Source organism: Streptomyces lydicamycinicus, assembly GCF_000829715.2.
GTDB classification, from domain to species: Bacteria; Actinomycetota; Actinomycetes; order Streptomycetales; family Streptomycetaceae; genus Streptomyces; species Streptomyces lydicamycinicus.
Map to the genome: position 1 here is coordinate 731,144 of NZ_BBNO01000002.1, position 56,901 is coordinate 788,044.

The following is a 56,901-nucleotide window of genomic DNA, read 5'->3' on the forward strand; positions in this document are numbered from 1 at the left end:
GAGATCGTCGTGAGACCACCGGAGATCTGCTTCCAGTCAGCCATGTTCGTGTCCCCTCCTTGGCGCGAACGTTGCAAGGAGGAATCTGGTGCTCGACAGGTCCACCCAAACGACCAGATATGCGGATTGACTGCTGAGATCATCCAGAAATCGCTGTTTGTTTGCTTTGGCGCCTAGTGTCTCCAGGATGCGGCTCGCCCCCACCGCGAGCAGGAGGCCAAAAACGCCGTAACCCACAAGGCCCAGAACGGCGGGTGAGGTAAAGGCGTCGTCGAAGGTCAGACGGGTGGCGACCGTGGCGGGTACGGGCTCACCGGAGTCGCATCGGCAGATCGTGCAGCGGATGTTCTCCCGCGCGTCACGGGCCGCGTCCTCGCCGGCCGGCAGCCTGCCGGCGGTAGGTGGAGGTGCGGCCGCCGCGGAAACGGCACCGGCAGGGAGCCGGTGCGCGACATACTCCCGGTCTCTTCCGCCTACTCCGGCCCGAGGCCGCCGATCATGCGTCTGACCAGGTATTTTCCATTCTGTGAGCTCAGCGCGCACGCGTCGGCCCCGTGCATGGGCCCGATGCCGGCCCGCGGAGTACGGTGAAACCACGCGGCCACCCCACATCGGCAGCCACGCCGACATCGCCACGGGCGATCAGCGGACGTACGCACCGCAGACGAGAGAGCAGATCATGGCCGACTCCGAAACTCCGGACCTCTCCAAGCTTCTGCCGGAAGCGATCCATCAGTCGGTGAAACCCGGGACCGCACTGCTGAGGCTTAAGACGACCCGGTCCCGCGAGGGCATTCTCGACGGGGCGTGGTGGCCGCGTTCCCGCAATATCGGGGCCGAGCTGCCCAGTCTGATCAGCGCGTTGACCGAGCACCTCGGCCCCGTCCTGCGCGTGGGCCTTGATACGAACGCGTGGGAGGAACTGCCGACGCGGCTGATCATCGATGACCGGGTCGTGCACATCGACTCGTTCCCGGTGGGTGACGACACGGTGCTCATCACCCGCGGCGATCAGGACTACTTCTCCCTGTTGGTGGTCCCGCCACAGGCGACGCCTGAAGCAGCCGCCGCCGCAATGGCCAGGGCGGTCCAAGCCGACAACGTCGCCGAGGCCGAACAGATCCTCGTCGACACGGGCACCACCCCAGCGAGCACGAGCCCCGCGGACGACCGCGAGGGCGGCCGGGGACACAGCGATTCGACCCGGCAGGCCGGACCGGCGGCGGAGTGACCGATGCACGGATTCCGCATCTGTGGGCACGAGCGCGGCGCCGTGCGTGAGGCGAAACCCGCCCCGCCCACGGCGGACGAACGGCCGTGACCGGCGAAGAGCAAGTCCGGCTTGGGGGCCCCGATTGCGGCGGAACCAGGTCCGTCCGGCCCGGCCCCCGGCACTGGCCGGACGGAGTCGGGCGGGTGACCGCGAGGCCCTGGCGCCAAGTCACTTCGTGGCCACGTCGGGCTGTACCTGGCGGCAGCTGCCGGCCCCGGACCGCTCGTGCGCGGCATCCCGCCTATCGGCTGCCGCCGACGTCGAAGGTGCCGGCCAGGTAGGCGTTGCGGATTCTGATGAGGTGAGGCATGTACCGGCTCAGGAGGATTCTGTCGACGATGCGTCCGACGGGCCCCAGCGGTGAAGCGAAGTCGATGACGTCTCGCATGATGGTGCCACCGTCGCCGTCCGGCTCGAAGTGGTGGGCGTGACGCCATCGTTTGAAGGGCCCGGACTCCTGCTCGTCCACGAAACGTCGGGGCCGATCGTAGGAGGTGATGCGGGCCTTGAGCCGCCAGGTGAGGCCGAAATGGCGAGCCTGGAAGGTCACCGTGTCACCGAGCGACAGTTCGCCCCGGGTCCTGCCATCAACGGCGCGCTCTGACGAATCGGCCATCGAGCGGGTATGCGCCTCCACGTCCAGGCACACCGCGAAGACCTGGTCCGGCGGTGCGGCGACGGCTGTCACGACCTCGAAATGCTGCACAAGCTCATCATCGTCCAGGCGGGCCGCATGACCCGCTCCGGGGTCGGCTACAGCTACATCCACACCGCCGTCGACGACCACTCCCGCCTCGCCTCCAGCGAGTCCACGCAGATGGGAAGGAAGAAAGCCGAATGGGGCGACGTGCCTGCCCGTCGTCGGATCGTTTGCCCCACTCCACCGACGGATGGAGAGGATCACAGCCCTTGGGTGCATGCCGCCCACCCCATGTGTCCGGGAGGGCCGTCACCCCCAACATCGCCACACGCGGGTACCCGCACCCCAATCCAAGTCGGCGGCCGATGGGTGACCGAGCGGACCAACTCCTTCGGCAGGCTCCGCTGCTGCACCGAACAACGCGCGTCCTGTGTGGAGCTTTTCATCAGTTGGCCACAGTGGTCATCGCGTCCCGAAGTCTGAGCCGTCGACCTCGGCACACCTGCCACTGTGACGCCCACCCACGCCCCCGTTGGCCTACTGGCGGACGCTCTTGCCACTAAAATCAGCCAATCCTCTGCCTTGGAACCCTTGTCCGGATCATGCGCATCTGTCGTATTAGATCTGCCTCTATGGCTATCTCACACCTGAAGTACAACGAAGGGTTCCGGTCACCCATCTGTCGAACGCTTGATCGCTTACGGGTGGGGTTTGTACGTTACGGCGCGTTCAAGGAAGCGTTCCGGCGGCAGTGCTGGAACGTTCATCCAGGGAGGGGTTGCAGAATGAAGAAGACGGTTGTGGGCCTTGTTGTTGCTGGCGCGGCGCTGATGGGGGCTACGTCGGCGTCGGCTCTCGACGCGTGGTCGCCTTCGGGTAAGGCGTACTCCTACACGCGCTCGAACAATGACCAGGTCGGCCTGAAGCTGCACGAGAGGAACGTCAAGGCCCACGCTGACTATTACCGGACTACTGACCCGTCCGAGTACTACACTTTGTGGAACAAGTCGGGGATCAATCAGAGCACCGTTTACAGCGGTCATGGGGGCAGGGTCACGTCGCTCCGCACTTGCAACTGGGTGCCGGACAACGACGATGACTGCAGCAAGTTCAACCGCGGCTGACGCGGTATCGGGTGGCTTCAACACCCGATACAGGGGTTAAGGATCAAGGGGCAGGAGGGGCGGCGGATTCCGCCGCCCCTCCTGCCTTGCCGTGCTGGGTTATTGCCTGGCGAGGATTGCTCCAGGGGGCAGGGAATGGACGGCACAGCAACGGACGATCCGATGCTGGCGGTAACCGGTCTTCGGTACGAGGTCGCTGATCGCGTGCTGCTTGACGGTGTAGACCTACGGGTGTCTGCAGGGGAGTCGGCCGCAGTAGTGGGGTCAAGCGGGAGCGGCAAGAGCACGCTGCTCGGCTGCATTCTCGGGCTGATCCGGCCGTCGGCGGGGTCGGTGCAGGTAGCCGGCTCAGACATCGTCAAGATGCGGCAACGGACGTTGGAACGGCATCGCAGTAGGCACATGGGAGTGGTGTTCCAGTTCGGGGAGCTGCTACCCGAACTGACCCCGGTGGAGAACGTCGCGTTGGCGGCCCTACTGAGCGGGAAGGGGGCCCATCAGGCGTACCAGCGCGCCGAGGAACTGCTGAGTGAACTCGCTGTGCCGTACCAGGGAGTGCCCACCAGCCAGCTCTCCGGCGGAGAGCGGCAGCGCACCGCGGTCGCGCGAGCTCTGATCAATGAACCTACGGTACTGCTGGCCGACGAGCCGACTGGGGCACTTGATGCCGCCACCCGCGACAGCGTGGCAAACGTGCTGTTCGCGGTACCCAAACGCCGTGGCTGTGCCCTGGTCGTGGTCACACATGATGCCGAGGTGGCCGACCAGGCAGACCATTGCTGGGAGCTCAAGGACGCCGCACTCGTACAGCGTGGTCTGGAAGTCCTGTCATGAGGCAGCCCTCGCTGTCCTGGCAGCTTCTGCGCATGGGGTGGGCCTCGCAACTGCGGGCCGGTGGCGGTCATGTCCGAGCGGTTGCCCTGCTGCTGGCCACCGCAGTACTGGCACTTGGCCTGACGTCGATGATCGCGGTCCACGCCACGTACGAAGGTATCGAGCTCCGCTCGGCGAGCCGGGCCTTGCAGTTCAAGGACGCCTTCCCCGACAGGCCTCCAGTGGCTCTGGGCAAGAACGACTTTGACGAGATGCAGGGCCGGCAATTCAGCCTGATCTATCTTCGCCCGCTGACCAAGAACATGCCGCTCCCTCCAGGCGTTGATCGGTGGCCGGCTCCGGGCGAAGCGTTGCTGTCTCCGGGGCTCGTGCAGGCTCTGGGCTCCGAGGGAGCAGTGGACCGGTACGGCAAGCTGGTCGGAACGATTCGCGACGAGGGGCTGGCCAGCCCGGGTGAACGGTACGGCTACGTCAACCCCACCGATCAGCAGCTGGACAGGAAGGCAGCACTCTCCATCGTCGGATTCGGCGAAGAGAAAGGAATGAAGACCGGCGATCCGCTCTTTATCTCCGACGAAGGAAAGTTCCTGACAGCCCTGTACCTGATCTTGCTGCCAGCCGGGGCTCTTGCTGTCATCGCTACACGCATGGGATCGACAGGACGCGACAAGCGCACGGCGCTGGTGAGTGCTCTGGGCGGTGGCCGGCGGCATCGGGTACTGCTCAATGTCGGGGAATCGGCAACGCCGATACTCATCGGCGCGGTACTGGGGACGCTCCCGGGCCTGTGCGTGATGGCCGCAGGGAACCTCCGGCTTCCCTGGATCAACTACTTTGTTTCGTCAGTCGATCTGCAACGCTGGTGGTGGGCATTTCCCATGGCGGGATGTGTCGCTGCTGTTGCCCTGCTCCTGCTTGTGTGCGCATTGCACCGCACAGGACGGCGTCGGAGGACACGCTCCACGCGGCTTGCTGCCCACAAGGGACAGATAGTGCGTTGGGCTGCTCTTGCCTGTCCACTGGTGGTGATTGCCACCGTCTGGGGGCCAGCTCAGCTGGACCCTGCTCAGTATTCCGATCTCAGAATGAAGCTGTACAACGGCGGTGTGGTAGCGGCTCTGGCGACCTTGCCGTGCGCGGTCGCAGTCGGCGCCGCGGCTCTCGGCACTCGGCTGGCCCATTCATCGCGGCGCACCGGAAGCGCAGGCGCTCTTATTGCCGGTCGGCACTCCGCCGCGCACCCAGGAGTAGTTGCTCGTCTGGTCGCCGGGGTTGGCATTGTGCTGGTAGTGGTGAGTCAAGTGCAGCTGAAAAACTCGCAGTTCGGTGAGAGTGCGAGGGCTGCACAAGCCGCTGTGAACCGGGTCGGAAGCAGCATGCTACTCATGCACGTTGATACCCAGAGTTTGGCACGACAGCAGTTGAATCCTGTTCTCCAGCGCCTCCCGCAGGGAACGGAAATGATTGCTCTGTATCCGCCTGCGGAGTCAGCCTCTGGTGCCACCGTTCGGCTTCAGGGGTCTTGTCAGGCCCTGCGGGCTGTGAAACTCAGCTGCTCGCGGGAGCCCATTACCGCCGCTGTGAACAGTGCCGACCTACGGATCACCGAAGCCATCCGCTGGACCAGCCCTGATAGCGATCGACTCGCGGTACGGCAGGGGGCTGTGCTGCCGGCCAGTATGGGCAGCGCCCCTCGGACCGTCGTGTTGGCTTCTTCTGACGGCAAGAAACTTCCTGAAGCGCAGATCAACCAGCTCTTGAGGGACGCCCTGCCTCTGGCCGCGGTCACCGTTGAATCGCCAGGTGGTTCATGGCTGGTGGGCGCCAATAATTCAGTTGCCCATGGCCGCTGGGTCATCTTCTTCGGTTTGCCCGGTGTACTGATCGTCGCCCTTGCCATTGTCCTCGCCAACCTCGCCGAATTCCTTCGGTTCAGCCGCATGGTCGCGCCCCTGAGCGTGCTCACGGGTGAACGGAAGATCTACTACTCCACGGCCATGTGGGCGTTGCTCGTCCCGCTGCTCGCGACGATCGCCACGAGCGTGATCGTGGCGTCCTGGCTGGCCGTACCTCAGGTAAGCGCAGCCAACGGTGTGGAGCTTTCCAACGGGATGCTCACGGCGACAGCAGGAGCCCTTGCGGTGCTTGCCGTACTGACTTGGTGGTGGGGTTCCCGTGCAGCGCAGCATCAGTCGTCGCTGTGGCGTCCGCTTGGCGAGTAACCGGCAGCAGGTACAAGGGCAGCCGGACAAGCGGGGAGAGGCCATAACCACGGACAGTCAACTGTCTATGCCCGATCAGCCACGTCCTCGAAGCCGTGCGGTCGCTATACGGCACGGCCGCATATCCATTTTCGCCGGTCCGGCTGTTCTCTCGCTCGCTCTCGGGCTGTGGGGCATCACGCGCGAGCACAGCATGTGGCGTGATGAGGCCGCAACTTGGCAGTCAGCGCATCGATCGCTGGCCGAGATAGGGCACATGGTTGGGCAGGTCGACGTCGTCCATGGCCTTTACTACGCGGTGATGCACGGGGTGTTCGCCCTCTTCGGCGACAGTCTGGTCACCTTACGATTGCCTTCGGTGCTCGCCGCTGCCACCGCGTGCGGACTGACCGCGCTGGTCGGAGCCCGGCTCTCAAAGTGCTGGGTCGGGGTGGGGGCAGGGCTCGCCCTGGCGACCATCCCGGCGGTCCAGGAGTACGCCCAAGAGGGACGGCCGTACGCCCTTGTTCTCGCCTTCGTGGTTCTCGCGACCAGGCTTCTCGTAGGCGCCCTTGAACGGCCGGACAGTCGGCGGTGGGCCGGGTACGCGGCGACCGTTCTGATCGCCGCATGGCTCAACTGGTTTTCGCTGCTCGCGCTTGCCGCGCACGGCGTCACCATCGTGTACATCCGCCCTGACCGCGCTCGATATGCCGGGTGGGCGCTCGCCGCCTCAGTGGCTGTTGTTGGCGCCCTGCCGGTGATCTTGACCAGCCAAGCCCAAGTCTCACAGGTCTCCTGGATCAAGCCGCTCGGCCTGTCGACCGTGCTCGGTGTGCTGATCACCGTAACGATCGCGGCCCTCTCCACCCGCCTGCCGCACGCGCGCGTGTCACAGAGCATGCAAGAGGAAGCGCCGCATGCACGCCTGAACCTCGCAGCCGTCGCGTTCCCGCTCTGTGCGGTGCCGCAGGTCGGCCTGGCTTTGATCTCCCTCGTTAAACCTCTCTACATCACCCGCTATGTACTGTTCGCGTACGTAGGTCTCGCGCTCCTCATCGGCGTCCTACTGGCAACGATCGCCGCGCGCTTCAGAACACACGCCTGTGTGCTGCTCCCCGCTGCCGTTGTCTTGGCTCTTCTGGCTTTTCTCCCGATCGAGCTCCGCCTCCGTACCGAACAGAGCCGCGTCGACGACGTACTCACCGCGGCAGCAACGGTCGGCCGCCTCCGCGGCGGCGCCGACGGCGTGCTCTACATTCCCGCCGCGCGCCGCGACACCGCCCTCGTCTCACCCCACGACTTCACGGGCCTGCGTGATCTGGCCCTGGCCCAGGCACCGGTGGAGTCAGGCACGTTGAAGGGCATAGAGGCTGGACCGCACGACATAGAGCGGGCCATGCTGCGCGCACGGCGCATAGTGCTCGTCACCGACCCTGGGCCGCGTCAAGCCGACTCGGCCCGCGACCTGACCAAGCAGCGTGTCCTGGATGAACACTTCGTGCCTCGCTCGGACAGCATCGAGCGAGGCCGTCGGGTGACGGTCTACGAACGGCGTGAGCAGGAACGATCCGCCTTCAGGGCTAGCCATTTCGACAGTGACCCGACGGCCTCCGTTCAGGGGCGATGAGTCGGACATCGGCTGCTGCTGACGTTCAGTTGAGCGCCCTCGGGCGGCAGTAGGCCTGAGAACGCGATCGTCTGCCGACGACGATCCTGCCGCACAAAAAACGAGCCCCAGGCCACTGACCTGGGGCTCACGCTTTGGAGCGGGTGACGGGAATCGAACCCGCGCTCTGAGCTTGGGAAGCTCATGTTCTACCATTAAACTACACCCGCGTAATCCCGTCTCGGATCGAGAGCGGAACATCGTCGCACACTCTACCCCATCGCCGCCCCGCGGTGCATTTGGCATGCCCGGATGCCGTGAGAGGGGTGTTCGGTGGGGGTGCTGGGCGGGGTGTGAGCCCGTGGTGTCGGGGGTGGGATGTGGGTGCGGGGTGCGGGAGTTGGGGCGTACGGTTGGGCGTCGGAGTGCCGCGTGTGAGGGCGCCCAGTTCATCCCCTAATGTGGCTTTTGTTGTCCACGCAGTTGGGAGAGGGACTTGATGGAGCGCACCGTCGTACGTTGTGCCGAGGGCCACGTGTTCAGCACCGCTTCGTTCCCGATGCAGACCACCGACCGGCTCGGTCCCGGACGGCTGTTGCGCTGCCCGCGCTGTGCTCGGCTGCGGCACTCGGTGCCCGTCGAGCACGCGAAGCGGTAGTGAGTAGCGATCAAGGAAGAGCGATAGCGATCAAGGAAAGTGTCGTGGCGGCCAAGAAGGTCGCGGCACTTCGTTGAGAGCGGCGGTCCGCCTCGTGCGAGAGGCAGTGGCCGGCAGCAGACGAGGAGTGGGCGAGGCCCGGCTTCCCTGGTGGGGGGCCGGGCCCTCGTCGTGTGGGCGCGTATCCTCGTCTGCGTGCTTCTCTCAGACAAGGACATCCGGGCCGAGATCGATGCTGGTCGGGTGCGTATCGACCCCTACGAAGAGTCGATGGTGCAGCCGTCCAGCATCGACGTGCGCCTCGACCGCTACTTCCGGGTGTTCGAGAACCACCGCTACCCGCACATCGACCCCGCCGTCGAGCAGCAGGACCTGACCCGTGAGGTCGTGCCCGAGGGCGATGAGGCGTTCATCCTGCATCCGGGCGAGTTCGTGCTCGCCTCGACGTACGAGGTCATCACGCTGCCCGATGACCTCGCGTCCCGGCTTGAGGGCAAGAGCTCGCTGGGGCGGCTGGGGCTGCTGACGCATTCGACCGCCGGTTTCATCGACCCGGGGTTCAGCGGCCATGTGACGCTGGAGCTGAGCAATGTCGCCACGCTGCCGATCAAGCTGTGGCCGGGCATGAAGATCGGGCAGCTGTGCATGTTCCGGCTGACCTCGCCGACCGAGCACCCGTACGGCAGTGAGAAGTACGGCTCCCGCTACCAGGGGCAGCGCGGTCCGACCCCGTCCCGGTCGTTCAAGAACTTCCACCGCACGCAGGTATGACACAGCCGCGGCGGTGTGGGCGGCGCGCTCTACAGGGCGGGCGCGTGGCAGAGGGTGTGGACACAGAAGGTCTGAGAGAGATACGTGAGTGACGTGCGGGAGAACCTGACGTACGAGCGGTTCGGCGGGGCGATCCGTGAGCTGGCGCAGACGATCGCGGATGACGGGTACGAGCCCGATGTCGTGCTGTCGATCGCCCGTGGCGGGGTGTTCGTCGCCGGGGGGCTGGCGTACGCGCTGGACTGCAAGAACATCCACCTGGTGAATGTGGAGTTCTACACCGGGGTGGGGACCACCCTGGAGATGCCGGTCATGCTGGCGCCGGTGCCGAACGCGATCGACTTCTCGGAGAAGAAGGTGCTGATCGCGGACGATGTCGCGGATACCGGTAAGACGCTGAAGCTCGTGCACGACTTCTGCCAGGGGACGGTGGCTGAGGTCCGCAGCGCGGTGATCTACGAGAAGTCGCAGTCTCTGGTGAAGTGCGAGTACGTGTGGAAGCGCACGGACGAGTGGATCAACTTCCCGTGGAGCGTCGAGCCCCCGGTGGTACGGCGCGCGGGGCAGGTTCTCGACGCCTGAGGCGGCGTAGGCCGGCCGGCCTCCGCCCTCCGTAAGGGAGTTGGCGGTCGGCCGGCTTTTTGTTGTGCCGCTTTCGGGTCCTCGCGTTCCGGGTGTTTCGCGCCTGCTTCGTGGGTGGTGGCGTGACGTGTTTCGTCCCGGGGGTCAGAGCAGCCAGGCCAGGTAGGCGGAGAGGGCTGTTCCGGCGACGGAGGTGAGCGCCAGGCGCTTGGCGAACCAGGCGAGGCGGGTGCCACGTAGCGCTGTGAAGAGATCCTGCCCCCGCGTGCCCTTGCGCGGAAGGACGCCGCTCGCTGTGACGGGCAGTGCTGCCGAGCCGAGCAGCAGGCCCAGGAAGGCGAAGGCGAGGTGGCTCCAGGCCGAGCCCATGCCGGTGACGACGTAGCCGCCGCTGCCCTTGCGGACCTGGATCGTGTCGCCGGGACGGGCCTCCCGGGTGTTCACTCGGGCCCGCGGGTCGCTCGGCGCGCCCGCACCGTCCTCGGCCCCGGCCGGGTGGAAGGCGCCGTAGCAGTGGCGCATGCCTCCGCGGCCGGCACCGCCGCTGTGGCACTCGTTGACGGTCAGCTTGCCGCCGGTGCCCAGGAGTCCGCCGGCGACGGCGGCCTGGTTCAGGGATACGCCGAAGATGCCGAGGGCCAGCAGCAGGCCGATGATGCCGGCGGCGCGGCCTCCCGCGGTGGGCTGCGGGGCACTCATTGTTGGCATGGACAGACCTTATGGCAGTGCTCGGGGCACGGCTGCCGCTGGTGTGGTGCGGGGGGGGCAGGCGCTCGGCGCCTGAGGTGGCCCCGGCCGACTGATCGCCGTTCTCCGTAAGGAAGTTGGCAGTCGGGCGGCTTTTTGTGGTGTCGCTTTCGGCCAATCGCGTTCCGGGTGTTCCGCCGTTGCTTACCTCCGAGTAGAACCCGCGGTAACAGGAGACCGGAGGGGAGGCCCCATGGCGCGTGTGAGACGTGGGCGGTGGGCGTTACGTGGGCGAAGTGCGGGATTCGGGTCGCGGGCGGGGGGTGGGCGGCGGCTGAGGGCTGTCGTGGTGACCTCGACGGTGGCCCTGAGCATGGTGTGCACCGTGGCGGTGGGTGGGGCGAGCGCTGCCCCCGGGGCCGCGGGCGGCCCGGCCGCCGCCGATGCCACGGCATCCAAACCGCTGTCGGCCGAGCTGGAGAAGATCCGGGCGCGAGAGGCGGACCGGCTCTACGGGGATCCGGCCGAGCGGCCCCTCGGGGAGCGCAAGACCTCGTTGATCTCGCTGGGGGACAGTGAGATCTCGGGAGAGGGCGTCGGGACGTACGAGCCGGGGACGGACGGGCCGGACAACTGGTGCCACCGGTCGCCGGACGCGGCGATCCACCGCACCGGGATCGGCGCGGAGGTCACGTACAACGCCGCCTGCTCGGGTGCGGGCAGCGGCAACATCGTGCTCGGCGGCAGCAAGCAGTACGCCGATGAGCTGGTGCAGAGCGACAGTCTCGCCATCGCGGCCCGTAACACCCGGCTGAAGATGGTGCTCTTGGTGGCCGGCGCCAATGACGATCTCCAATTCGGGCCGGTGATGACGGACTGCGTCACCCGCTGGTTCCTGTTCCAGGGGACCTGCGAGCCCAAGTACCAGCCGGGCTGGCAGGCGCGGGTCGACGGGCTGGTGCCGAAGGTCGAGCGGACGGTCGGCGATCTTCGGGCCGTGATGCGGGACGCGGGGTACGCCGACGGCGACTACCGGCTCGTGGTGATGTCGTATCCGAGTCCGATCGGGCCGGATGTGGAGGACAACCCGCGGTACCCGGGGAAGCTGCCGGGCGGCTGCACGGGCTACACCTCCGATGCGGGCTGGGGACGCAACGCCGCCGTGCCGGCGTTCGAGAAGGGGGTGCGGAAGGCCGCGCGGGACAGCGGCGCGACCTATCTGGACGCCTCGCGGCTGTTCCACGGGCACGAGGTGTGCATGGAGGACACCTGGGCCCGCGGGCTGTATGTGAACCTCACCAACCCCTTCCCGCCGAACTCGAATTCGGTGCGGCAGTCCTTCCACCCGAACGCCCGCGGCCACGGCGCGTTCGCGTCCTGTCTGACCCAGCTGTACGCGTCCGGGCTGCGCGAGGCGGCCTGTGCCGATCCGGCGAGCACCGGGCAGCCGAAGCTGTACCCGGGGGCCTGGGACGACGCGTACCGGCCGCTGAAGAACGCCGGGACGGGGAGCTGTGTGGACGCGACCGGGGGCGCCAGCCGTAATGGCACGGTGGTCGGCGGCTGGGACTGCCACGGTCAGCGCAACCAGGGCTGGTGGTACGACCCGGAGCAGCGGTCGCTGCATGTGGAGCTGACCCAGGACCGGTGTCTGGACGTGCCGGGCGGGCGGTATGCGGCCGGGGCCGGGCTGGTGCTGTGGAACTGCTCCGGAGCCGGCAACCAGCGGTTCGTACGGGCCGACGGCGGCACCATCCGGCCGGCCGCCGCGCCGTCGCTGTGCCTGACGCTGGCCGGGCCGAAGGAGCCGCTGCGGTTGCAGGGCTGCGACGGGTCGGCCGGGCAGCGGTTCGCCTGAGGGCCGGGCGGTGCGGCGAGCGCCGGAAGCCCGAGCGGTCGCCGGACGGCCGGGGGTGAACCCTCCGTACGGCAAGGGGCCCGCTCCGGAGCCGAGTGCTCCGGGGCGGGCCCCTTGCCGTGGCCGGTGTGGCCCTACAGCGTGCCGAGCTTCACCAGGGCGAGCAGCGCGACCAACTGGATCGCGGCGGCGCCGAGCGCCTTGGGCCACGGAAGATCGTGCGACTTGCTGACCATGGAGGTGAGCAGATAGCCGGTGGCGAGCCAGGTCAGCCAGCCCAGGACCTGGACCAGGGTGCTGTCGCCGCCGAGGAACATCGCGAAGAGCAGCCGGGGCGCGTCCGAGATCGTCATGATCAGCATGGCCAGGCCGATGGTGGGCTGCCAGGCGCCGTCACCGCCCAGCTGGCGGGCCATGGTGTGGGTGACCGTGCCCAGGATCAGGCTGCCGATGATGAACATCACAGCGGTGATCAGCAGCCAGAGGATGCTGTTGGAGAGAGTGGAGTTGAGCACGTCCTCGCGGGCCTTGTCGAAGCCGAAGACCGCGAGCAGGCCGTAGATGAAGGTGACGATCAGCGCCGGGGCCCAGACCTGGTGGTCCCGCATCTGCCAGAACGTGGCGTCGGGGCGCAGCACGATGCCGGGCAGCAGCTGCTTCCAGTGCAGCCGGGGGCCGGCCGGGGGCGCGCTGGTCTGGCCGGCGCGGTAGGTGTCGCCCGCCCCGTACTCGTCGGAGCCGCCGCCGTACTGGCCGGCGGGTGCACCGTAGGCGTCCGGGGCGTCGCCGACGCTGAACTGCTGGGTGTGACCAGGGTTGTTGTCGTTCGAATACGGTGCGTAGGACTGCTGGTGTTGGTAGCCACCGTCGCCGAAGTACTCGGGCTCGCCGTGCTGCCCGTGCGGCTGCGGCTGCCCCTGCGGCCCGCCGCCGAACTGCTGCGGTGCCTGCTGCCATTGCCCAGGCGGCGAGGGGGGCTGCTGCCCGTACGGCCCTTGCTGCCCGTACGGAGCCTGCTGCCCCTGCTGCCCCTGCTGTCCGTTCTGCGCGGGGCGGGCATCCCGTCCGCGACCCATCCTGAATCCAGCCACGTACTCGAAAGTACCTGGTCCGCGTGGATCGGGTGGCGGAGCCGGGGGATCGGGCCCCGCTTTGCTGCTGACCTGTGACATCCCCTAGGGGGTTCCCCGAGGGGGTATGGAGCCGGGGGCCGGTGTCCAGCGGAGGGTCAGATCCGGCAGGTTCTCCATGTTGGCGCTGCCGTCGTTGGCGGCCACGACCCGGAAACCGTGGTGGGCGTAGAACGCCCTTGCCGCGGTGTTGAGTTGAAAGACATGCAGGTACAGGCCGTCGGGGCGGTACCGTCGCGCCTCGGCGAGGAGCAGCGAGCCGATGCCGGCGCGCCGGACATCGGGACGGAGGTAGAGCTGTTCGAGCAGCTCGCCCTGGAGCGCCGCATAGCCGAGGAGCTCCGCGCCACGGACGGCGACGAGGGTGTGACTCTGCGGCAGCACGATCTCCCGGATCCAGCGGGTGACCTCCTCGTGGGTACGGCGCTGGGGCGGCAGGTAGGGCATGGTGGCCTGCCGTGATGCCTGGTGGACGGCGGCGATCGCGGGGGCGTCGGTGGGGAGGGCGAGCCGGACCCTGACGGGCGGGGCGGGCGGCGTCTCGCGTGGGCCGGGGCGTGCGAACGCGCTCGGATCGTCGGCCGTGGCCCTGCCCGTGTCTGTGTTCATGGCGTCATGCTCGGATGCGTCCCGCGCCGGGACAAGTGTATTAGCCACCGGCCACAAACAGCTGGCGGCCCGTCAGGAAGCCCTGAAATCCGCCGTGGTGAAGGAGAAGGCGGGCCGCGCGGCGAGTCCTGACGGACCGCCGGGCAGGACCGTCACCTTGTCGTGGGTGCGGTCGCGCCGGGTGAGCAGGACGAGGTCGGCGCGGTGGTCGCCGTCGAAGTCGGCGAGGGCGAGCACCGTTGCGTGCGGGCGCCCGGAACCGGGCAGGCGGGGCACGGGCAGCCGGCGGGCGGTCGTGGAGAGCCCGTTCGCGGTGCCGCTCAGCAGGACGGGGCGGCGGCCGGCCACGACGAGATCCGGGTTTCCGTCGTGGTCCACATCACCGGTGGCGAGGGTGGGGACCCCGCCCGTGCCGGTACGGATTCTGCCGGGGCGGCCGCCGACGGAGAGCAGACCATCGGTGTCGGCGGTGACGGAGGTCACCGCACGGGCGCCCCTGGTGAAGCGGCCGAAGACCGTGGCGTAGCCGGGCGGGTAGGCGGCCGGGCCCGCGCGGACCGGGCCCCGGGGACCGCCGAGGGCGAGCCGGCCACGGGCGCGGCGGCCGGGGTCGGCGGCCCGTACGAGGAGGTCGTCCGCGCCGTTGCCGTCGAGGTCGGACGACGACAGGGGCGCGGTGGGCGCGAGGGCGGTCCCGGGGATGTCGACGGGGGCGCCGGCCGCCTTGGGGGCGCCGGTACGGGTGAACGGGCCGCGCAGATAGCTGATCCGGGGGCCGGAGGCGGTGACGGCCAGATCGGGTGCGCCGTCGCCGTCAAAATCGCCGCAGACCGGCTGGTCAGGCCATTCGTTGCCGAATCTCGCCCGGTCCGGGATACGGAGTTTCACGGCACGGGCCGGGCCGAGGCCGTGCGGTGAGCCGAAGAGGAGCTGGACGGGGACGGGCGGGCGGCCGACGCCGTCGTACGGCGGGTCGGTGGTGACGACCAGATCGCTGAAGCCGTCCCGGTCGAGGTCGCAGACGGTCTCGGCGTCGAAGGACGCGGGGACGGTGCCCGCGGTGGGGGCGGCATGGCGGGCCGGGGTGAGCAACTCCCGGGTGGCCGGGTCGAGTCCGCGCGCGGAGCCGTAGACGATGCCGATGCCCGGGTCGTCGTCATGGCCGCCGGCCGGTGCGAGCAGGCTGTCGAGGACGAGATCGGGGTGGCCGTCGCCGTTGAAGTCGGGGGCGGTCCGGCTGCCGTGGCCGGTGGGCACGGGGCGCGCTCGGGGCAGCGTGGAGGCGCGGTGGGGCGCGGCGGGACGCGCGTCGCCCGAGGGGGAGAGCAGCCCGCAGGAGCTGAGCAGGAGGGCCAGCCCGAGCCCCGCCGTCGCGGCGATCCGTCTTCCCATGCCGTATCCACCCCACCCGTAAGCCTGTTGTCGTGTCGTTGACCGCGGCCCGATGCTTCCCGGTGGCCCGCCGCCCCGCAATGCCCCCACCACGGGCGGCCGGAAAGGCCGGCGGCCGGCCCCCTCCGAGAGGGACCGGCCGCCGGCCGACGTTCCTGCCCGTGCGGTTACTTCACCGGCTCGGGCTCCGGGGTGTCTTCCTGCTCCGTCTCGCCTGCCGGGTCGACGGGGGTCTTGACGGAGTCCAGCAGCAGCTGGGCCACGTCGACGACCTGGACGGATTCCTTCGCCTTGCCGTCGTTCTTCTTGCCGTTGACCGAGTCGGTCAGCATCACGAGGCAGAAGGGGCAGGCCGTCGAGACGATGTCGGGGTTGAGCGACAGGGCCTCGTCGACGCGCTCGTTGTTGATGCGCTTGCCGATGCGCTCTTCCATCCACATCCGGGCACCGCCGGCGCCACAGCAGAAGCCGCGCTCCTTGTGGCGGTGCATCTCCTCGTTCCGCAGGCCCGGCACCTTGGCGATGATCTCGCGCGGCGGGGTGTAAACCTTGTTGTGGCGGCCCAGGTAGCAGGGGTCGTGGTAGGTGATCAGACCCTCGACCGGGGTGACGGGGGTGAGCTTGCCCTCGTCCACCAGGTGCTGGAGCAGCTGGGTGTGGTGGATGACCTCGTACTCGCCGCCCAGCTGCGGGTACTCGTTCGCGATGGTGTTGAAGCAGTGCGGGCAGGTCGCGACGATCTTCTTCGACGACTTCGGCTTCTTGGTCGACTCGTCCTCGTCGTCCTCGCCGAAGGCCGCGTTCAGGGTGGCGACGTTCTCGGCGCCGAGCTGCTGGAAGAGGAACTCGTTGCCGAGGCGTCGCGGCGAGTCACCGGTGCACTTCTCGTCACCGCCCATGATCGCGAACTTCACGCCCGCGATGTGCAGCAGCTCCGCGAAGGCCTTGGTGGTCTTCTTGGCGCGGTCCTCCAGGGCACCGGCGCAGCCGACCCAGTAGAGGTACTCGACCTCGGTGAGGTCCTCGACGTCCTGGCCGACGACCGGAACCTCGAAGTCGACCTCCTTGGTCCAGGCCAGACGCTGCTTCTTGGCCAGGCCCCAGGGGTTGCCCTTCTTCTCCAGGTTCTTGAGCATCGTGCCCGCCTCGGACGGGAACGAGGACTCGATCATGACCTGGTAGCGGCGCATGTCGACGATGTGGTCGATGTGCTCGATGTCGACCGGGCACTGCTCGACACAGGCGCCGCAGGTGGTGCAGGACCACAGGACGTCCGGGTCGATGACGCCGTTCTCTTCGAGGGTGCCGATCAGCGGGCGCTCGGCCTCGGCCAGCGCGGCCGCCGGGACGTCCTTGAGCTGCTCCTCGGTCGCCTGCTCGTTGCCCTCCATGTCCTTGCCGCCGCCGGCCAGCAGATACGGCGCCTTGGCGTGCGCGTGGTCGCGCAGCGACATGATCAGGAGCTTCGGGGAGAGCGGCTTGCCGGTGTTCCAGGCGGGGCACTGCGACTGGCAGCGGCCGCACTCGGTGCAGGTGGAGAAGTCGAGCAGGCCCTTCCAGGAGAAGTGCTCGACCTGGGAGACACCGAACTGGTCGTCCTCGCCCGGGTCCTCGAAGTCGATCGGCTTGCCCTCGCTGGTCATCGGCTGAAGCGCGCCGAGCGCCACGCCGCCGTCCGCCTCACGCTTGAACCAGATGTTGGGGAAGGCGAGGAAGCGGTGCCAGGCCACACCCATGTCGGTCTTGAGCGAGACCGTGATCATCCAGATGAAGGACGTCGCGATCTTGATGGCCGCGAAGAGGTAGGTGAGGTTCTGCACGGTGCCCAGGCTCATGCCCTTGAAGGCCACGACCAGGGGGTACGAGATGAAGTACGCCGGCTCGTAGTGGTCCACGCCGTGCTGGGCGCCCTCCAGGGCGTGCAGCGTCACGATGCAGAAGCCGACGATGAGGATGACGGTCTCGACGAAGTACGCCTGGCCGGTGTTGGAGCCCGCGAAGCGGGACTTGCGGCCCGCGTTGCCGGGCCGGCTCAGCTGCCGGATGACGATCAGGGCGATGATGCCCACGGTCGTCAGCGTGCCCATCGCCTCGACGTACATCTCCCACGGCAGCCAGTCGCCGATGAACGGGATCAGCCAGTCGGCCTGGAAGAGCTGGCCGATGGCGTTGACGATCGTCAGCAGCAGGGTGAGGAAGCCCACCGCCACGAACCAGTGCGCCACGCCGACGACGCCCCAGCGGTTCATGCGAGTGTGGCCGAGGAACTCCTTGGCCACCGTGACGGTCCGCTGGGCGGGCGCGTCGGTGCGGGTGCCCGCGGGCACCGGCCGGCCGAGTCGCATGTGGCGGTAGATCTGGAGCAGGGCGCGGCCGAACAGCGCCACGGCGACCGCGATGAGCACCAGCGACACGATGATCGCGGCGAGTTGCATGGGAGGCTCCTCGTACCTGCGAGAGCGGAAAACGGTGGGGACTACTAAGCAGTAACTTTTTTGGTCTGCCGCTGAGGTTACCCATTCTCCTCCGCCCCATGAAGCCGCCCGGCCGGTGATCTGTGTCGCGAAGGCAACCCTGTGTGGGGCCCCGGCGTCCTGCGGTGCAGCCGTGGTGACGATAAGCGCGATATAAAACTTGAGCGCGTCCGACTCAGGTCTGTTGACAGGTTTTCTTTGGTCCTGCACTCTTGAGCCTGTTCCACTCAAGTCAGCTGGAGGAATTGAAATGGCACGTGCGGTCGGCATCGACCTGGGCACGACGAACTCCGTCGTCAGTGTTCTCGAAGGCGGTGAGCCCACCGTCATCACCAACGCCGAGGGCGCCAGGACCACGCCGTCCGTTGTCGCCTTCGCCAAGAACGGCGAGGTGCTGGTCGGCGAGGTCGCCAAGCGTCAGGCGGTCACCAACGTCGACAGGACCATCCGGTCGGTCAAGCGCCACATGGGCACCGACTGGAAGATCGACATCGACGGCAAGGGCTTCAACCCGCAGCAGATGAGCGCCTTCATCCTGCAGAAGCTCAAGCGCGACGCCGAGGCGTACCTCGGTGAGAAGGTCGTCGACGCGGTCATCACCGTTCCGGCCTACTTCAACGACTCCGAGCGCCAGGCCACCAAGGAGGCCGGTGAGATCGCGGGCCTCAACGTCCTGCGGATCGTCAACGAGCCCACCGCGGCCGCCCTGGCCTACGGCCTGGAGAAGGACGACCAGACCATTCTGGTCTTCGACCTCGGTGGCGGCACCTTCGACGTCTCGCTCCTGGAGATCGGCGACGGCGTGGTCGAGGTGAAGGCCACCAACGGTGACAACCACCTCGGTGGTGACGACTGGGACCAGCGCGTCGTCGACTACCTGGTCAAGCAGTTCCAGAACGGCCACGGCGTCGACCTGGCCAAGGACAAGATGGCGCTCCAGCGCCTGCGCGAGGCCGCCGAGAAGGCGAAGATCGAGCTGTCGTCCTCCACCGAGACGACGATCAACCTTCCCTACATCACCGCCTCCGCCGAGGGCCCGCTGCACCTGGACGAGAAGCTCACGCGCTCGCAGTTCCAGCAGCTCACCTCGGACCTCCTGGACCGCTGCAAGACGCCGTTCCACAACGTGATCAAGGACGCGGGTATCAACCTGTCCGAGATCGACCACGTGGTCCTGGTCGGCGGCTCCACCCGTATGCCCGCCGTCGCCGAGCTCGTCAAGGAGCTGACCGGCGGCAAGGACGCCAACAAGGGCGTCAACCCGGACGAGGTCGTCGCCATCGGCGCCACCCTCCAGGCCGGTGTGCTCAAGGGTGAGGTCAAGGACGTCCTCCTGCTGGACGTCACCCCGCTGTCCCTCGGTATCGAGACCAAGGGCGGCATCATGACCAAGCTCATCGAGCGCAACACCACGATCCCGACCAAGCGCTCCGAGATCTTCACGACGGCCGAGGACAACCAGCCGTCCGTGCAGATCCAGGTCTACCAGGGCGAGCGCGAGATCGCGGCGTACAACAAGAAGCTCGGGATGTTCGAGCTGACCGGTCTGCCGCCGGCCCCCCGCGGGGTCCCGCAGATCGAGGTCTCCTTCGACATCGACGCCAACGGCATCATGCACGTGACCGCGAAGGACCTGGGCACGGGCAAGGAGCAGAAGATGACCGTCACCGGCGGCTCCTCGCTGCCGAAGGACGAGGTCGACCGGATGCGCCAGGAGGCCGAGCAGTACGCGGACGAGGACACCAAGCGCCGCGAGGCCGCCGAGACCCGCAACCAGGCCGAGCAGCTCGTCTACCAGACCGAGAAGTTCCTCAAGGACAACGAGGAGAAGGTCCCGGGCGAGGTCAAGACCGAGGTCGAGGAAGCCCTCACCGAGCTGAAGGAAAAGCTCAAGGGCGAGGACACCGCGGAGATCCGCACCGCCACCGAGAAGGTCGCGGCCGTCTCCCAGAAGCTGGGTCAGGCCATGTACGCCGACGCCCAGGGTGCGGCCGGCGCCGAGGGCGCCGCCGGTGCCGAGGGCGCCGAGCAGGCCAAGGCCGATGACGACGTCGTGGACGCCGAGATCGTCGACGACGAGAAGCCGAAGAAGGATGGTGCCGCGTGACGGAGGAGACCCCGGGCTTCGATGAGAAGCCCGACGTCCCTTCCGACGCCGCTCCCGAAGACGCGGCGCAGGCCGAGTCCGCCGACAAGGCGGGCTCGGCCCCGGCCGGGGACGTAACGGACATAGCGCTCCAGGCGCAGCTGGACCAGGTGCGTACGGCGCTCAACGAGCGCACGACGGACCTCCAGCGGCTCCAGGCGGAGTACCAGAACTACCGCCGTCGGGTGGAGCGGGACCGGGTCACGGTCAAGGAGATCGCCGCGGCGAACCTCCTGTCCGAGCTCCTTCCCACCCTCGACGACATCGGCCGCGCCCGCGAGCACGGCGAACTGGTCGGCGGCTTCAAGTCGGTGGCCGAGTCGCTGGAGACCGTGGTCGCCAAGCTCGGTTTGCAGCAGTTCGGCAAGGAGGGCGAGCCCTTCGACCCGACGATCCACGAGGCACTGATGCACTCGTACGCACCGGATGTCACCGAGACGACGTGCGTGGCGATCCTTCAGCCCGGGTATCGCATCGGTGAACGAACGATCCGCCCCGCGCGGGTCGCCGTCGCCGAGCCGCAGCCGGGTGCGCAGGGCACCAAGTCCGGATCCGATGACGAGGCCAAGGGTGCCAAGGCTTCGGACGAGGAGAGCGGTGGCCCGGAAGAGGGCTGACGTGAGGACAGAAACGAAAACCGCGCGGAAGGAGGGACGTCGGGGATGAGTACCAAGGACTTCGTCGAGAAGGACTACTACAAGGTCCTCGGCGTCCCGAAGGACGCCACCGAAGCGGAGATCAAGAAGGCGTACCGCAAGCTCGCCCGCGAGTTCCACCCGGACGCCAACAAGGGCGACGCCAAGGCCGAGGAGCGCTTCAAGGAGATCTCCGAGGCGAACGACGTCCTGGGCGACGCCAAACGCCGCAAGGAGTACGACGAGGCGCGCACGCTGTTCGGCAACGGCGGCTACCGGCCGGGGCCGGGCGGCGGCGGCAGCTTCAACTTCGACCTGGGCGACCTCTTCGGGGGCTCGCAGGGCCAGGGCGGCGGCGGAGGCTTCGGCGGCGGGCTCGGGGACGTCTTCGGCGGTCTGTTCAACCGCGGCGGCGCCGGTACCCGTACCCATGCGCGCCGGGGCCAGGACATCGAGTCCGAGGTGACGCTCAGCTTCACCGAGGCGGTCGACGGGGCCACGGTCCCGCTGCGGATGTCCAGCCAGGCGCCGTGCAAGGCGTGTTCCGGCACCGGCGACAAGAACGGCACCCCGCGGGTCTGCCCGACCTGCGTCGGCACCGGCCAGGTCAGCCGGGGCGCGGGTGGCGGCTTCTCGCTCACCGACCCGTGCGCCGACTGCAAGGGCCGGGGTCTGATCGCCCAGGACGCCTGCGACGTCTGCAAGGGCAGCGGGCGGGCGACCAGCGCGCGCACGATGCAGGTCCGCATCCCCGCGGGCGTCTCCGACGGGCAGCGCATCCGGCTGCGCGGCAAGGGCGCCCCGGGCGAGCAGGGCGGCCCGGCGGGCGATCTGTATGTGGTCGTGCATGTCGACGCCCACCCGGTCTTCGGCCGCAAGGGCGACAACCTCACCATCACCGTGCCGGTCACCTTCCCGGAGGCCGCGCTCGGCGGGGAGGTCAAGGTGCCGACACTGGGCGGTCCGCCGGTGACGCTGAAGCTGCCGGCCGGCACCCCCAACGGACGCACCATGCGGGCCCGTGGCAAGGGTGCGGCCCGTAAGGACGGCACACGGGGGGATCTGCTGGTCACCATAGAGGTGCTGGTCCCCGGTGACCTCAGCGACAAGGCGAAGGAGTCGCTGGAGTCCTATCGCGAGGCGACCGCGGGGCAGGACCCGCGGGCGGAGCTGTTCCAGGCCGCGAAGGGAGCTTGAGATGGACAGCCGGGGCGGGCAGCGTCGTAACCCCTATGAACTGACCGATGAGTCGCCGGTGTACGTCATCTCCGTCGCGGCTCAGCTCTCCGGCCTGCATCCGCAGACCCTTCGGCAATACGACCGGCTGGGGCTGGTCTCGCCCGACCGCACGGCCGGGCGGGGCCGCCGCTATTCGGCCCGGGACATCGAACTGCTCCGTACGGTGCAGCAGTTGTCCCAGGACGAGGGCATCAACCTCGCCGGCATCAAGCGCATCATCGAGCTGGAGAACCAGGTCACGGCCCTACAGCAGCGGGTCGTCGAGCTCCAGGGCGCCCTGGAGGGCGCGGCCAGCGCGATGCAGCAGCGGGAGGCGGCGGTGCACGCCTCCTATCGGCGCGATCTGGTGCCGTATCAGGATGTGCAGCAGACCAGCGCGCTGGTGGTCTGGCGTCCCAAGCGGCCGGAGTGACGGCCGCGGCCGGGGCGCGGACGCCCGGCGCATGATGTGGAGAAGGGCCGGGGAGACCCGGCCCTTCGCGCGTTTCCGTGGGCAGCCGCGCGCTCCGGCCGCGGTCCGCTCAGCAGCCGTTGTATCCGGCCGTCGGCATCGACAGCCGCCGGTGCACCTGCGACTTCATCGCCAGGGTGTAGACCGGCTCATCGAGGTCGGCGGTCTCCAGTCGGACGCCGGCCGCGGCGCACCGTTTGGTGAACTCGTCCGCGCCGGCGATGGCGTTCTCCAGCGCCCGGCGGTTGGGCGCCACGAACACATCGACCAGGCCCTCTTCGACGTCACGCCACAGCGCGCTGTGGTCGGCGCGCAGCTGGTGCAGGCTGAGCTGGCAGGTCAGGTGGTAGTCACGGGCCGCCGCCCACTGCTTGCACATGTCGTGCTGGCTGCGGTCGTCGACCAGGAACGGATCCTCGTCCAGCTCGGACAGCGGCATCAGGCAGGCGATCGCCGTGACTCGGACCGAGTTCATCGTGCCCTCCGGGGCGTGGCGACTGTGGGGGCGACGATACCCCCGCGAGCGGCCCGTGGAGGAGGGGCTGTACCGGGCGGCGAGGCATAGCCGCAGGCGTGGCAGATCTTCCAGCCGTCCTGATTGACCGCGAGCTGGCCGCCACAGCGCGGGCAGAGCTCGGCGTGCGGATGCGGCCGGGCGGGGGAGGGACGGCGCGGAACGGTCGTCACCTTGCACACTGCCGACGCCATACGGCCTCCAGCTGCTGTCTTTTGCAGGGGACAGGTCCGATGTCGTCCGTGATTGCGCGGAGCTGTTCGGTTCCCGTCGCTCTTGAGTACCAGGTGGGTGGCCCGGAGCGGATCCGGAGGGGCCGTTTCCGGCCAGCGGGCCGGAGGCGACCGCGTGGGAGGGGAGCGGCTCTCGGGCCGGCGCTCAGGCCCGGCCCATCGCCTTGGTGACCGCGATCTCGATCATGACGCGGTCGGGGTTGGGCGTCGGCGTCCGGCCGTACCGCTCGGCGTACCGGCGCACCGCGTCGGCCACCGACTCGGCGTCCGTACGCACCCGGGCCCGGCCCTCCAGCGTCGCCCAGCGCCCCTTGTCGACCTGGCACACGGCGACGGTGGCACCGTCCGCCCCGGCGGCGAGGATGTTCTTGACCTTGGCACTGTCCTTGCGGGTGATGATCCGCGCGATCCGCTGCCCGGCGTCGTAGGTGACGCCCACGGGAACCACATGGGGCGTCCCGTCCGTACGCAGCGTGGTGAGGGTCGGCATCAGATACTCGCCCCAGAAGGCGAGGTACTCCGGGCTGAGGGCACTGAGGTCATGGGCCATGGGAGCCAGAGTAGTTCGGGGCCCGGAACTCAGAGGAAGTCGGCCGTTTCCAGGTCGAAGGAGAAGGGGGCGGGGAGGGGGAGGGGTTTGCCGAAGGGGGCGATGTGGGTGTTGAGGTAGTCCTCGCCCTCCGGCTCGCTGAACAGTGTGACCGCCGACTTGTCACGGTCGACCAGGAGATAGAGCGGAATGCCGGCGCGGGCGTAGCCATGGCGCTTGGCGACACGGTCCTTGTGGGGCTTGCTCGACGTCACCTCGACGACCATGGCAACGCCGTCGCTGGGCATCCAGGGAGGGGCGCCGCGGAAGAGACGCAGCGCGCGTGGGGCGATGGTGGCGTCGGGGATCACGTGGTCCGCGGGCTGGCCCGCCGCGTGGGAGAGGACGAGTCCTTTGTGCCCCGAGAACTGCATGGCAGTCGCAGACATCCGCATCACCTGCTCGAAGACGAGACTCAGGTAGTCCTCGTGGTCGCCATCCGGCGGCGGTGTCACAGCGATCTCCCCCTCGATGAGCTCGGCCCGGAAACCTGTCGGGGTCTCCAGCGCCAGAAAGCCTTCCAGGAGGATGTCGTCCTGCGTGGGCATCGGCTCGTGTGCCATAGCCGTCATGCTGCACCTCCTTGTGGTCGAAGGCCAGTGTCGGCGGGTGGCGCGGGCGCCGGGGGGGCGATCGGCCCTGATTCCCTCGCACGAGTGAGCGAGGAGCGGGCGAGGGGGCTCGCTTCCGCAGCATTGAGTGGAATAGACTCAACTTATCGCACGTTGGTATGTGCAGGATGTGCCGGAGTGGGTCCAAGACTGGGCACTGAGGCCGGGCAGGACGAGTCGAGGAGGATCGCGAGGACGTGGACGCCGAGCTGACCAACAAGAGCCGGGAGGCACTGAGCGCCGCCAATGAGCGGGCGGTCACCTCCGGGCACGCGGACATGACGTCCGCGCATCTCCTGCTCGCGCTGCTGGCCGGGCAGGACAACGAGAACATCATGGACCTGCTGGCCGACGTCGAGGCGGATGCCGCGGCGCTGCGCAACGGGGCCGAGCGTCAGCTGGCCGCGCTGCCCAGCGTGCAGGGCTCGACGGTCGCACCGCCGCAGCCGGACCGCGATCTGCTCTCCGCCATCGCCGACGCCACCCAGCGCGCCAAGGAGCTCGGTGACGCGTACGTCTCCACCGAGCACCTCCTCATCGGCATCGCCGCCAAGGGCGGGCGCACCGGCGAGCTGCTGGAGCAGCAGGGCGCCTCCGCCAAGAAGCTGCTGGCCGCGTTCGAGGCGAACCGCGGCGGGCAGCGGGTGACCAACGCCGACCCGGAGGGCACGTACAAGGCGCTGGAGAAGTTCGGTACGGACTTCACCGCGGCCGCCCGCGAGGGCAAGCTCGACCCGGTCATCGGCCGGGACCACGAGATCCGCCGCGTGGTGCAGGTGCTCTCCCGCCGCACGAAGAACAACCCGGTGCTGATCGGTGAGCCGGGCGTCGGCAAGACCGCCGTCGTCGAGGGGCTGGCGCAGCGGATCGTCAAGGGCGATGTGCCCGAGTCGCTGCGCAACAAGCGGCTGGTCGCGCTGGACCTGGGGGCGATGGTCGCGGGCGCCAAGTACCGCGGTGAGTTCGAGGAGCGGCTGAAGACCGTCCTGGCGGAGATCAAGTCCAGCGAGGGCCAGATCATCACCTTCATCGACGAGCTGCACACCGTCGTCGGCGCGGGCGCCGGCGGCGACTCGTCCATGGACGCCGGCAACATGCTCAAGCCGATGCTGGCCCGCGGTGAGCTGCGGATGGTCGGCGCGACGACGCTGGACGAGTACCGCGAGCGGATCGAGAAGGACCCGGCGCTGGAGCGCCGCTTCCAGCAGGTGCTGGTCGCCGAGCCGACCGTCGAGGACACGGTGGCGATCCTGCGCGGGCTCAAGGGCCGCTACGAGGCCCACCACAAGGTGCAGATCGCGGACTCCGCGCTGGTCGCCGCGGCCTCGCTCTCCGACCGCTACATCACCTCCCGCTTCCTGCCGGACAAGGCCATCGACCTGGTCGACGAGGCCGCCTCCCGCCTCCGTATGGAGATCGACTCCTCGCCCGTGGAGATCGACGAGCTCCAGCGCGCCGTGGACCGGCTGAAGATGGAGGAGCTGGCGCTCAAGAACGAGACCGACGCGGGCTCCGTCCAGCGGCTGGAGAAGCTGCGCAAGGACCTCGCCGACAAGGAGGAGGAGCTGCGCGGTCTGACCGCCCGCTGGGAGAAGGAGAAGCAGAGCCTCAACCGCGTCGGTGCGCTCAAGGAGAAGCTCGACGAGCTGCGCGGCCAGGCGGAGCGCGCCCAGCGCGACGGCGACTTCGACACCGCCTCCAAGCTGCTCTACGGCGAGATCCCGGGCGTGGAGCACGAGCTGGAGGAGGCGGCCGCCGCCGAGGCCGAGCAGGAGGCCTCCAAGGAGTCCATGGTCAAGGAGGAGGTCGGCCCCGACGACATCGCGGATGTGGTCGGCGCCTGGACCGGTATCCCGGCCGGCCGCCTCCTGGAGGGCGAGACCCAGAAGCTGCTGCGTATGGAGGAGGAGCTCGGCAAGCGGCTGATCGGCCAGACCGAGGCCGTCCGCTCCGTCTCCGACGCCGTACGCCGTACCCGGGCCGGGATCGCCGACCCGGACCGCCCCACCGGCTCGTTCCTCTTCCTCGGCCCGACCGGCGTCGGCAAGACCGAGCTGGCCAAGGCGCTCGCGGACTTCCTCTTCGACGACGAGCGGGCGATGGTCCGGATCGACATGTCGGAGTACGGCGAGAAGCACAGCGTCGCGCGGCTGGTCGGTGCGCCGCCCGGCTATGTCGGCTACGAGGAGGGCGGCCAGCTGACGGAGGCGGTCCGCCGCCGCCCCTACTCCGTCATCCTGCTGGACGAGGTGGAGAAGGCCCACCACGAGGTCTTCGACATCCTGCTCCAGGTCCTCGACGACGGCCGGCTCACGGACGGCCAGGGCCGCACCGTCGACTTCCGCAACACCATCCTCATCCTGACCTCCAACCTCGGGTCGAATTTCCTGATGGACCCGCTGCTCAAGGAGGAGCAGAAGAAGGAGAAGGTGCTGGAGACCGTGCGGACCGCCTTCCGGCCCGAGTTCCTCAACCGGCTCGACGACGTGGTGGTCTTCCACCCGCTCGGCACGGACCAGCTCCAGCGGATCGCCCGTATCCAGCTCGGCCATCTCCAGCGCCGTCTCGGCGACCGCCGGCTGACGCTGGACGTCACCGACCGCGCCCTGACCTGGCTCGCCTGGCTCGGCCAGGAACCGGTGGCCGACGCCCCCGCCCCGGACCTGTCCTACGGCGCCCGGCCACTGCGCCGCCTGATCCAGACGTCCATCGGCGACCAGCTCGCCCGCGCCATCCTGGCGGGCGAGGTGCTGGAGGGGGACACCGTGCGGGTGGACGTGGACGGCGATCAGCTGTCGGTGGAGGCGGCCGGGAGGCCCGCGGGCTGACCGCCGCCGTGTCCCGCTGCCGGCCCGCCCGCCCCGGGGCCGACCAACGCCGTGTCTCCTGCTGCCGGCCCGCCCGGCAGATCGTTGCCCCGGGCGACACCTTGCCCGCATCCTCCCCGTCCGGGTTGCCACGACGGGGCGGATGTGGGGGAGGATGGCAGAGACCATACGAAGGGAATTCCACGGTGAGCATCGACCCGTCCTCGATTCCGAATTTCGGGGGCCAGCCCGAACCCGAGCCGTCGGGGCCTGATGGTCCCGTCGTGCCAGACCAGGACCTGGTCAAGCAGCTCCTCGACCAGATGGAGCTGAAGTACGTAGTCGACGAGGAGGGTGACCTCGCCGCCCCGTGGGAGCAGTTCCGCACGTACTTCATGTTCCGGGGCGAGGAGGAGCAGCAGATCTTCTCCGTCCGTACGTTCTATGACCGCGCCCACGGCATCGACGAGAAGTCGAAGCTGCTGGAGGCGATCGACGACTGGAACCGCCGGACGCTGTGGCCCAAGGCCTACACCCACACCCATGACGACGGCACGGTCCGTCTGATCGGTGAGGCATCGATGCTGATCGGCACCGGTGTCTCGCTCGAACACTTTGTGTCGAGCACGGTCAGCTGGGTCCGCGCCTCCATCGAATTCGACAAGTGGATCGTCGAGCAGCTCGGCCTGGAAGCCGAGATCGAAGGCGACTCCGACAAGAAGCCGGGTGACGACGAGGCCTGAGCCCCGTCCGTCCCACACCCACCCTGCTGCGCGGGCCCCGGAGCTTGATGGCTCCGGGGCCCGCGTCTGTCTGTGCGGGGGCGACGGGGGCGCGGCTCGCGCTTCAGGGCCGGGGGCGGCGCCGCCCCCGGCCGTCACAGGCGCTTCAAGCGGTCCGCTGCTTCCTGGAGGACCTCGGTGCCCTTGCAGAAAGCGAACCGCACATACGGCGCGCCTTCCTCCTTGTGGTCGTAGAAGACGGCGTTGGGGATGGCGACGACGCCGGCGCGTTCGGGGAGGGTGCGGCAGAAGGCGAAGCCGTCGTCGTGGCCGAGAGGGCGGATATCGGTGGTGATGAAGTAGGTGCCGGCGGGGCGGAAGACCTGGAAGCCGGCGTCGGTGAGGCCGGTGGCGAGGATGTCGCGCTTGGTGCGCAGGTCTTCGCGCAGTTCCGTGAAGTAGCTGTCGGGGAGGGCGAGGGCCTCGGCGACGGCGTACTGGAAGGGGCCGGCGGAGACGTAGGTGAGGAACTGCTTGGCGGAGCGGACCGCGCTCACCAGTTCCGCCGTTGCGGTGACCCAGCCGACCTTCCAGCCGGTGAACGAGAAGGTCTTGCCCGCCGAGCCGATGGTGACGGTGCGCTCGCGCATCCCGGGGAACGACGCGAGCGGGAGGTGCTCGCCCTCGAACACGAGGTGTTCGTAGACCTCGTCGGTGATGACGAGGAGGTCGCGCTCGCAGGCGAGGCGGGCGATCTCGGCGAGCTCGTCGCGGGAGAGGACGGTGCCGGTGGGGTTGTGCGGGGTGTTGAGGAGGAGCAGGCGGGTTTTGTCGGTGACGGCGTCCCGCAGTTCGTCCAGGTCGAGGCGGTAGCTGCCGGACTCCGGGTCCGCGCGCAGGGTCACCGGGACGCGGCGGCCGCCCGCCAGCGCGATACCGGCGGCGTACGAGTCGTAGTACGGCTCCAGCGCGATGACCTCGTCGCCAGGCTCCAGCAGAGCCAGCAGAGCGGCCGCGAGGGCCTCGGTGGCGCCCGCGGTGATCAGGACCTCGGTGTCGGGGTCGTGGGAGAGGCCGAGCCGGCCGTAGAAGCGCTGCTGATGGGCGGCGACGGCGGTGCGCAGCTCGGGGATGCCGGGGCCGGGCGGGTACTGGTTGCCGCGGCCGTCGCGCAGCGCGCGCACCGCCGCCTCCCTGACCTCTTCCGGACCGTCGGCGTCGGGGAAGCCCTGGCCGAGGTTGATGGAGCCGGTCCGTACGGCGAGCGCCGACATCTCGGCGAAGATCGTGGTGCCGAATTCGGCGAGGCGGCGGTTGAGCAGCGGTCGGTCCATGGACGCCATCCTCCGCCGAACCTCTGGTCTTCCTCAACTGTGCTTTGAGACGCCGGGGCCGGGGCATCAGCCCCGCACAACGGAATGAGACGGCCGCCGACGACGGCGGCCAACGGTGCCGGACGGCGCCGGAACGGCGCACCGGGCGCCGGACGGAGCGGATGCCTCGCTTCGGGGGAAGGAAGGAGTGTGAGGCATATGGGGATTGTGGTTTTCGTAGTGATCTGCGCGGGAGTGATCGGGCTGGTGGCCCTGGCCTCGCGGAGCGGTTCGGGTGGCGGGCGCGGGAGCGGACGGGGCTCCGGCGGCAACAGCGGCGGCAGCTGGTGGGCCGGCGGTGACGGGGGTTCGGGCGGCGGCCACCACCACGGTGGGCACCACGGCGGATGCGGCGGCGGATCCTCCTGTGGCGGGTCCTCCTGCGGTGGCGGCGGTGGCGGTGGCGGCTGCGGTGGTGGCGGTGGCGGCGGCTCCTGAGCCGAGGGCGCACCGCGCCAACTCCATATGTGCGGATGGCTAGTTGCTTGTCGCATATGCGCCCGGTGGGTGCTGGTCGAAGGGCCAACACCCGCCGGGCGCTTGGTCGTTGAACAACTGAACTGCAAGGCCCCCGAGCGGATGGAAAGCCGGAGAAGATGGGTAAAAGCGCTGTGGGCGACGGGGCTTTCATGATTCCCTCTCCCCAGAGAATCCCCCACGTTCTCCGACCCCACGTGGGCACGAGCCGGCAGGCAGACGTACATTCCTGATCCTCTTCGGGCGGGCCGGCCCACCATTCCACTGCGTGCTTGCGGAGCCGACCCATGCTCACCACTTTGACGACGGCGTACACCGATACCCGTGCCTCCGACCTGGCCTGGGCGCTGGGCAGGGACCCCCTGCCCGCCCTCGCCGTACTCGATCTCCAACTCCAGGACGCCCAGGTGCAGTTGAGGCTGCTCGGCGCCTCTCACCAGGTGCTTCTGGAGGAGGAGCACGGCACCTGTTCCGAAACGGTCGCCTGTATGCCGGGCAGCAGCACACCGCTGCCGCTCGGGGTGGCGAAGCGGCTGGGGGACTGGGAGTACGAATTCGCCGCCCATGTGGAGACCCTCTCGCGCGGCTCGTTCGCCGGGCGGGCACAGGAGCTGCTCGCGCTGGTGGCCGAGCATCCGCACGGGCTCGCCGGCACGTTCCCCGGCTCGCCGCACGCCTTCACCGCGATGCTGGCGCAGCGTCAGCAGGGGCAGGTGCGCTGGCGGACCTGGCACGCGTATCCGCAGGAGGGCCGCCTGGTGGCCACCCGTACCCGCGTGGGCGTACGGGCGAGGGTCGCGGTGGTCTAGCGGGGCCGGTCGCTGGTGACCGGTCCGGCCGGCCGGAGGGCGTGGGGTGGTGTGTGGTGCGAGGGGCGCGGAAGCTGTGCGCCGGGGGTGTGGAGGTCCGGGAGGGCGCGGACGGTGCGGCGCGCGCGGCCTGTGTGGTGCGGTGTGCCCTCGCGCCCCACGCTTCGTCAACGCCCCGTCCGAGGGGTGTGGAGCCCATGAGGTCTACTCGTGTGGGTGACGGAGCGCCACAGAATCGTCACGTAGCGTTCATTTTATGATCGACCCGCCAGAGTCCGCCCGCGTCGGCGCTCCCGGCCCGCCGGACGTCATGATGCCGGCGCGACTGCCCGTGCCGGCCGGGCTCGGCCGGCTGCTCGTCCTCGCCGTCGTCTTCGTCTGCGCCGCCTGCGGTCTGGTCTACGAACTCGAACTGGTCGCCCTGGCCACGTACTTGGTGGGCGACTCCGTCACCCAGGCGTCGGTCGTGCTGTCCGTCATGGTCTTCGCGATGGGGGTCGGCGCGCTGCTCGCCAAGCGGCTGCGCTGCCGGGCGGCGGTCGGCTTCGGCGCGGTGGAGGCCGGTCTCGCGCTGGTCGGCGGCACCTCCGCGATGGCGCTCTACGCGTGCTTCGCCTGGTTCGGGCAGTCCCGCTCCGCGCTGGTCGGCTTCTCCCTGGCCATCGGCATCCTGATCGGCGCCGAGGTACCGCTGCTGATGACGCTGATCCAGCGGGTGCGCCGGCAGGACGCGGGCGGCGCGGTGGCCGATCTCTTCGCCGCGGACTATGTCGGCGCGCTCGTCGGCGGGCTGGCCTTTCCGTTTCTGCTGCTGCCGGGCTTCGGCCAGCTGACCGGTGCGCTGCTCACCGGCGCCGTCAACGCGGTGGCCGGCGCCGTGCTGGTGCTGTGGCTGTTCCGCCGCGATCTCAGCGCCCGTGCCCGCTGGGCGCTCTTCGGCGCCAATGCCCTGGTCCTCGCGCTGCTCGCCGCGGGCGTGGTGCTGGCCACGCCGTTCGAACGGGCTGCCCGGCTGGCGGTGTACGGCTCCTCGGCCCGGGTCGCGGTGCAGACCGGCGTCCAGGAAGTGGTGATGACCGGCGGGACGGGCGCCGGAGCCGGTGCGGGGCACGGGAGGAAAGGTTCCGGCGGACCGCTGGCGCTGTATCTCGACGGCCGGCTCCGCGTCAGCGCCGAGAACGAGTTCCGCTATCACGAGGCGCTGGTGCACCCGGCGATGGCGGGCGGCCCGCACGGCCGGGTGCTGGTGCTCGGCGGCGGCGACGGCCTCGCGGTGCGCGAGATCCTCCGCTACCGCGCGGTCCGCTCGGTGACCGTCGTCGAACTCGACCCCGGCGTACTGCGGTTGGCGCGCACCGACCCCGGCCTCACCCGCCTCAACCGGCACTCGCTCGCCGACCCCCGGGTGCGCACGGTGACCGACGACGCCTTCGACTGGCTGCGGCAGCAGGGCGTCCGCGGCCCCGGCCACCGGACGGCGCCGTACGACGTCATCGTCTCCGATCTTCCCGACCCCGGGATCACCGCCTGCACCAAGCTCTACTCGCAGGAGTTCTACGGCCTGGCGGCGCAGTTGCTGGCCCGCGACGGGCGGCTGGTGGTGCACGCCGGGCCGCCGGTCGAGCGCGGGCGTCTGTACTGGACGGTGGAGTCGACGGTCCGGTCGGTGGGCCTGGCGACGGTGCCGTACCGGCAGTCCGGCCGGCCCGCGGCCTTCTCCGGCGGCCCGGACCGCTCGGCGGGCGCCGTACCGCCCGAGGACGCTCCCCCGGCTGACGCCGGCCCGGCCGCCGCGGCGCCGTCCGGGACCCGGTACTGGGGCTTCGTGCTGGCCGCGCGGCACCGTCCGGCGTTCGGTCTGGCCCCGGACGCTCCGCCGCTGGCCGGTCTCAGCGCCGGGGAACTGCGGGCCGGCCGGCGGGCGGAGATCCGTGAGCGGAGGGCCGGGCTGCCGGCGTCGACGCTGATGCATCCGCGGTATCAGGACTGAGCGGGCTCGGCGCGGGGCGGCGTCCGGTCGGCGCGCGTCCGCAGCGGGCCGCGGGCGGGGGGCAGCGGCGGGGCGGGTTCCGGCCCGGTGTCAGAAAGTTCCGCGTGGGCGGGCACGGGTTCGCGGGCGCTGGGTAGGCTCCCATGTCATGGAGCATGAGGTGTACGTTCCGTTTCCCGTCGGGACCGTGCGGCAGGCGCTCACCGAGCCGGAGCGGGTGGCGCGCTGTGTCCCCGGAGTCCAGCTCGACGCCGATGCGGCCCCCGGGTGTCCGGAGGGCCGGCTGCGACTGCGTATCGGAAGCTCCACCATCACGTATCGCGGCACGCTGACGGTCGGCGCCGCCGCGGACGACGGCACCGGTGACGACGGTGCGGCCGCGGTGACCGTCGAGGCGAAGGGCACCGAGGCGCGGGGCGACGGGGCGGTCGCGCTCACCCTCGCCGTACGGCTCTCCCCGGCCACCGAGCCCGGCCCCGGTACGGCGTTGCGCTGCTCCGGCACGGTCCACCGCGACGGCCGGCTCGCCGAGGCCACCGACCGGTCCGCCGCCTCCGTCGGCCGCCGGCTGCTGGACCGCTTCGCGGAGAACCTGGCGGCGGACCTGCGGCGGCGGCCGGTGGCCGACGAGGCCGGCCCGGCCGATGACGCCGGAGCGGTCGACGACGGTGGATCGGACGACGCCGCCGCACCGGCCGGTGACGCCCAGGACGCGGCCGGGTCGCGGGTGTTCGACACCGAGGTGCCGCCGCCGTCCCTCGACCCGGGCAGCGACGAGGACGACGGCGAGACGGCGGATCCCGATGCCGCGGACGAGGCGGGCGAGGACCTCGACGCCGTCGAGGCGGCGGACGCGTTCTCCGCGGCGCACCCCGAGCACGCCTACGGCGACGAGGCGGACCGGCTCGCCCCCGCCGAGGCCGCGCACGCCCGTCGCACGATGATCGGCCGCAGCGCGGAAGAGGTCGACCACGCCCCGCCGCGCGGCCGGTACGCGCCGGTGCCCGCGCCCGAGTCGAACGGCACCTCGGTGACCCTGCGCTGGGCGGCGCCCGCGGCCGCGGTGGTGCTGGCATCCGCGGTGGTCGTCGGCCGGGTGCTGCGCCGGCGCCGCTGACCCGGGGCCGCGGCCCACCGTGGCCGTGGCCCGTACGGCGTCCCACGCTGCGCGCGGTGCCTCGCTAGGCTCGGTCCCGTGAGCACCGACAACACCACGCAGGGCACGGCGCGGACGCAGACGCCGGAGGGCGTGCGACTGGCCGCCGGAGACACCGAACTGACCGTCCGGCCGGACCTCGGCTGCCGGATCGCGAGCCTGCGCATCGGCGGTACGGAGCTGCTGCGGCAGGGCCCCCGATACGGCTGTTTCCCGATGGTGCCGTGGTGCGGCCGGCTCGCCCACGGGGAGTTCCGCAACGGCGGCGAGCTCCACCGGATGCCGCTCAACGCCGCGCCGCACGCCATCCACGGCACCGGCCGCGACCTGCGCTGGCGCACGGTGCGGACGAGCGCCACGGAGGGCATCTTCACCTACGACCTCAAGGACCCGGCGGCGCCCTGGCCGTATCCGGGGCAGGTCACCCAGCTCGTCGAACTCGCCGAGGACGGCGGTTCGCTCACCCTCACCATGGGCGTCGAGGCGACCACCGACTCCTTCCCCGCGCAGGCCGGCTGGCACCCCTGGTTCCTGCGGAACCTCGGGGAGGGCGGCAAGGACGTCCACCTCGACTTCGGGCCCGAGTGGCAGGAGGAGCGGGGCGCGGACCATCTCCCGACCGGCCACCGGATCCCGCCGAAGCCGGGCCCCTGGGACGACTGCTTCGGGATGCCGCAGGGCGTGGCGGCCACGCTCACCTGGCCGGGCCGCCTGGAGCTGAAGATCACCAGCCGCGCCGAATGGGCCGTGGTCTACGACGAGCAGGAGGCCGCGGTCTGTGTCGAGCCGCAGACCGGCCCGCCGAACGGCCTCAACACCCTGCCGCGCCTGGTCACACCGATCGACCCGCTGGAGATCTCCATGACCTGGAGCTGGCGGAACCTGTCCCGGGGCACCGCCTAAGCTCGTGCACATGAGTGACGACGTGCGCGGCGAGCTGCTGCGCCAGATCAAGGACAAGGCCGTGGTGCACGGCAAGGTGACGCTTTCTTCCGGCAAGGAGGCCGACTACTACATCGACCTGCGCCGGATCACCCTGGACGGCGAGGCCGCGCCGCTGGTCGGTCAGCTGATGCTGGACATCACCGCCGACCTGGACTACGAGGCGGTCGGCGGGCTGACGCTCGGCGCCGACCCCGTCGCGACCTCGATGCTGCACGCCTCCGCGGCGCGCGGCGGCCGGCTGGACTCCTTCGTCGTCCGCAAGGCGCAGAAGGCGCACGGGATGCAGCGCCGTATCGAGGGCCCGGACATCAAGGGCCGCCGGGTCCTGATCGTCGAGGACACCTCCACCACCGGTGGCTCGCCGCTGACCGCCGTCGAGGCGGCGCGTGAGGCGGGCGCCGAGGTCGTTGCGGTGGCAACGATCGTCGACCGCGGTGCCGCCCCGGCCATCGCCGAGGCCGGGCTGCCCTATATCACGGGCTACCAGCTGGGCGACCTCGGCCTGGGCTGAGACCGGCGCGACAGCCGCACCGGAGAGGAGCCCTCCGCGCTGACCTGCGGCTTTGTCGAGGGGCAGTCGGTTTCACGTGAAACCGACTGCCCACGGAGTGGGACGGCCGGACAGGCAATGTGGAGCGAAGGGCCTTGTCTGGGAAGATGTGCTCGGCGAAGTCCTCGCCCCCTGGTCAGGGCCCAGTACGCACACCCGCACACACAAGGAGCGGACAGATGCCCATCGCAACCCCCGAGGTCTACAACGAGATGCTCGACCGGGCGAAGGCAGGGAAGTTCGCCTACCCGGCCATCAACGTCACGTCGACGCAGACGCTGCACGCCGCGCTGCGCGGGTTCGCCGAGGCCGAGAGCGACGGCATCATCCAGATCTCCACCGGTGGTGCGGAGTTCCTGGGCGGCCAGTACAACAAGGACATGGTCACCGGTGCGGTGGCGCTCGCCGAGTTCGCGCACGTCGTCGCCGCGAAGTACGACATCACCGTCGCGCTGCACACCGACCACTGCCCCAAGGACAAGCTGGACGGCTACGTACGCCCGCTGCTGGACATCTCCGCGGAGCGCGTCGCCAAGGGCCAGAACCCGCTGTTCCAGTCCCACATGTGGGACGGCTCGGCCGAGAACCTGGCCGACAACCTGGCCATCGGCCAGGAGCTGCTGGCCAAGGCCGCCGCCGCCAAGATCATCCTTGAGGTCGAGATCACCCCGACCGGTGGCGAGGAGGACGGCGTCACCCACGAGATCAACGACGAGCTCTACACCACGGTCGATGACGCGCTGCGCACCGCCGAGGCGCTCGGCCTGGGCGAGAAGGGCCGCTACCTGCTCGCCGCCTCCTTCGGCAACGTCCACGGCGTCTACAAGCCGGGCAATGTCGTGCTCCGTCCCGAGCTGCTGAAGGACCTCCAGGAGGGCGTGGGTGCCAAGTACGGCAAGGCCGCCCCGTTCGACTTCGTCTTCCACGGCGGCTCCGGCTCCACCGAGCAGGAGATCGCCACCGCGCTGGAGAACGGCGTGGTCAAGATGAACCTGGACACCGACACCCAGTACGCCTTCACCCGCCCGGTCGCGGACCACATGTTCCGTAACTACGACGGTGTGCTGAAGGTCGACGGCGAGGTCGGCAACAAGAAGACCTACGACCCGCGCAGCTGGGGCAAGCTGGCCGAGGCCGGGATGGCCAAGCGGGTCACCGAGGCCTGCGCCAACCTGCGCTCCACCGGCACCAAGATCAAGTAACTGGCGGGCCGCACCGCCGGCCCCCGCGCACCAGGGCTCCGCATCCGTCCGGGATGCGGAGCCTTTGTGCGCCCGGCCGGCCGCAGGGCGGGCGAGCGGGCGCGGGGGCGGGCATGCTCGCGTTATGAGCGAACCGAGTGCGCCCGGCGCGGTCCGGCTGGCCTCGGCACAGGGCCGGTGGGTGCTGCTGACGGCCGTGCTGGGGTCCGGCATGGCGCTGCTCGACGGCACGGTCGTCAATGTCGCCCTGCCCCGGATCGGCGAGGACCTCAACGCGGATCTGGCGGTCCTCCAGTGGACCGTCACCGCCTACCTGCTCACCCTCTCCTCGCTGATCCTGCTGGGCGGTGCGCTCGGCGACCGTTTCGGCCGGCGCCGGGTCTTCGTGATCGGCGTGGTCTGGTTCGCCACCGCCTCGCTGCTGTGCGGGCTCGCACCGCATGCCTGGGTGCTGATCGCGGCCCGTGCGCTCCAGGGCGTCGGCGGGGCGCTGCTCACGCCCGGTTCGCTGGCGCTGATCCAGGCCGTGCTCCACCCCGACGACCGGGCCCGCGGGGTCGGCGCCTGGTCGGGGCTCGGCGGGGTGGCCGCGGCGGTGGGTCCGTTCATCGGCGGCTGGCTGGTGGACGGCGCCGGATGGCGCTGGGTGTTCTTCCTGAATGTGCCGCTGGCCGCGGTGTGCGTCCCGGTGGCGCTGCGGCACGTACCCGAGACCCGGGAGCGCGGCGCGCGCGGGCGCCGTGGCTTCGACGTACTGGGCGCGGTGCTGGGAGCGCTGGCGCTGGCCGGGGTGACCTACGCACTGATCGCCGCACCGAACGGGGGCGCCGGGCTCGGCGTGCTGCTTCCCGCGGTGGCCGGGGTGCTGCTCGGCGTGCTCTTCGTGCAGGTCGAACGGCGCCGGGCCGATCCGATGCTGCCGCCCGCCATCTTCCGTATCCGCCAGTTCTCCGCCGTGAACGCGGTGACGGTCTGTGTCTACGCCGCCTTCAGCGGCTTCTTCTTCCTGTCCGTGCTCCAGCTCCAGGTCGTGGTGGGGTACTCGGCCCTTCAGGCCGGTACCGCGCTGCTGCCCACCACCGTGCTGATGCTGCTGCTCTCCGCCCGCTCCGGAGAACTGGGCCAGCGCACCGGCCCGCGGCTCCCGCTCACCGTCGGACCGCTCCTGTGTGCCGCGGGCCTGCTGCTGATGATGCGCGTGGGCCGGGGCGCGTCCTACTTCGCCGATGTGCTGCCCGCGCTGGTGGTGCTGGGCGCGGGAATGGTGACCCTGGTCGCCCCGCTCACCGCGACCGTGCTGGCGTCGGTGGACGTGAACCGGGCGGGCCTGGCCAGCGGCATCAACAACGCGGCGGCACGGGCCGCGGGCCTGATGGCGGTCGCGGCGCTCCCCCTCCTCGCAGGCTTCGGCCCCGAGGCCTACCGCTCCCCGGACGCCTTCGCCGCCGCCTTCCTCCGCGCCATGCCCCTGTGCGCCGGCGTCCTGGTGGCCGGCGCACTGATCGCCTGGCTCACCGTACGCACCGACGCCCTACGCCCCGAACCAGGCGCCGAAGAACCGTGCCACGCCAAAACGACCTACCACTGCGGCGTCACAGCACCCCCACTGGACCCGGGCGAGGCACGGGACAGCGACGCACAGCGCGAACCCGAGAGATAACGCCCACCCCCACCCACCTTCCCCCACCCACCCACGGGAGGGGACGGGCCGGAGGGGCAGGGTGTCCGGACGTAAAGCGAAGCAGTCCGGACACCCTGCCCCGGAGGCCCGTCACCGCACCCACAGCCCCGCGCAGCGGACCCCGGCCCGCCGCCAGGCGAAACGGCGAGAAACCCCCACGGCGGGACAGCCAAAAACGTGGGCCGAAGGCAAAGCGCAGCGGAACGGCGGGACAGCCGAAAAACGTGCTCCGGGCCGCCCGCGCAGCGCACTGGCAAACTGGACCCATGCCCATTCACGAAAACCTCCTCGGGGGCCCGCCCCCGACCCATCTGCCCGACGATCCCGAGCCCCGCGAACTGCTCGCCGCGGGCACGGCACCGTCCGATGTCGCCGCGAAGTACCCGACCTCGTCCCTGGCCTGGGCGCAGCTCGCGGACGACGCGTTCGAGGGAGGCCGGGTCGTCGAGTCGTACGCCTACGCCCGCACCGGCTACCACCGCGGCCTGGACTCGCTGCGCCGGGCCGGCTGGAAGGGCCACGGCCCGGTGCCCTTCGAGCACGAGCCCAACCGGGGCTTCCTCCGGGCGCTGCACGCCCTCGCCCGCGCCGCCCAGTCGATCGGCGAGCAGGACGAGTACGAGCGCTGCACGACCTTCCTGCGGGACTCCTCGCCGACCGCGGCCGACACCCTCTCCTGACGGGCGGCCGACGGGCCCCGCGCCGGGGCCGTCCGCGCTCCCGCCGGGGAGCGCCCAGGTCAACGGGCCGGCCGTGATCGCGGCCGGCCCTTGCGCGGTCGCTGCCCAGCACCGATGATTTCAGTGGGCCGGGCCATCCCGCGCCCGAGGGGACCGGGGCTCCCGAGCCGACAAGGAAGGGGCGGACCGCTACCCGGTAGTTCGCACCTGAGGAGTCCCTCATGTCGCAGCCGTCTCCCATCGAACCCCCGGACCGCGGATCGACCGCACCCGCCGGGTGTCCCGTATCGGCCGGCACCGCCGAGTCGGACCCGCCGTTCGCCCCGGATCTGGGCATCGGCAGCAGCAGCACGACCCCGTACGAGGACTATGTCCAGGCGGGCGTCCTCACCCATCTACAGCACCCGCTCTCCGAAGACCCCGGCGAGATGGTCTTCCTGGTCACCACCCAGGTCATGGAGCTGTGGTTCACGGTCATCGTCCATGAGTGGCGTACCGCCGCCGAGGCGCTGCGCCGCGACGATCTGCCGGTGGCGATGGCGGCGCTGCGCCGCTCCGCGTACGAGCTGGAGGCGCTGAACGCCGCCTGGAAGCCGCTGGCCCGGCTGACCCCGGCGCAGTTCAACGCCTACCGCAGCGCGCTCGGCGAGGGCTCCGGCTTCCAGTCGGCGATGTACCGGCGGATGGAGTTCCTGCTGGGCGAGAAGTCCGCGTCCATGCTGGTGCCGCACCGGGGCGCGCCGAGGGAGCACGCCGAGCTGGCGAAGGCCCTCCAGGAGCCGAGCCTGTGGGACGAGGTGCTGCGGATGCTCGCCCGGCGCGGCTGGGCGGTCCCCGAGGCCGTGCTGGAGCGGGACCCGGCGCTGCGTTACGAACCGGATCCGGCCGTCGAGGCCGTCTGGGCCGAGATCTACGCCGGTTCGCAGGAGTCCGAGCTGGTCCGGCTCGGCGAGGTGTTGACCGATGTGGGCGAGCTGGTCATGCGCTGGCGCAACGACCACCTGATCGCGACGTGGCGGGCGATGGGAGCGAAGATGGGTACCGGGGGTTCCGCGGGGGTGGCCTGGCTGGAGAAGCGGGCCCGCAAGAACGTCTTCCCCGAGCTGTGGACGGCGCGAAGCCATGTCTGAGACCCCCGAATTCCCCGAGGCCACCGGCCGCATCGAGCCCTCCGGGGACCGTGAACAGGCCGTGCGCGCCGCGGAGTTGGACGCCGCCGATCCGCTCGCCGCGGTTCGCGAACGCTTCGTCCTGGACCCCGCGCCCGATCACGCGTCCGGCGACACGGACGTCTACCTGGACGGCAACTCCCTCGGGGTGCTGCCCCGCGGGGTCGCCGACCGCATAGCCGATGTCATCACCCGCGAATGGGGCCGGCTGCGGATCCGTTCCTGGAACGAGTCCGGCTGGTGGACCGCGCCCGAGCGGATCGGCGACAAGATCGCCCCGCTGATCGGGGCGGGTCCGGGCCGGGTGGTGGTCGGCGACTCGACCAGCGTCAACATCTTCAAGGCCGTGATCGGCGGCGTCCGGATGGCCGGCAAGGGCTGCACGGAGATCCTCGTCGATGCCACCACGTTCCCGACCGACGGCTATATCGCCCGCTCCGCGGCCCGGATGACCGGCCTCGCGGTACGCCCGGTCGAGCCCGCGCGGATCGCCGACGAGGTCACCGAGCGGACCGCGCTGGCGCTGGTCAACCACGTCGACTACCGCACCGGCCGGCTCAACGACCTGCCCGGCATCACGCACGCGCTGCACTCCGCGGGCGCGCTCGCCGTCTGGGACCTGTGCCACAGTGCCGGTGCGCTGCCGGTCGGCCTCGATGCGCACCATGTCGATCTCGCCGTCGGCTGTACGTACAAGTACCTCAACGGCGGCCCGGGTGCGCCCGCGTACCTCTACATCCGCGAGAGCCTCCAGGAGCGGTTCGAATCGCCGCTGCCGGGCTGGAACTCGCATGCCGAGCCGTTCGCCATGGACCCGTCCTACGAACCGGCCGACGGCATTCTGCGCGGCCGGGTCGGCACCCCCGACATCCTCTCGCTGCTCGCCCTGGAGGCGGCGCTGGAGGCCTGGGACGGGGTGGCCATCGAGGAGGTGCGCGCCAAGAGCCTCGCGCTGACCGACTTCTTCCTGGAGTGTGTGGCGGCCTATGTGCCGCCGGGCCGGGTGCGTTCCCTCACCCCGTCCGACCATCAGTGGCGCGGCAGCCAGGTGTCGCTGGCGTGCTCTCCCAAGCTCGCCGCGGACCGGCAGGGCGGCACCCCGCTCGCCGGCGAGGTGATGGACGAGCTGATCCGGCGCGGGGTGGTCGGCGACTTCCGCCACCCCGATGTGCTGCGCTTCGGCTTCACCCCGCTCTACACCTCCTTCGCGGACGCGGAGCGGGCGGCCCGGGTGCTCGGTGAGGTGCTGGGGGCGCTGCCGGATGTGGAGTCCGGGGCCGCCGGGTGAGGGTGGCGGACGAGGAACCGGCGCTGCTGGGGCTCGCCCCGGTGGCGCCGGACCGGACGGTGGCCTACGGGCCGCATCCGGACCAGATCGTCGACATCTACGAGCCGCGGGCGGGCGACGGCGGGCGGGCGGCCCGCGGCCCGCTGGTCGTCCTGCTGCACGGCGGGTTCTGGCGCGCGGCCTACGACCGGCGCCATCTCTCGCCGCTCGCCGCCGAGCTGGCCGGGCACGGGATGCCGGTCGCGCTGGCCGAGTACCGCAGGGTCGGCGCGGGCGGCGGGGCGCCGCAGACGTTCGAGGACGTCACGGCGGCCGTCGGGGCCGCCCACACGGCCCTGGCGAAGACCGCGGCGGACCCCGGCGTGGTCCTGGTCGGGCACTCCGCGGGCGGCCATCTCGCGCTGCTCGCCGCCGCCCGCCCCGGCACCCCGGTGACCCGCGTCCTCGCGGTCGCACCGGTCGCCGATCTCGCCCGCGCCCATGAGCTGGGGCTGAGCGACGGCGCGGTCGCCGAGCTGCTGGGCGACGCCCCCGGCCGCGCGGAACGCCTCGCCGCGGCCGACCCGGTGCGCCATCCGCCGTCGGGCATCCCGGTCACGATCCTGCACGGCACCGAGGACCCGGAGGTCCCGGTGGACCTCTCCCGCCGCTATGCCGCGCGGCATCCCGGCAGCACGGAGCTGCGCGAGCTGCCCGGCGTCGGCCACTACGCCCCCATCACTCCCGGCAGTCCCAGCTGTCACACACTTGTCGGTTGCCTGAGCTGACCATGTAGTACTTGAGGCGGATCCCCGCAGATCCCCACTGGTGGGGACGCCCGGGGGTCCGCCGTTGCTTACCGTTGTCAGCGTGAACGAGACGACCCAGACGCAGGGCTCCCTGCACTCGGAGGCACGGATAGCCCATGGCGTGCTGCACCGGCTGCGCCAGGACCTGTTCGTCGACGCCTTCGCCTTCCGCCCGCTGCCCCCACTGGAAGATGCCAAGATCTCCCGGTGGGTGCCGTGGCTGCCCGAGCGGCTGCGACGCTGGGCGCGCTGGCTGCCGCATGTGACCGTCGGCTTCTTCTCGGCTTTCGTCTTCCTGGTGGACCTGGCCAGCTCCGGCCCCGGACCGCTGCACGGCATGGTGGCCGCCGGCTTCTCCCTGCTGCTCGCCGTGCCGCCGATGCTCACCCTCTTCCGCCCGGTCGGCGCCTACTGGCTGTCGTTGGCCGCGTTCGTTGTGGGGGGGTTCGCCGAGGCGGACTCCCCGTACGCCAACCTCTTCTCGAACGGCGCCTTCACCACCCACGTCATCGTGATGGTCCTCGTGGTGCTGCGCACCCGGCCGCGGCTGGCCATGGAGATGTGGCTGGTCACCTTTGCCGTGGCGGCGGTCCTGACGGTACTCACCGGCGCGGACCCGGGCGATGTGCCGCCGGTGGCGGTCTTCTGCGGAGTGGTTCTGATCTCCGCCGCCGCGGTCCGTGCCTGGCGCGAGGAGCGCCAACAGGTCGTCAGGACGCAGACCGTCACCGAGGCGGAGCGCACCCGGCGCACGCTCCTGGAGGAGCGGGCCCTGATCGCCCGCGAGCTGCACGACGTGGTCGCCCACCACATGTCCGTCATCGCCATCCAGGCCGAGGCGGCGCCCTACCGCGTCAAGGACACCCCGCCCGAGCTCGCCACGTCCTTCGCGACGATCCGGGAGAACGCCGTCGCCGCGCTCGCCGAGCTGCGCCGCATCCTCGGCGTGGTGCGCTCCGCTGACCCGGACGCCTTCGCCGAGGCCGACCCGGAGGCCCCGCAGCCCAGCCTGGGCAACCTCGACTCGCTGCTCGACAGCGTCCGCGGCGCCGGGTTGGTCGTCGAGGCCGTGGTCACCGGTTCGCCCCGGCCGCTGCCGCAGGGCGTCGAGCTGTCCGCGTACCGGATCGTGCAGGAGGGGCTGAGCAACGCGCTGCGGCACTCACCGGGCGCCGAGGCCCGGGTGGAGATCTCGTATGTGCTCGGCGGGCTGGGCGTACGGATCGTCAACGGTGCGCCGAGCCGGCTGGCCAAGCCGTCCCCGGGGGCGGGGCACGGCGTGCTGGGAATGCGCGAGCGGGTACAAATGCTGGGCGGCGAGATGACGGCCGACCACACCGAGGACGGCGGCTTCGAGGTCGCGGCGTTCATCCCGGTGGCGAACACGGCGGGGCAGACCAAGACGGGGGGAAACCGGTCATGATCCGGGTATTGATCGTCGACGACCAGGTGATGGTCCGGGAGGGCTTCTCGGTCCTGCTCAACGCCATGCCGGACATCGAGGTCATCGGGGAGGCGGTCGACGGCCGGGAGGCGGTGCGCAAGGTCGCCGTCCTCAAGCCCGATGTCGTCCTGATGGACATCCGGATGCCGGAGATGAACGGCCTGGAGGCGACCCGCGAGATCGTGGCCGCCGACGAGGGCGCCAAGGTCCTCGTGCTGACCACCTTCGACCTGGACGAATACGTCTACCAGGCGCTGCGTTCCGGGGCCAGCGGCTTCCTTCTCAAGGACGCCTCGGCCGGCCAGCTCGCCGAGGGCGTCCGTATCGTCGCCTCCGGCGAGGCGCTGCTCGCCCCGACCGTCACCAAGCGCCTGATCTCCGAGTTCTCCCGCCTCGGCACTCCCCGCGCCCCGGCCCAGGAGCGGATCGCCGATCTCACGGAGCGGGAGACCGAGGTTCTGGTGCTGGTCGCCCAGGGCCTGTCGAACGGGGAGATCGCCGAGCATCTGGTGGTCGCCGAGTCGACGGTGAAGACGCATGTCAGCCGCATCCTGGTGAAGCTGGGGCTGCGCGACCGCACCCAGGCAGCGGTGTTCGCGTACGAGGCGCGGCTGGTGACGCCGGGGGGCTGAGCCCCGGGCAGGACGCGCGCGGGCCGCCGGCGGGGGAGCCCCGGCCGGCGGCCCGGTACGCCGTCTTACGGCTGGGGGATCTCCCGTACCAGCTTCGAGCTCCAGGGGCACCAGACCAGTCCGGGCAGGAAGGGGCCGCCGGCCTCGTCCAGATGGTCCTCGACGTAGGGCGTGGTGGCGTCACAGACCTCGATGGCGAAGTCGAAGAAGTCGATGGTCTCCGGGCGGAGATGGAAGCTCCAGCGCCAGTTGTACGGGGCGGTGCGCTTGTCGATCCGGCCGACGACATGAGGCTCGGAGCTGGTCGCACCGCTCAGCAGATCCCGGGCGTGCTGGATCTTGCGCGGGTCGGTGATCTTGATGACGAACTCCGCGCGGCTGACATCGGTCATCACGAAGTAGGCCGCCGCTTCGGCGCCGGTGCGCCCGGCGTCGCTGGTCTGCTTTCCCTGGGCCGGTCCGGCCACCGTGACGGCGAGCAGTGCCGCTGCCGCGAGAATGCCGAGCTTGGTGGTGATACGTCGCATGAACCCCTCCGGTGCCGCGGGTCGTGGTCACGACCGTGCGCACGGAAAGTAACGGGTCGGTCACCAAGTGCTCTAGAGTTACTGCGAGTTAACACACCGCCAGGTGAAATGGCGAACAGTGACTGGCGATTGGTCACGGCATGTGCTGTATCCACAAGCTGTGGACAGTGCGGGGCCGCTCACCGCGCACCCGGCAGTGCGCCGCCGGAGTCCGCTACAGCTCCGACGGCGCACGTCTTCCGGGGCGGCCGGCCGTGGGACGACGGGCCGCCGGGGGAATCAGCCGACGTCCCGCCGCCGCACGCCCACCAGGCCCACGGCGGCGAAGAGGACGGCCAGCGCCGGCAGCCAGAGGAACGGGGCGGCGGTGGCGTCGGCGCCGGGCAGCTTCGGGAGATGGCTGTACGGCGAGAGATTCATCGCCCACGCGGGGAACTTGAGCGAGGGGCCGAGCCAGCCGAGGGCCAGGCAGCCGCCGACGAGTGCCCAGACGGCGGGGGTGGCCTTCGGGAACAGGCCGTAGACGAGGACCGCCAGACCGGTGAGCGTCCAGACCGCCGGGACCTGGGAGAGCGCCGCGGTCAGCACCGGGCCCAGTTGGCCGCCGGGGTCGTCGACCGAGAGGCCGTAGGTCAGACCCAGGGCCAGTCCGCCGGAGGCCAGGATGACGACGGTGCCCCCGTACGCGAGCGCCAGATGGCTGCCGGCCCAGCGGAGCCGGCTCACCGCGCCCGCCAGCACCGGCTCCGCGCGCTCCCCGGTCTCCTCACCGCGCAGCCGGAGCACCGCACCGGCCGCATAGAGCGCCGCGACCATGCCGAGCAGCCCGGTCATGGTGGCCAGGAAGGCCTCGGCCAGGCCCTGTTGGCCGCCCATCCGCTCGACGATCTCGCGGGTCTGCTGATTGTCGCCGACCAGGTCGGCGGCGCCCTTGGCGATCCCGCCGAACAGCGCGCCGACGCCCAGGAAGCCGGCCGTCCAGCCCAGCAGGGTGGTCCGCTGGAGGCGCCAGGCCAGGCCCAAGGGGCCGCTCAGGGACCGCGGTGCGACGGCCGGTCCGGGACGGGCGGGCAGGAAGCTCATCCCGAGGTCGCGGCGGGCGGTCAGGGCGTAGGCGGCCAAGGCGGCCAGGGCGGTCGCCGCGAGGAAGAGCAGGAGGACCCACCAGCGTTCGCCGGCGTACGGGCGGAGGTTCTCCGACCAGCCGACCGGGGAGGCCCAGGTGAGCGGGGAGCCGGCCCCGTCCGTCGCGGCGTCGCCCGCGGCGCGCACCGCGAAGGCGAGGCCCAGGACCGCGCCGGTCAGCCCCTTGGCCAGCCGTGCGCTCTCGGTGAGTTGGGCGGCGACGGCGGCCAGGGCGGCGAAGAGCGTGCCGGTGCCGCCGAGGGCCAGGCCGAGCGCGAGCGAACCGGCGGCCGGCCGGCCGGACAGCGCCGATCCGCCCGCGATCAGCGCCGCCAGCAGGGCGTTGGCGAGCAGGGCGGTCAGCAGCGCCGCGGTCAGCGGTGCCCGGCGGCCCACCACGGCGGCGGAGAGCAGTTCCTGACGGCCCGTCTCCTCCTCTTCGCGGGTGTGCCGGACCACGATCAGCAGGCTCATCACCGCGGCGAGGACGGCACCGAAGCCGGCCATCCGCCAGGCGACCAGGCCGCCGACGGAGTCGCTGAAGACCGGCCCGTACAGTGCGCGCATCGAGCCGTTGTGGTTCATCGAGGCAGCCAGTCCGGCGCGCTGGGCGGCGGTGTCGTAGACCGCCTCGAAGGACGCGCCCATACCGGAGACGGACAGGCCCAGGGCCAGTACCCAGGCCGGGATCATCATCCGGTCGCGGCGCAGTGCGAGGCGCAACAGGGTTCCGGTGCCCGCCAGATGGCGGGGGCGGACGGCGCGGGCGGGCGGGGCCGCGGTCACGGCGGTCATCGCGCGACCGCCCCGGCGGTGCGGGCGTCGTCCTGGTAGTGCCGCAGGAAGAGCTCTTCCAGGGTGGGCGGGGTGCTGGTGAGGCTGCGGACGCCGGAGGTGCCGAGCGAGCGGAGTACGGCGTCGAGCTTGTCGGTGTCGACCTGGAGGCGGACGCGGTGGCCCTGGCTCCCCGGGAGCGGCCGGCTGGACAGGCCGTGGACGCCCGGGAGCGTGGCCAGCCCGTTGGGCGGGCCGGTGAGTTCGGCGGTGACCGAGGTGCGGGTCAGATGCCGCAGCTCGCCCAGGGAGCCGGATTCGACGGTCCGTCCCTTGCGGATGATGCTCACGCGGTCGCAGAGCGCCTCGACCTCGGACAGCACATGGCTGGAGAGCAGGACCGTACGGCCCCGGTCGCGCTCCTCGGCGACACAGCTCTGGAAGACCTCCTCCATCAGCGGATCGAGCCCGGAGGTCGGCTCGTCGAGGATGAGCAGGTCGACGTCGGAGGCGAAGGCGGCGACCAGGGCGACCTTCTGACGGTTGCCCTTGGAGTAGGTCCGCCCCTTCTTGGTGGGGTCGAGTTCGAACCGCTCCAGGAGCTCGGCCCGGCGCGCGGCATCCAGCCCTCCGCGCAGCCGGCCGTAGAGGTCGATGACCTCGCCGCCGGACAGATTGCGCCACAGGGTCACATCACCCGGCACATACGCGATCCGGCGGTGCAGCTCGACGGCGTCCTGCCAGGGGTCCTTGCCCAGCAGCCGGGCCGTGCCGCCGTCGGCGCGCAGCAGGCCGAGCAGCACGCGGATGGTCGTGGACTTGCCCGCGCCGTTGGGGCCGAGGAAGCCGTGCACCTCACCGGCCGACACCTGGAGATCGAGGCCGTCCAGCGCACGGGCGCGGCCGAAGGACTTGCGGAGACCGTCGACCCGGATCGCGGGGGCGGGAGTGATTGCCTTGGTCATGTTTTGGAAGGTACGCTAGATTCACAAATTTGTGAAGTTAAGAAACCGTATAAACTTGGGTGGGAGGCTCTGAACAGGGGAGATGATGCGGATATGAGCGAGCAGCCACAGCAGAGTGCGCACCGGACCGACGACGCCCGCCAGGACGGCGGCGAGGACACCCGCGACGACGGAGCGGTCTCGCAGTTCGTCGAGCGGTTCGCCTCGCAGCTCGTCGACGCCGGGATGCAGCGGATGTCCGCCCGGGTCTTCGCCTGTCTGCTGGCCTCCGACTCCGGTGTGCTGACCTCCGCCGAACTCGGCGAGCGCCTCCAGGTCAGCCCGGCCGCCGTCTCCGGCGCGATCCGCTACCTCTCCCAGGTCGACATGGTCAGCCGGGAACGCGAGCCCGGCTCCCGCCGCGACCGCTACCGCGTGCACAGCGATCAGTGGTACGAGGCGCTGGCCCGCCGGGACAACGTCCTCACCCGCTGGGAGGGCACCCTGCGCGAGGGCGTCGACAGCCTCGGCGAGGACTCCCCGGCCGGCCGCCGGATCGCCGAGACGCTGATCTTCTTCGAGTTCCTCCAGAAGGAGCTCACCGGGCTGCTCCAGCGCTGGCGCGAGCACCGCGACCAGCTGCGGGCCGACCTGGAAGGCGCCGGCCGCTGAGCCGCGGGCCGGTGCTCAGCCCCGCGGCAGCTGTAGCCGCCAGGCGGCCGGCTGCACGGTCCACGTACGGGTCCTGACCGGCCCGCCGACCAGCGCGTCCGCCCGGTAGTGGAAGTCCGCGCCGGACACCGTCACCGCCCGCGCCCGGGCCCGCACCGGCCGGCCGCCGCCCGGCCAGTGCACCACGACCTCGGCCAGCTCACGGCCGTCCGCGGTGCCCGTCCGCGGCTCCTCCGCCCCGGTCCGTCCGCCGGGCACCACCGACACCCCGCGCACCGGCCGGTCCAGATCCGCCAGCAGCACCCCGTCCGCCTCGATCCGCAGCCGCTGCCCCGGCACCCGGCCCCGCCGGGCGCCCAGTCCGGCCGCCGGCGCGGCCAGCATCGCCAGCGCCGTACGGGCCGTCTTGGCGGCCGGCTTCCACCACGGCCGGGGCCCGTCCAGGCCGTCCGCCAGACCGCCCCGGCCGCCCAGGGCCTCGGCCGGGTCCACGGGGGCCGGCGGCGGCGCCGGAGCCGGCACATACGCCCCGTGCCCCAGCCGGGTCGCCGCACTCCCGCAGGGGATGCGCAGGCCGCCCAGCACGATGCCGTCGCTGTCGTCCGTGAGCAGATCCATCGGCCGCTCCCCGCCGTCCAGGACGGCCCGCGCGGCGGCCACCGTGTCCGTGGGGACGCCCAGCGCGCGGCTCAGCGCGACCGCGGGCGGCGCCCCCACCGGGACCATCGACAGCGGCACCGCGGCCAGCTCGCGTTCCTTGTGCAGCAGGCCCACCACCCGCAGCAGCGTCCGGTCGTCACCGATCACCACCGGCCGCCGGTGGCCGCGCCGGGCGAGCATCCGCCCGAATTCCTCCGGTCCCTCCGGCAGGCAGATTTTCGCTCCCGCGCCCGCGCACAGGACATCCTTCGCGATCCGCACGGACTCGCCGTCCGTACTGCGGGCGACCGGGTCGATGACCACGAGCAGGGGGTACCCCCGAACGGAGTCCACGGGAGAGTGCCCAGAAGGCTGCGCCGACACCTCGGTCCTTCCTCAGGTAGCATCTCGGTGCAAGAGCCCCTTGCGCTATTGCGCCAGGGGCTTCGTCTATTCCGGGGCACCGGTCCGACGGCTCCAGTGATGACGTACGCGTGAACAGGCACGCCGACGCCATCCACGCACGTTGGACATGCCCCGCCCGGAAGGGGTGTACGCCTGTGCCCGCACTTGTGCTGCTCGGTGCTCAGTGGGGTGATGAGGGCAAGGGAAAGGCCACCGACCTGCTCGGTGGATCCGTGGACTATGTGGTGCGCTACCAGGGCGGCAACAACGCCGGCCACACGGTCGTCGTCGGCGACCAGAAGTACGCACTGCACCTTCTCCCTTCCGGAATCCTCTCGCCGGGGTGCACCCCGGTCATCGGCAACGGCGTCGTCGTGGACCCGGCGGTCCTGCTCTCCGAGCTGAGCGGACTCAACGAGCGCGGCGTCGACACGTCCAAGCTGCTGCTCAGTGGTAACGCGCATCTGATCACGCCGTACAACATCACCGTCGACAAGGTGACGGAACGGTTCCTCGGCAAGCGGAAGATCGGCACCACCGGCCGCGGCATCGGCCCGACCTACGCCGACAAGATCAACCGCGTCGGCATCCGGGTCCAGGACCTCTACGACGAGTCGATCCTGGAGCAGAAGGTCGAGGCGGCGCTCGACGTCAAGAACCAGCTGCTCACCAAGCTCTACAACCGCCGCGCCATCGAGGCCGGCCAGGTCGTCGAGGAGCTGCTGGGCTACGCCGACCAGATCAAGGGCTATGTCGCCGACACCACCCTGATCCTCAACAAGGCGCTCGACGACGACAAGGTCGTGCTCTTCGAGGGCGGCCAGGGCACGCTGCTGGACATCGACCACGGCACGTACCCCTTCGTCACGTCCTCGAACCCGACCGCGGGCGGCGCCTGCACGGGTGCGGGCGTCGGTCCCACGAAGATCAGCCGCGTCATCGGCATCCTCAAGGCCTATACGACGCGCGTCGGCGCCGGTCCGTTCCCGACCGAGCTCTTCGACGAGGACGGCGAGGCGCTGCGCCGCATCGGCGGCGAGCGCGGTGTCACCACCGGCCGGGACCGCCGCTGCGGCTGGTTCGACGCGGTCATCGCCCGCTACGCCACCCGCGTCAACGGTCTGACCGACTTCTTCCTCACCAAGCTCGACGTGCTCACCGGCTGGGAGCAGATCCCGGTCTGTGTCGCGTACGAGATCGACGGCAAGCGCGTCGAGGAGCTGCCGTACTCGCAGACCGACTTCCACCACGCCAAGCCGGTCTACGAGATGCTGCCGGGCTGGTCCGAGGACATCACCAAGGCCAAGACCTTCGCGGACCTCCCCAAGAACGCCCAGGCGTACGTCAAGGCGCTGGAGGAGATGTCCGGCGCCCCGATCTCCGCCATCGGCGTCGGCCCCGGCCGCGACGAGACGATCGAGATCAACTCGTTCCTGTCGTAGGACACCTCCGGGGGACCTCCGCGGTCCCCCGGAACACCGCAGCAACAGCCGCGCGGCTACTTCACCCTGGAGTAGCCGCGCGGCTGTTTGTCGTCGCCCAGGAACTCGCGGTGCAGGGTGCCGTCGCCGCCCAGGCTGAGCACGGAGGTGCTGCTCGGTGAGCAGCCGGGCGCGGCCCGGTCGACGACCGACGGGCCGACGGTCAGCTTGCCGCCCTCGGACGCGTAGAGGTCGGCGTGTGCGGTGCAGCGGCCGCCGCGGCCCACGACGACGCTGGTGAGGACCCTGCTGCCCGCCGGGGCCGGCTGGACGGTCAGCTGCTGGCTGCCGTAGCCGTCGTCGTTCGGCCGCCGCCAGGTGCCGAGGAAGCCCTCCGGGACGGTGCCGTCGGACGGGGCGACGCGGTGCAGGGTTGCGGTGCGCCCGGCCGCGGCCCAGGTCAGGGTGCCGGCGGCGCCCTCCGCCAGGGTGTGTTCGCCCAGCGCGGCGCAGCGGCCGGCCGGCACGGACCGGACGACCGTGGTGTCCAGCCGCAGCGCAGGGTGCCCGTCCTGCCGGGTCACGGACACCAGCTTGCCGTCGCTGCGGCATTCGTAGGTCGCGCCGAGGCTGGTGCTGTTCGCGACCACCTCGCCGACCTTGCCATGGGTGATCACGAACCGCCGCTGCTGCCCGGTGGGTTCCCCGTCCCGCAGCACCGGCCCCGACCAGGTGCCGATATAGCCGGCCGGGATGTCGGACGCGCTGTCCTCGGCGCCCGCGCCCTCGCTCAGCAGCGGCACCGCGGCGGTGGCCGTGGCGGCCGCGAACACGGCGGTGGCGATGACGGGAAGCCATCGACGGCGGCGGCGCCGCTCGGTCGCGGTGGGCAAGGGCACTGCCGGACCGGGCGCGACCCTGGTGGTCACCACCGTCGGCGCCTGGCCTCCGGGCGGGGTGTCGGTGTCCAGGAGGAGGACGGCGTGCTGCCCCAGGCGCGCGATCAGCTCGGCCGGCAGCCAGGGAGCGGCCGACCGGCCGCCGGGCGCCGGCCCGAGGCGCTCGGCGAGCTCCCCGGGGGTGGGCCGCGCCGCCGGATCCTTGGCCAGGCAGTCCAGGATCAGCCCGCGGATCCCGTCCGGTGCCGCGGCCAGGTCGGGCTCCTCCTGCGCGATCTTGAACATCACCGCGTGCACGCCCGAAGCGGGGTTGCCGAACGGCTGCCGCCCGGTGGCCGCGTACGCCAGCACCGAGCCCACGCAGAACACATCGCTGGCCGGGCCGACGCGGTGCCCCTGGACCTGCTCGGGCGACATGAAGCTGGGCGAGCCGACCACCGTGCCGGCCCGCGTCTGGGTCTGCTCCCCGACCGCGTCCAGGGCCCGCGCGATCCCGAAGTCGATGACCCGCGGCCCGTCGATGGTGAGCAGGACGTTGGACGGCTTGAGGTCGCGGTGCACCAGCCCGACGCCGTGGATGTCGCGCAGTGCGCAGGCCAGCCCGTACGCCAGCCGTCGCAGCGATTCCTCCGGCAGCGGGCCGTAGTCGCCCTGGCGGACGTACGACCCGACGACCTGGCTCAGGGTGGGGCCCGCGATATAGCCGGTGGCGACCCAGGGGACCGCGGCCTCGGTGTCGGCGTCCAGCACCGGCGCGGTCCAGCGCCCGCCGACCCGCCGCGCGGCCGCGACCTCGGCGCGGAAGCGGTCCCGGAACTCCTCCTCCGCGGCGAGTTCGGCCTTCACCAGCTTCACGGCGACAGTCCTGCCGCCCTCGGAACGGGCGAGGTAGACCCGCCCCATCCCGCCACTGCCGAGACGGCTGAGCAGCCGGTAGTCCCCGATCCACGACGGATCGTCGGCGGTCAGCCCGCGCAGGCCGTCCATCCGGCACCCTCCCCCTTTTCGTTCCGTGCCGGAGACGCGTTCCCGGCAGCAGGCGTCCTCCGAGCCTAGGCGGACCGGGATCGCGCCACGGCCCACAGCGCGTTACGACGGGAGAACGATCGAGGGGTGACGGGGGAACGACGGGCGGGTGACCAGGGGGGACGGCCGAACTCCCGGCGCCGGGGAGCCGCCGGACCCCGCGTCATCCCGTCCTGGCGGCCGTCGCCCCGCCCAACACCCCCTGAAGCAGCGGCCGTTGCCGCCCGGACCCCGTCACCCCGACTTGGCGGCCGGCGCCCCGGTCCTGTGGTAAGACAGCGCCTTCCCGTCGTCGGAGACGCGGCGCAGGGTGCCGCCCACCATCTCCAGGGTGCTCGGCTCGCCGGGGAGGCAGCTGTCGGTCGGCCCGGACACCACCGTGGACGGGCCGAGGCGGACCGGGGGACCCGCACTGGTCAGGGTGGCCGCGAAGGTGCAGCGGTAGGCCGCCCCGGTCGCCGTCATGGTCAGCACGGTGTCACCGGTCGTGCCCTGGGTGAGCGTCAGGCGCCGGCCATTGAGGGCGGAGTCGCCGATCGTCGTCTCCCAGGTGCCCAAGTAGTCCGCGGGAAGGCTCCCGTGCGCGGCGGACCGCGAGGAGGAACCGCCGGCTTCGCCCTCCGTCCGTACGCCGTCACCGCCGTCGTTGAGCACGGCATAGGCGGTGACCGCACCGGCCCCGGCCAGCGCCAGCGCGACCGCGGTGACCAGGGTGGCCCGGGCACCCCGGCGGCGGCGTGGCGGCGCGGCGGGGGCGGGTGCCGGGGCCGCCGCCGCGTGGCCGTGCTGCCCGTGGGAGTCCTGCGGCGCGTACGAAGCCGGGCCCGGCGCCACGGGACTCGGCGGCGGCGGGGTGCGGTCCGCCGCGCTGGTACCCGAGACGGCCGTGGGCAGCGCATGCATCCCAGGGGCTTCGGAGACGGGCGACGGGGCCGCGGCGCCGGCCCGGTCACCGCCCTCCGCCTTGAGCTCCTGCGGGTTCTCCGCCTCCAGCAGCTCCACGGCATGCCGTCCCAGCCGGGCGATCAGCGACCCCGGCAGCCATGGCTCGCCGTCCGCGCCCGGCCCGTCCCCGCTGTCCGCCTGCGCCACCAACTCTGCGGGCGTGGGCCGCTGTTCCGGATCCTTGGCCAGGCATGCGGAGACCAGCGCGCGCAGCCCCTCGGGCACCGCGGAGAGGTCCGGCTCCTCCTGGGCGATGCGGTACATCATGGCGGCCGCGATGCTGTCGGCCGTGCCGAACGGCTGCCGCCCGGTCGCCGCGTAGGCCAGGACGGACCCGAGGCAGAAGACATCGCAGGCCGGGGTCAGCGGCGCACCGCGCACCTGCTCCGGCGACATGAAGCCCGGCGAGCCGACCGATGCGCCGGTACGCGTCACCCCGCTGCCGGTGACCGCGTCCAGCGCCCGCGCGATACCGAAGTCGATGACCCGCGGCCCGTCGATGGTCAGCAGCACGTTGGACGGTTTGAGGTCGCGGTGGATGATCCCGGCCTCATGGATCGCGCCCAGCGCACGGGCCAGCCCGGCGGCCAGGATCCGCACACTCCGCTCGGGCAGCGGAGTGCCGCTGCCGCCGACGACCTGCTGGAGCGAGGGGCCCGCGATGTATCCCGTGGCGACCCAGGGGGTCTTGGCCTCGGTGTCCGCGTCCAGGACGGGCGCCGTCCACTCCCCGCCGACCTGCTGCGCGGCCCGTACCTCCCGCCGGAAGCGGGCCCGGAACTCCTCCTGACCGGCCAGTTCCGCACGCACCAGCTTGACCGCGACCGTACGCCCACGGTCCGAACGGGCCAGGAACACCCGGCCCATACCGCCCTCACCGAGCCGCCCCAGCAGGCGGTAGTCCCCGATCCGCCCCGGATCCTCCGCCCTCAGCGGCCGCAGCCCCCCGGGCCGCCCGGCCCAGCCCTGCTTCCTCGTCCGTATCAGCCGTTCCATGGTCCCGTCGCCCTTTCCCCCGAAGCCGCCCCGCGAGCGCGTGGACGCCGACGCCTCCGCACCCGGTGCTGCCCGCGGCCCGCTCCCCCGCGGTGGAGGATACCCAGCGCCTGCCGCGCCCCCATAGGCCGTCGGCCCTTATGTCCCGGCGTCCGGCGGGGACTGGGGCGAGCCGGACAATGCGTCCAGCGCCGCCGACAGCTCCTCCAGCGCCGCCGTGACCCGCCGGAACCCGTCCGCCCCGCCGAGCTGTTCGTCCAGCCGGGCGGCGAACTCCTCGTGGCCGGGGGCGATCCGGGCGACGGCGGCCCGGCCCTCCTCGGTCGGGGTGAGGAGTTTGGCGCGGCGGTGCGCCGGATTCGGCCGGTAGGCGGCCAGGCCGCGGGCCACCAGGAGGTCGGCGATGCGCTGCACGCTCTGGCGGGTGATGCCCATGACGCGGGCGATACCGGCGACGGACAGCGGCTCGGGCAGCACGGCGCCCAGGACCTGCCACCAGGCCGCGGTCAGCCCGGCCGGACGGGCCAGGCCGTCCGCGACGGAGAGGAACTGGCCGTTGAGCCGGAAGACGGCAAGGGCGGTACGGCTGAGGAGTTCCGGAGCCTGGGGACCCTCGGGCGCCGGGGACTCATCGGGCCGGGGCCCGCTCATACGGACCCGTCCTCGGAGCCGGCCGTTCCCGCCGTCATCAAAACGAGGAAGGCACCGGCGTCGGAGCGGGCGAACAGCCGGTACCAGGCGTCGAGGATCCGCGGCTCCATGACGTCGAGTTCGGCGAAGATCTCCCGGGCGAAGGCCACCGGCTCGGTCGGCCCCGCGGTGATCAGACCGCCGGCGCGCACCGCATCGGCCTCGCGGTAGTGGCCGCCGCCCCGGTAGCCGGGCTGGGCGGCGAGGTACGGGGCGGCGCCGCTGGTGTGCGGCCGGTCGTCCAGCAGTCCTTCCCGGGCCAGCCCCGCGGTCGCGCCGCAGATCGCCGCGACCGGCACCCCGGCGGCCAGGAACTCCCGGGCCTTGGCGGCGAACGCCCGCAACTCCTCGCCGGAGTCCCACAGTTGGGCGCCCGGAAGGATCAGCAGCGCACTGTCCTCGGGGCGCAGGGCGTCGAGCGCGAGACCGGGCACGATCCGCTGCCCGCCCATGGTCGTCACCGGCCCGCCGGTGGTGGCCGCGACGGTGACCACGTCGTACGGGCCCTGCGCCGGACGGAAGTAACTTCCGCTGCGGAGGTGGCCGATGGCGTGGCCGCACTCCCAGTCCGCAAGCGTGTCGTAGGCGGCGAGATGCACGGTGCGCGGATTCATGAGAGCTCCCTCGGCCGACGGCGGACCCCGGCCCGCCGTTCCCTGTTGCCTCTACGACAGCATCCTGTCCTTACGACAGCATGCTGTCAATGGTGGGCCCCGGATATACGCCGAACCGACTTTGGCCGGGATGCATCGCCAACGGATGTCTCTTTCCACGTACCGGAACTTCCCGGCGGCGCAGCACGTACAACGCCTACTGAGCCACACAGCACCCACCACCCAGCACGCACCCACACCACCCCGCACGCAGACGACAGCCCAACGCCACCCGGCCCCCGCACGCTCCCCGTCCCTCCCGCCGTCCCCAAGGAGCCCGTGTGATCCCCGCCGTACGCGCCCTCGCCCGCGCCGCCATGGCCGCGCGCCCCGTGCCGCTCGCCGAGGTCCAGGCCCGCGCCGAACTCCGCACCCGCTTCGACCGCAGTTATCTCGTCCCGGTCGAGGTGTTCGCCGCCTTCGCGGCCGAACTCACCGGCCGCCGCGGGCCGGGCGGCCCGTTCGCGGCGCTGTGCATCAACGGGCGCCGCTGGTTCCGCTACCACTCCGTCCACTACGACACCCCCGATCTGCGGTCCTTCCACGACGCCCGGCAGGGCCGCGGCCGGCGCTACCGGATCCGTGAGCGGCGCTATGCGGACACCGGGGAGCGGCAGTTCGAGGTCAAGCTGACGGGGCGGCGCGGCGAGACGGTCACCCACCGGCAGCCGCTGCTGCCGGACGCCGCGGCCCTCGGCACGGCCCCGCGCGGCTTCCTCGCCGCCGTACTGGACCGCTCCTACGGCCTCGCGGCCCCCGCGCACCTGCTCCGCACCGTCGAGACCGAGTACCTCCGGGCCACCTTCGTCGCGGACGGCCAGCGCATCACCTGCGATGCGGCGCTGCTCTGCCGCGACCCGGCGACCGGCCGGACGTTACGGGCCGACGGCGGACTGCTCCTCGTCGGGACCCGGACCGCCGGCCGGCCGACGGAGGCGGACCGGCTGCTGGCCGGCTTCGGCATACCGGCCGCCGGATTCACCAAGTACTGCGGGGGGCTGTCGGCGCTGCGCCCGGACCTGGTCGACGAGCACTGGCCGGGCGCGGTACGGACGGCGTTCCCCGCCGCGGCCCGGCAACTGCCGCCCGGAGCGCGCCCTGGAGTTTCCTCCAGGCCGTAGACACTCTGTCCGTGCGCGTGGTGAGCGCCATACACACTGTCGGTACCGGGCGCCGGGGCGTGATCCCTAGGCTGAGGGCGTTCGCCGCGAC

The 56,901-nt window shown here is 70.9% G+C and carries 49 protein-coding genes, 1 tRNA gene and 2 pseudogenes; 33 read left to right on the forward strand and 19 right to left on the reverse strand.

The genetic code is table 11. The annotated features are described in order from the left end of the window. Positions 1–679 precede the first annotated feature (679 nt). Together TU31_RS08675 and TU31_RS40565 are read left to right on the forward strand one after the other, a co-directional pair. Positions 680–1,231, forward strand: coding sequence for a DUF5994 family protein (locus TU31_RS08675; RefSeq protein ID WP_042151405.1), 552 nt, complete (start codon positions 680–682; stop codon positions 1,229–1,231). 145 nt (positions 1,232–1,376) lie between these two features. Continuing rightward, positions 1,377–1,484: pseudogene (locus TU31_RS40565) on the forward strand (IS5/IS1182 family transposase); the annotation flags it as partial. A gap of 30 nt (positions 1,485–1,514) precedes the next feature. On the opposite strand, the gene TU31_RS08680 reads toward TU31_RS40565, so the two are convergent. Next, complete coding sequence (locus TU31_RS08680) at positions 1,515–1,979, reverse strand: SRPBCC family protein (RefSeq protein WP_042151938.1); 465 nt, start codon at positions 1,977–1,979, stop codon at positions 1,515–1,517. Positions 1,980–2,246: 267 nt separating this feature from the next. On the opposite strand from TU31_RS08680, the pseudogene TU31_RS39620 reads away from it, so the two are divergent. The 5 genes and pseudogenes from TU31_RS39620 to TU31_RS08700 all read left to right on the forward strand — a co-directional run. Further along, a pseudogene (locus tag TU31_RS39620) lies at positions 2,247–2,476 on the forward strand (hypothetical protein); the annotation flags it as partial. Between the two features lie 222 nt (positions 2,477–2,698). Continuing rightward, positions 2,699–3,037: a hypothetical protein gene (locus tag TU31_RS08685; protein ID WP_042151408.1), complete on the forward strand. Its 339-nt coding sequence runs from the start codon at positions 2,699–2,701 to the stop codon at positions 3,035–3,037. A 135-nt stretch (positions 3,038–3,172) separates the two neighbouring features. Next, positions 3,173–3,871: an ABC transporter ATP-binding protein gene (locus TU31_RS08690; RefSeq protein WP_042151410.1), complete on the forward strand. Its 699-nt coding sequence runs from the start codon at positions 3,173–3,175 to the stop codon at positions 3,869–3,871. Continuing rightward, positions 3,868–6,093: a hypothetical protein gene (locus tag TU31_RS38485; RefSeq protein WP_158894312.1), complete on the forward strand. Its 2,226-nt coding sequence runs from the start codon at positions 3,868–3,870 to the stop codon at positions 6,091–6,093. The genes TU31_RS08690 and TU31_RS38485 overlap by 4 nt, the downstream gene beginning before the upstream one ends. 67 nt (positions 6,094–6,160) lie before the next feature. Then, positions 6,161–7,702 (forward strand): glycosyltransferase family 39 protein, encoded by a 1,542-nt coding sequence (locus TU31_RS08700; RefSeq protein WP_052718857.1) that lies wholly within the window; start codon positions 6,161–6,163, stop codon positions 7,700–7,702. Positions 7,703–7,837: 135 nt separating this feature from the next. Here the strand turns inward: TU31_RS08700 and TU31_RS08705 are convergent. After that, a tRNA-Gly gene (locus tag TU31_RS08705) sits at positions 7,838–7,911 on the reverse strand. 623 nt (positions 7,912–8,534) lie between these two features. Between TU31_RS08705 and dcd the strand changes: the two genes are divergently transcribed. Together dcd and TU31_RS08715 are read left to right on the forward strand one after the other, a co-directional pair. After that, on the forward strand, positions 8,535–9,110 hold the full coding sequence (gene dcd / locus TU31_RS08710) for a dCTP deaminase (protein ID WP_042151944.1): 576 nt from the start codon (positions 8,535–8,537) through the stop codon (positions 9,108–9,110). Between the two features lie 84 nt (positions 9,111–9,194). Next, on the forward strand, positions 9,195–9,692 hold the full coding sequence (locus TU31_RS08715) for a phosphoribosyltransferase (protein WP_042151413.1): 498 nt from the start codon (positions 9,195–9,197) through the stop codon (positions 9,690–9,692). A 144-nt stretch (positions 9,693–9,836) separates the two neighbouring features. Here TU31_RS08715 and TU31_RS08720 read toward each other — a convergent pair whose 3' ends face one another. Next, positions 9,837–10,400, reverse strand: coding sequence for a hypothetical protein (locus tag TU31_RS08720; RefSeq protein ID WP_158894314.1), 564 nt, complete (start codon positions 10,398–10,400; stop codon positions 9,837–9,839). A gap of 352 nt (positions 10,401–10,752) precedes the next feature. On the opposite strand from TU31_RS08720, the gene TU31_RS08725 reads away from it, so the two are divergent. Then, the gene (locus tag TU31_RS08725) at positions 10,753–12,237 is read left to right on the forward strand and encodes a ricin-type beta-trefoil lectin domain protein (RefSeq protein WP_042151947.1); all 1,485 of its coding nucleotides are present in this window, start codon (positions 10,753–10,755) and stop codon (positions 12,235–12,237) included. Positions 12,238–12,371: 134 nt separating this feature from the next. On the opposite strand, the gene TU31_RS08730 is transcribed toward TU31_RS08725, so the two are convergent. From TU31_RS08730 to TU31_RS08745, 4 genes are all read right to left on the reverse strand, one after another. Beyond that, positions 12,372–13,313, reverse strand: a complete 942-nt coding sequence (locus TU31_RS08730; RefSeq protein WP_042151417.1) for a Yip1 family protein — start codon at positions 13,311–13,313, stop codon at positions 12,372–12,374. A 99-nt stretch (positions 13,314–13,412) separates the two neighbouring features. After that, positions 13,413–13,976 carry a GNAT family N-acetyltransferase gene (locus tag TU31_RS08735; RefSeq protein ID WP_078885625.1) on the reverse strand — a complete coding sequence of 188 codons (564 nt, stop codon included), beginning with the start codon at positions 13,974–13,976 and terminating at the stop codon, positions 13,413–13,415. A gap of 72 nt (positions 13,977–14,048) precedes the next feature. Beyond that, entirely contained in the window at positions 14,049–15,368 is a 1,320-nt protein-coding gene (locus TU31_RS08740; RefSeq protein WP_042151420.1) for an FG-GAP repeat domain-containing protein, read from the reverse strand. A gap of 167 nt (positions 15,369–15,535) precedes the next feature. Further along, positions 15,536–17,803 carry a (Fe-S)-binding protein gene (locus TU31_RS08745; protein WP_042151422.1) on the reverse strand — a complete coding sequence of 756 codons (2,268 nt, stop codon included), beginning with the start codon at positions 17,801–17,803 and terminating at the stop codon, positions 15,536–15,538. A gap of 289 nt (positions 17,804–18,092) precedes the next feature. Between TU31_RS08745 and dnaK the strand changes: the two genes are divergently transcribed. The 4 genes from dnaK to TU31_RS08765 are packed head-to-tail and all read left to right on the forward strand — an operon-like array spanning position 18,093 to position 22,274. Then, positions 18,093–19,949, forward strand: coding sequence for a molecular chaperone DnaK (dnaK, locus tag TU31_RS08750; protein WP_042151424.1), 1,857 nt, complete (start codon positions 18,093–18,095; stop codon positions 19,947–19,949). Further along, the gene (grpE, locus tag TU31_RS08755) at positions 19,946–20,605 is read left to right on the forward strand and encodes a nucleotide exchange factor GrpE (RefSeq protein WP_042151426.1); all 660 of its coding nucleotides are present in this window, start codon (positions 19,946–19,948) and stop codon (positions 20,603–20,605) included. Before dnaK ends, grpE begins: the two co-directional genes overlap by 4 nt. A 45-nt stretch (positions 20,606–20,650) precedes the next feature. Continuing rightward, entirely contained in the window at positions 20,651–21,820 is a 1,170-nt protein-coding gene (dnaJ, locus tag TU31_RS08760; RefSeq protein ID WP_042151429.1) for a molecular chaperone DnaJ, read from the forward strand. A 1-nt stretch (position 21,821) separates the two neighbouring features. After that, positions 21,822–22,274 carry a heat shock protein transcriptional repressor HspR gene (locus tag TU31_RS08765; protein ID WP_042151432.1) on the forward strand — a complete coding sequence of 151 codons (453 nt, stop codon included), beginning with the start codon at positions 21,822–21,824 and terminating at the stop codon, positions 22,272–22,274. Between the two features lie 109 nt (positions 22,275–22,383). Here TU31_RS08765 and TU31_RS08770 read toward each other — a convergent pair whose 3' ends face one another. From TU31_RS08770 to TU31_RS08780, 3 genes are all read right to left on the reverse strand, one after another. Continuing rightward, positions 22,384–22,788 carry a hypothetical protein gene (locus TU31_RS08770; RefSeq protein WP_042151435.1) on the reverse strand — a complete coding sequence of 135 codons (405 nt, stop codon included), beginning with the start codon at positions 22,786–22,788 and terminating at the stop codon, positions 22,384–22,386. A 417-nt stretch (positions 22,789–23,205) separates the two neighbouring features. Continuing rightward, a complete protein-coding gene (locus tag TU31_RS08775; RefSeq protein WP_042151438.1) occupies positions 23,206–23,610 on the reverse strand; it encodes a pyridoxamine 5'-phosphate oxidase family protein in 405 nt (134 codons plus the stop codon). 29 nt (positions 23,611–23,639) lie between these two features. Further along, a complete protein-coding gene (locus TU31_RS08780; protein WP_042151441.1) occupies positions 23,640–24,212 on the reverse strand; it encodes a Uma2 family endonuclease in 573 nt (190 codons plus the stop codon). A 245-nt stretch (positions 24,213–24,457) separates the two neighbouring features. Between TU31_RS08780 and clpB the strand changes: the two genes are divergently transcribed. After that, a complete protein-coding gene (gene clpB, locus TU31_RS08785; RefSeq protein WP_042151444.1) occupies positions 24,458–27,088 on the forward strand; it encodes an ATP-dependent chaperone ClpB in 2,631 nt (876 codons plus the stop codon). 185 nt (positions 27,089–27,273) lie between these two features. Next, on the forward strand, positions 27,274–27,810 hold the full coding sequence (locus TU31_RS08790) for a YbjN domain-containing protein (protein ID WP_042151446.1): 537 nt from the start codon (positions 27,274–27,276) through the stop codon (positions 27,808–27,810). 134 nt (positions 27,811–27,944) lie between these two features. Here the strand turns inward: TU31_RS08790 and TU31_RS08795 are convergent, their stop codons facing one another. Next, positions 27,945–29,123, reverse strand: a complete 1,179-nt coding sequence (locus TU31_RS08795; RefSeq protein ID WP_042151449.1) for a pyridoxal phosphate-dependent aminotransferase — start codon at positions 29,121–29,123, stop codon at positions 27,945–27,947. 198 nt (positions 29,124–29,321) lie between these two features. Here TU31_RS08795 and TU31_RS36620 point away from each other — a divergent pair, with 198 nt between their 5' ends. The 14 genes from TU31_RS36620 to TU31_RS08860 all read left to right on the forward strand — a co-directional run bounded on the left by TU31_RS36620 (position 29,322) and on the right by TU31_RS08860 (position 43,973). Next, entirely contained in the window at positions 29,322–29,600 is a 279-nt protein-coding gene (locus TU31_RS36620) for a hypothetical protein (RefSeq protein ID WP_078885627.1), read from the forward strand. A gap of 326 nt (positions 29,601–29,926) precedes the next feature. Further along, positions 29,927–30,448, forward strand: coding sequence for a DUF2617 family protein (locus TU31_RS08800; protein ID WP_042151452.1), 522 nt, complete (start codon positions 29,927–29,929; stop codon positions 30,446–30,448). Positions 30,449–30,704: 256 nt separating this feature from the next. After that, complete coding sequence (locus TU31_RS08805; protein WP_042151455.1) at positions 30,705–32,438, forward strand: polyamine aminopropyltransferase; 1,734 nt, start codon at positions 30,705–30,707, stop codon at positions 32,436–32,438. Between the two features lie 148 nt (positions 32,439–32,586). Further along, positions 32,587–33,555, forward strand: a complete 969-nt coding sequence (locus TU31_RS08810; protein WP_042151459.1) for an SRPBCC domain-containing protein — start codon at positions 32,587–32,589, stop codon at positions 33,553–33,555. A 78-nt stretch (positions 33,556–33,633) separates the two neighbouring features. Beyond that, positions 33,634–34,497 carry an aldose epimerase family protein gene (locus TU31_RS08815; protein ID WP_042151461.1) on the forward strand — a complete coding sequence of 288 codons (864 nt, stop codon included), beginning with the start codon at positions 33,634–33,636 and terminating at the stop codon, positions 34,495–34,497. Between the two features lie 10 nt (positions 34,498–34,507). Next, entirely contained in the window at positions 34,508–35,050 is a 543-nt protein-coding gene (gene pyrE / locus TU31_RS08820) for an orotate phosphoribosyltransferase (protein ID WP_042151465.1), read from the forward strand. A 218-nt stretch (positions 35,051–35,268) separates the two neighbouring features. Continuing rightward, on the forward strand, positions 35,269–36,291 hold the full coding sequence (fbaA, locus tag TU31_RS08825) for a class II fructose-bisphosphate aldolase (RefSeq protein WP_042151468.1): 1,023 nt from the start codon (positions 35,269–35,271) through the stop codon (positions 36,289–36,291). A 124-nt stretch (positions 36,292–36,415) separates the two neighbouring features. Beyond that, positions 36,416–37,951, forward strand: coding sequence for an MFS transporter (locus TU31_RS08830; RefSeq protein WP_042151471.1), 1,536 nt, complete (start codon positions 36,416–36,418; stop codon positions 37,949–37,951). Between the two features lie 287 nt (positions 37,952–38,238). Continuing rightward, on the forward strand, positions 38,239–38,652 hold the full coding sequence (locus TU31_RS08835) for a DUF3151 domain-containing protein (protein ID WP_042151473.1): 414 nt from the start codon (positions 38,239–38,241) through the stop codon (positions 38,650–38,652). A gap of 221 nt (positions 38,653–38,873) precedes the next feature. After that, positions 38,874–39,782 (forward strand): tryptophan 2,3-dioxygenase family protein, encoded by a 909-nt coding sequence (locus TU31_RS08840; RefSeq protein WP_042151475.1) that lies wholly within the window; start codon positions 38,874–38,876, stop codon positions 39,780–39,782. After that, positions 39,775–41,109 (forward strand): kynureninase, encoded by a 1,335-nt coding sequence (gene kynU, locus TU31_RS08845; RefSeq protein WP_181018567.1) that lies wholly within the window; start codon positions 39,775–39,777, stop codon positions 41,107–41,109. Before TU31_RS08840 ends, kynU begins: the two co-directional genes overlap by 8 nt. Then, positions 41,106–41,876, forward strand: coding sequence for an alpha/beta hydrolase family protein (locus TU31_RS08850; protein ID WP_042151477.1), 771 nt, complete (start codon positions 41,106–41,108; stop codon positions 41,874–41,876). Before kynU ends, TU31_RS08850 begins: the two co-directional genes overlap by 4 nt. 82 nt (positions 41,877–41,958) lie before the next feature. Next, entirely contained in the window at positions 41,959–43,320 is a 1,362-nt protein-coding gene (locus tag TU31_RS08855; RefSeq protein WP_052718858.1) for a sensor histidine kinase, read from the forward strand. Then, on the forward strand, positions 43,317–43,973 hold the full coding sequence (locus TU31_RS08860; RefSeq protein WP_042151480.1) for a response regulator: 657 nt from the start codon (positions 43,317–43,319) through the stop codon (positions 43,971–43,973). Before TU31_RS08855 ends, TU31_RS08860 begins: the two co-directional genes overlap by 4 nt. A 65-nt stretch (positions 43,974–44,038) precedes the next feature. Here TU31_RS08860 and TU31_RS08865 read toward each other — a convergent pair whose 3' ends face one another. The 3 genes from TU31_RS08865 to TU31_RS08875 form a co-directional block, all read right to left on the reverse strand. Continuing rightward, positions 44,039–44,500 carry a BP74-related protein gene (locus tag TU31_RS08865; protein ID WP_042151483.1) on the reverse strand — a complete coding sequence of 154 codons (462 nt, stop codon included), beginning with the start codon at positions 44,498–44,500 and terminating at the stop codon, positions 44,039–44,041. Positions 44,501–44,779: 279 nt separating this feature from the next. Further along, positions 44,780–46,420 carry an ABC transporter permease gene (locus tag TU31_RS08870; RefSeq protein ID WP_042151485.1) on the reverse strand — a complete coding sequence of 547 codons (1,641 nt, stop codon included), beginning with the start codon at positions 46,418–46,420 and terminating at the stop codon, positions 44,780–44,782. Then, a complete protein-coding gene (locus tag TU31_RS08875; RefSeq protein ID WP_042151488.1) occupies positions 46,417–47,364 on the reverse strand; it encodes an ABC transporter ATP-binding protein in 948 nt (315 codons plus the stop codon). The genes TU31_RS08870 and TU31_RS08875 overlap by 4 nt, the downstream gene beginning before the upstream one ends. 93 nt (positions 47,365–47,457) lie before the next feature. Between TU31_RS08875 and TU31_RS08880 the strand changes: the two genes are divergently transcribed. After that, entirely contained in the window at positions 47,458–48,015 is a 558-nt protein-coding gene (locus tag TU31_RS08880; RefSeq protein WP_042151492.1) for a GbsR/MarR family transcriptional regulator, read from the forward strand. 15 nt (positions 48,016–48,030) lie between these two features. On the opposite strand, the gene TU31_RS08885 is transcribed toward TU31_RS08880, so the two are convergent. Further along, the gene (locus tag TU31_RS08885) at positions 48,031–49,008 is read right to left on the reverse strand and encodes a diacylglycerol kinase catalytic domain-containing protein (protein WP_245698456.1); all 978 of its coding nucleotides are present in this window, start codon (positions 49,006–49,008) and stop codon (positions 48,031–48,033) included. A gap of 206 nt (positions 49,009–49,214) precedes the next feature. Between TU31_RS08885 and TU31_RS08890 the strand changes: the two genes are divergently transcribed. Then, a complete protein-coding gene (locus TU31_RS08890; protein ID WP_042151495.1) occupies positions 49,215–50,501 on the forward strand; it encodes an adenylosuccinate synthase in 1,287 nt (428 codons plus the stop codon). Between the two features lie 56 nt (positions 50,502–50,557). Here the strand turns inward: TU31_RS08890 and TU31_RS37910 are convergent, their stop codons facing one another. The 4 genes from TU31_RS37910 to TU31_RS08910 all read right to left on the reverse strand — a co-directional run bounded on the left by TU31_RS37910 (position 50,558) and on the right by TU31_RS08910 (position 55,650). Further along, on the reverse strand, positions 50,558–52,366 hold the full coding sequence (locus TU31_RS37910; protein WP_042151499.1) for a serine/threonine-protein kinase: 1,809 nt from the start codon (positions 52,364–52,366) through the stop codon (positions 50,558–50,560). Positions 52,367–52,639: 273 nt separating this feature from the next. Then, positions 52,640–54,346, reverse strand: coding sequence for a serine/threonine-protein kinase (locus tag TU31_RS08900; RefSeq protein WP_078885630.1), 1,707 nt, complete (start codon positions 54,344–54,346; stop codon positions 52,640–52,642). Positions 54,347–54,484: 138 nt separating this feature from the next. Beyond that, positions 54,485–54,997 (reverse strand): MarR family winged helix-turn-helix transcriptional regulator, encoded by a 513-nt coding sequence (locus TU31_RS08905; protein WP_042151501.1) that lies wholly within the window; start codon positions 54,995–54,997, stop codon positions 54,485–54,487. Then, positions 54,994–55,650, reverse strand: a complete 657-nt coding sequence (locus tag TU31_RS08910; protein ID WP_042151505.1) for a DJ-1/PfpI family protein — start codon at positions 55,648–55,650, stop codon at positions 54,994–54,996. Before TU31_RS08910 ends, TU31_RS08905 begins: the two co-directional genes overlap by 4 nt. Positions 55,651–55,970: 320 nt before the next feature. Here TU31_RS08910 and TU31_RS08915 point away from each other — a divergent pair, with 320 nt between their 5' ends. Beyond that, entirely contained in the window at positions 55,971–56,810 is an 840-nt protein-coding gene (locus TU31_RS08915; RefSeq protein ID WP_042151508.1) for a VTC domain-containing protein, read from the forward strand. The last annotated feature ends 91 nt before the right edge of the window (positions 56,811–56,901 follow it).

Bases quoted from the DNA above. Each gene is read 5' to 3' on its own strand.
- TU31_RS08870 (WP_042151485.1), bottom strand. From the start codon at position 46,420: ATGACCGCCGTGACCGCGGCCCCGCCCGCCCGCGCCGTCCGCCCCCGC.
- TU31_RS08735 (WP_078885625.1), bottom strand. From the start codon at position 13,976: ATGAACACAGACACGGGCAGGGCCACGGCCGACGATCCGAGCGCGTTC.
- TU31_RS08675 (WP_042151405.1), top strand. From the start codon at position 680: ATGGCCGACTCCGAAACTCCGGACCTCTCCAAGCTTCTGCCGGAAGCG.
- TU31_RS08840 (WP_042151475.1), top strand. From the start codon at position 38,874: ATGTCGCAGCCGTCTCCCATCGAACCCCCGGACCGCGGATCGACCGCA.
- TU31_RS08730 (WP_042151417.1), bottom strand. From the start codon at position 13,313: ATGGGTCGCGGACGGGATGCCCGCCCCGCGCAGAACGGACAGCAGGGG.
- TU31_RS08800 (WP_042151452.1), top strand. From the start codon at position 29,927: ATGCTCACCACTTTGACGACGGCGTACACCGATACCCGTGCCTCCGAC.
- TU31_RS37910 (WP_042151499.1), bottom strand. From the start codon at position 52,366: ATGGACGGCCTGCGCGGGCTGACCGCCGACGATCCGTCGTGGATCGGG.
- TU31_RS08720 (WP_158894314.1), bottom strand. From the start codon at position 10,400: ATGCCAACAATGAGTGCCCCGCAGCCCACCGCGGGAGGCCGCGCCGCC.
- TU31_RS08775 (WP_042151438.1), bottom strand. From the start codon at position 23,610: ATGGCCCATGACCTCAGTGCCCTCAGCCCGGAGTACCTCGCCTTCTGG.
- TU31_RS08725 (WP_042151947.1), top strand. From the start codon at position 10,753: ATGGTGTGCACCGTGGCGGTGGGTGGGGCGAGCGCTGCCCCCGGGGCC.
- TU31_RS08745 (WP_042151422.1), bottom strand. From the start codon at position 17,803: ATGCAACTCGCCGCGATCATCGTGTCGCTGGTGCTCATCGCGGTCGCC.
- TU31_RS08900 (WP_078885630.1), bottom strand. From the start codon at position 54,346: ATGGAACGGCTGATACGGACGAGGAAGCAGGGCTGGGCCGGGCGGCCC.
- TU31_RS08865 (WP_042151483.1), bottom strand. From the start codon at position 44,500: ATGCGACGTATCACCACCAAGCTCGGCATTCTCGCGGCAGCGGCACTG.
- TU31_RS08910 (WP_042151505.1), bottom strand. From the start codon at position 55,650: ATGAATCCGCGCACCGTGCATCTCGCCGCCTACGACACGCTTGCGGAC.
- TU31_RS08905 (WP_042151501.1), bottom strand. From the start codon at position 54,997: ATGAGCGGGCCCCGGCCCGATGAGTCCCCGGCGCCCGAGGGTCCCCAG.
- pyrE (WP_042151465.1), top strand. From the start codon at position 34,508: ATGAGTGACGACGTGCGCGGCGAGCTGCTGCGCCAGATCAAGGACAAG.
- TU31_RS08765 (WP_042151432.1), top strand. From the start codon at position 21,822: ATGGACAGCCGGGGCGGGCAGCGTCGTAACCCCTATGAACTGACCGAT.
- TU31_RS08835 (WP_042151473.1), top strand. From the start codon at position 38,239: ATGCCCATTCACGAAAACCTCCTCGGGGGCCCGCCCCCGACCCATCTG.
- TU31_RS08875 (WP_042151488.1), bottom strand. From the start codon at position 47,364: ATGACCAAGGCAATCACTCCCGCCCCCGCGATCCGGGTCGACGGTCTC.
- kynU (WP_181018567.1), top strand. From the start codon at position 39,775: ATGTCTGAGACCCCCGAATTCCCCGAGGCCACCGGCCGCATCGAGCCC.
- TU31_RS08700 (WP_052718857.1), top strand. From the start codon at position 6,161: ATGCCCGATCAGCCACGTCCTCGAAGCCGTGCGGTCGCTATACGGCAC.
- TU31_RS08795 (WP_042151449.1), bottom strand. From the start codon at position 29,123: ATGGACCGACCGCTGCTCAACCGCCGCCTCGCCGAATTCGGCACCACG.
- fbaA (WP_042151468.1), top strand. From the start codon at position 35,269: ATGCCCATCGCAACCCCCGAGGTCTACAACGAGATGCTCGACCGGGCG.
- TU31_RS08830 (WP_042151471.1), top strand. From the start codon at position 36,416: ATGAGCGAACCGAGTGCGCCCGGCGCGGTCCGGCTGGCCTCGGCACAG.
- TU31_RS38485 (WP_158894312.1), top strand. From the start codon at position 3,868: ATGAGGCAGCCCTCGCTGTCCTGGCAGCTTCTGCGCATGGGGTGGGCC.
- TU31_RS08740 (WP_042151420.1), bottom strand. From the start codon at position 15,368: ATGGGAAGACGGATCGCCGCGACGGCGGGGCTCGGGCTGGCCCTCCTG.
- TU31_RS08805 (WP_042151455.1), top strand. From the start codon at position 30,705: ATGATCGACCCGCCAGAGTCCGCCCGCGTCGGCGCTCCCGGCCCGCCG.
- dnaK (WP_042151424.1), top strand. From the start codon at position 18,093: ATGGCACGTGCGGTCGGCATCGACCTGGGCACGACGAACTCCGTCGTC.
- TU31_RS08685 (WP_042151408.1), top strand. From the start codon at position 2,699: ATGAAGAAGACGGTTGTGGGCCTTGTTGTTGCTGGCGCGGCGCTGATG.
- TU31_RS08860 (WP_042151480.1), top strand. From the start codon at position 43,317: ATGATCCGGGTATTGATCGTCGACGACCAGGTGATGGTCCGGGAGGGC.
- TU31_RS08690 (WP_042151410.1), top strand. From the start codon at position 3,173: ATGGACGGCACAGCAACGGACGATCCGATGCTGGCGGTAACCGGTCTT.
- TU31_RS08880 (WP_042151492.1), top strand. From the start codon at position 47,458: ATGAGCGAGCAGCCACAGCAGAGTGCGCACCGGACCGACGACGCCCGC.
- TU31_RS08770 (WP_042151435.1), bottom strand. From the start codon at position 22,788: ATGAACTCGGTCCGAGTCACGGCGATCGCCTGCCTGATGCCGCTGTCC.
- TU31_RS08780 (WP_042151441.1), bottom strand. From the start codon at position 24,212: ATGGCACACGAGCCGATGCCCACGCAGGACGACATCCTCCTGGAAGGC.
- TU31_RS08810 (WP_042151459.1), top strand. From the start codon at position 32,587: ATGGAGCATGAGGTGTACGTTCCGTTTCCCGTCGGGACCGTGCGGCAG.
- dnaJ (WP_042151429.1), top strand. From the start codon at position 20,651: ATGAGTACCAAGGACTTCGTCGAGAAGGACTACTACAAGGTCCTCGGC.
- TU31_RS36620 (WP_078885627.1), top strand. From the start codon at position 29,322: ATGGGGATTGTGGTTTTCGTAGTGATCTGCGCGGGAGTGATCGGGCTG.